At 67.2% G+C, this 55,202-nt stretch carries 55 protein-coding genes and 4 tRNA genes (1 of these 59 running past the window's edge); 17 read left to right on the forward strand and 42 right to left on the reverse strand.

The window, feature by feature from the left end:
• Positions 1-329 precede the first annotated feature (329 nt).
• Entirely contained in the window at positions 330-2,474 is a 2,145-nt protein-coding gene (locus U4Z31_RS12125; RefSeq protein ID WP_321810475.1) for a phosphocholine-specific phospholipase C, read from the forward strand.
• Between the two features lie 357 nt (positions 2,475-2,831).
• Positions 2,832-3,980, forward strand: coding sequence for a branched-chain amino acid ABC transporter substrate-binding protein (locus U4Z31_RS12130; protein ID WP_321810476.1), 1,149 nt, complete (start codon positions 2,832-2,834; stop codon positions 3,978-3,980).
• Between the two features lie 220 nt (positions 3,981-4,200).
• Here U4Z31_RS12130 and U4Z31_RS12135 read toward each other — a convergent pair whose 3' ends face one another.
• Entirely contained in the window at positions 4,201-4,962 is a 762-nt protein-coding gene (locus tag U4Z31_RS12135; protein WP_044844738.1) for a FadR/GntR family transcriptional regulator, read from the reverse strand.
• A 426-nt stretch (positions 4,963-5,388) separates the two neighbouring features.
• Here U4Z31_RS12135 and gudD point away from each other — a divergent pair, with 426 nt between their 5' ends.
• Positions 5,389-6,741, forward strand: a complete 1,353-nt coding sequence (gene gudD / locus U4Z31_RS12140) for a glucarate dehydratase (protein ID WP_321810477.1) — start codon at positions 5,389-5,391, stop codon at positions 6,739-6,741.
• A gap of 112 nt (positions 6,742-6,853) precedes the next feature.
• On the opposite strand, the gene U4Z31_RS12145 is transcribed toward gudD, so the two are convergent.
• The 3 genes from U4Z31_RS12145 to U4Z31_RS12155 form a co-directional block, all read right to left on the reverse strand.
• Positions 6,854-7,318, reverse strand: coding sequence for a DUF2214 family protein (locus U4Z31_RS12145; RefSeq protein ID WP_124487413.1), 465 nt, complete (start codon positions 7,316-7,318; stop codon positions 6,854-6,856).
• 37 nt (positions 7,319-7,355) lie between these two features.
• Positions 7,356-8,156: a hypothetical protein gene (locus tag U4Z31_RS12150; RefSeq protein ID WP_321810478.1), complete on the reverse strand. Its 801-nt coding sequence runs from the start codon at positions 8,154-8,156 to the stop codon at positions 7,356-7,358.
• A gap of 238 nt (positions 8,157-8,394) precedes the next feature.
• Entirely contained in the window at positions 8,395-9,459 is a 1,065-nt protein-coding gene (locus U4Z31_RS12155) for a glycosyltransferase family 4 protein (RefSeq protein WP_044844742.1), read from the reverse strand.
• A 563-nt stretch (positions 9,460-10,022) separates the two neighbouring features.
• Between U4Z31_RS12155 and U4Z31_RS12160 the strand changes: the two genes are divergently transcribed.
• Positions 10,023-11,852 carry an ABC transporter ATP-binding protein gene (locus U4Z31_RS12160; RefSeq protein WP_044844743.1) on the forward strand — a complete coding sequence of 610 codons (1,830 nt, stop codon included), beginning with the start codon at positions 10,023-10,025 and terminating at the stop codon, positions 11,850-11,852.
• 109 nt (positions 11,853-11,961) lie between these two features.
• Here U4Z31_RS12160 and otsA read toward each other — a convergent pair whose 3' ends face one another.
• Together otsA and otsB are read right to left on the reverse strand one after the other, a co-directional pair.
• Positions 11,962-13,338 carry an alpha,alpha-trehalose-phosphate synthase (UDP-forming) gene (gene otsA, locus U4Z31_RS12165; RefSeq protein WP_321798481.1) on the reverse strand — a complete coding sequence of 459 codons (1,377 nt, stop codon included), beginning with the start codon at positions 13,336-13,338 and terminating at the stop codon, positions 11,962-11,964.
• Complete coding sequence (otsB, locus tag U4Z31_RS12170) at positions 13,335-14,087, reverse strand: trehalose-phosphatase (protein ID WP_044844745.1); 753 nt, start codon at positions 14,085-14,087, stop codon at positions 13,335-13,337. Before otsB ends, otsA begins: the two co-directional genes overlap by 4 nt.
• 283 nt (positions 14,088-14,370) lie before the next feature.
• On the opposite strand from otsB, the gene U4Z31_RS12175 reads away from it, so the two are divergent.
• Genes U4Z31_RS12175 through U4Z31_RS12185 form a run of 3 tightly spaced genes read left to right on the forward strand, consistent with a single transcriptional unit; the run spans position 14,371 to position 16,366 of the window.
• Positions 14,371-15,018 (forward strand): SCO family protein, encoded by a 648-nt coding sequence (locus U4Z31_RS12175; RefSeq protein WP_044844746.1) that lies wholly within the window; start codon positions 14,371-14,373, stop codon positions 15,016-15,018.
• Between the two features lie 24 nt (positions 15,019-15,042).
• Complete coding sequence (locus U4Z31_RS12180) at positions 15,043-15,483, forward strand: copper chaperone PCu(A)C (protein WP_321810479.1); 441 nt, start codon at positions 15,043-15,045, stop codon at positions 15,481-15,483.
• A 10-nt stretch (positions 15,484-15,493) separates the two neighbouring features.
• Positions 15,494-16,366: a cytochrome c oxidase assembly protein gene (locus U4Z31_RS12185; RefSeq protein ID WP_124521357.1), complete on the forward strand. Its 873-nt coding sequence runs from the start codon at positions 15,494-15,496 to the stop codon at positions 16,364-16,366.
• A gap of 14 nt (positions 16,367-16,380) precedes the next feature.
• Here the strand turns inward: U4Z31_RS12185 and U4Z31_RS12190 are convergent, their stop codons facing one another.
• On the reverse strand, positions 16,381-16,872 hold the full coding sequence (locus U4Z31_RS12190; protein WP_044844749.1) for a GNAT family N-acetyltransferase: 492 nt from the start codon (positions 16,870-16,872) through the stop codon (positions 16,381-16,383).
• A gap of 128 nt (positions 16,873-17,000) precedes the next feature.
• The gene (locus U4Z31_RS12195; protein ID WP_044844750.1) at positions 17,001-17,867 is read right to left on the reverse strand and encodes a pirin family protein; all 867 of its coding nucleotides are present in this window, start codon (positions 17,865-17,867) and stop codon (positions 17,001-17,003) included.
• Between the two features lie 110 nt (positions 17,868-17,977).
• Between U4Z31_RS12195 and U4Z31_RS12200 the strand changes: the two genes are divergently transcribed.
• Together U4Z31_RS12200 and U4Z31_RS12205 are read left to right on the forward strand one after the other, a co-directional pair.
• Positions 17,978-18,895 carry a LysR family transcriptional regulator gene (locus U4Z31_RS12200; RefSeq protein WP_321810480.1) on the forward strand — a complete coding sequence of 306 codons (918 nt, stop codon included), beginning with the start codon at positions 17,978-17,980 and terminating at the stop codon, positions 18,893-18,895.
• Between the two features lie 165 nt (positions 18,896-19,060).
• Complete coding sequence (locus U4Z31_RS12205) at positions 19,061-19,573, forward strand: GAF domain-containing protein (RefSeq protein ID WP_124487423.1); 513 nt, start codon at positions 19,061-19,063, stop codon at positions 19,571-19,573.
• A gap of 127 nt (positions 19,574-19,700) precedes the next feature.
• Here U4Z31_RS12205 and map read toward each other — a convergent pair whose 3' ends face one another.
• Positions 19,701-20,507, reverse strand: a complete 807-nt coding sequence (gene map / locus U4Z31_RS12210) for a type I methionyl aminopeptidase (RefSeq protein WP_044844753.1) — start codon at positions 20,505-20,507, stop codon at positions 19,701-19,703.
• Positions 20,507-20,746 carry a ParD-like family protein gene (locus U4Z31_RS12215; protein ID WP_044844754.1) on the reverse strand — a complete coding sequence of 80 codons (240 nt, stop codon included), beginning with the start codon at positions 20,744-20,746 and terminating at the stop codon, positions 20,507-20,509. The genes map and U4Z31_RS12215 overlap by 1 nt, the downstream gene beginning before the upstream one ends.
• A gap of 140 nt (positions 20,747-20,886) precedes the next feature.
• Here U4Z31_RS12215 and U4Z31_RS12220 point away from each other — a divergent pair, with 140 nt between their 5' ends.
• Together U4Z31_RS12220 and U4Z31_RS12225 are read left to right on the forward strand one after the other, a co-directional pair.
• A complete protein-coding gene (locus U4Z31_RS12220) occupies positions 20,887-21,546 on the forward strand; it encodes a helix-turn-helix domain-containing protein (protein WP_321810481.1) in 660 nt (219 codons plus the stop codon).
• Positions 21,543-22,091 (forward strand): GNAT family N-acetyltransferase, encoded by a 549-nt coding sequence (locus U4Z31_RS12225; protein ID WP_044844756.1) that lies wholly within the window; start codon positions 21,543-21,545, stop codon positions 22,089-22,091. The genes U4Z31_RS12220 and U4Z31_RS12225 overlap by 4 nt, the downstream gene beginning before the upstream one ends.
• 332 nt (positions 22,092-22,423) lie before the next feature.
• On the opposite strand, the gene U4Z31_RS12230 is transcribed toward U4Z31_RS12225, so the two are convergent.
• The 6 genes from U4Z31_RS12230 to uvrC all read right to left on the reverse strand — a co-directional run bounded on the left by U4Z31_RS12230 (position 22,424) and on the right by uvrC (position 25,810).
• A tRNA-Cys gene (locus tag U4Z31_RS12230) sits at positions 22,424-22,497 on the reverse strand.
• 101 nt (positions 22,498-22,598) lie between these two features.
• Positions 22,599-22,674 (reverse strand) — tRNA-Gly (locus tag U4Z31_RS12235).
• Positions 22,675-22,725: 51 nt separating this feature from the next.
• Positions 22,726-22,801, reverse strand: a tRNA-Gly gene (locus U4Z31_RS12240).
• 53 nt (positions 22,802-22,854) lie between these two features.
• A tRNA-Gly gene (locus U4Z31_RS12245) sits at positions 22,855-22,930 on the reverse strand.
• A gap of 150 nt (positions 22,931-23,080) precedes the next feature.
• The gene (gene pgsA / locus U4Z31_RS12250) at positions 23,081-23,668 is read right to left on the reverse strand and encodes a CDP-diacylglycerol--glycerol-3-phosphate 3-phosphatidyltransferase (protein WP_006757520.1); all 588 of its coding nucleotides are present in this window, start codon (positions 23,666-23,668) and stop codon (positions 23,081-23,083) included.
• A 99-nt stretch (positions 23,669-23,767) separates the two neighbouring features.
• Positions 23,768-25,810: an excinuclease ABC subunit UvrC gene (uvrC, locus tag U4Z31_RS12255; RefSeq protein ID WP_321810482.1), complete on the reverse strand. Its 2,043-nt coding sequence runs from the start codon at positions 25,808-25,810 to the stop codon at positions 23,768-23,770.
• Positions 25,811-25,886: 76 nt separating this feature from the next.
• Here uvrC and earP point away from each other — a divergent pair, with 76 nt between their 5' ends.
• The 3 genes from earP to U4Z31_RS12270 all read left to right on the forward strand — a co-directional run bounded on the left by earP (position 25,887) and on the right by U4Z31_RS12270 (position 29,436).
• Positions 25,887-27,083, forward strand: coding sequence for an elongation factor P maturation arginine rhamnosyltransferase EarP (gene earP / locus U4Z31_RS12260; protein WP_321810483.1), 1,197 nt, complete (start codon positions 25,887-25,889; stop codon positions 27,081-27,083).
• Between the two features lie 138 nt (positions 27,084-27,221).
• Positions 27,222-27,779, forward strand: coding sequence for an elongation factor P (efp, locus tag U4Z31_RS12265; RefSeq protein ID WP_044844759.1), 558 nt, complete (start codon positions 27,222-27,224; stop codon positions 27,777-27,779).
• 271 nt (positions 27,780-28,050) lie between these two features.
• A complete protein-coding gene (locus U4Z31_RS12270) occupies positions 28,051-29,436 on the forward strand; it encodes a sigma-54-dependent transcriptional regulator (protein ID WP_044844760.1) in 1,386 nt (461 codons plus the stop codon).
• Between the two features lie 155 nt (positions 29,437-29,591).
• Here U4Z31_RS12270 and nagZ read toward each other — a convergent pair whose 3' ends face one another.
• The 22 genes from nagZ to U4Z31_RS12380 form a co-directional block, all read right to left on the reverse strand.
• Positions 29,592-30,620, reverse strand: a complete 1,029-nt coding sequence (nagZ, locus tag U4Z31_RS12275; protein ID WP_321810484.1) for a beta-N-acetylhexosaminidase — start codon at positions 30,618-30,620, stop codon at positions 29,592-29,594.
• A gap of 16 nt (positions 30,621-30,636) precedes the next feature.
• Positions 30,637-31,074, reverse strand: a complete 438-nt coding sequence (gene acpS, locus U4Z31_RS12280; protein WP_044844762.1) for a holo-ACP synthase — start codon at positions 31,072-31,074, stop codon at positions 30,637-30,639.
• A 69-nt stretch (positions 31,075-31,143) separates the two neighbouring features.
• Positions 31,144-31,920: a pyridoxine 5'-phosphate synthase gene (gene pdxJ, locus U4Z31_RS12285; RefSeq protein WP_321810485.1), complete on the reverse strand. Its 777-nt coding sequence runs from the start codon at positions 31,918-31,920 to the stop codon at positions 31,144-31,146.
• Entirely contained in the window at positions 31,917-32,756 is an 840-nt protein-coding gene (gene recO, locus U4Z31_RS12290) for a DNA repair protein RecO (protein WP_321810486.1), read from the reverse strand. Before recO ends, pdxJ begins: the two co-directional genes overlap by 4 nt.
• Positions 32,743-33,642: a GTPase Era gene (gene era / locus U4Z31_RS12295; RefSeq protein ID WP_006476493.1), complete on the reverse strand. Its 900-nt coding sequence runs from the start codon at positions 33,640-33,642 to the stop codon at positions 32,743-32,745. The genes recO and era overlap by 14 nt, the downstream gene beginning before the upstream one ends.
• 60 nt (positions 33,643-33,702) lie before the next feature.
• Positions 33,703-34,998, reverse strand: a complete 1,296-nt coding sequence (gene rnc / locus U4Z31_RS12300) for a ribonuclease III (RefSeq protein ID WP_321810487.1) — start codon at positions 34,996-34,998, stop codon at positions 33,703-33,705.
• Positions 34,999-35,151: 153 nt separating this feature from the next.
• Positions 35,152-36,045 carry a signal peptidase I gene (lepB, locus tag U4Z31_RS12305; protein ID WP_124487453.1) on the reverse strand — a complete coding sequence of 298 codons (894 nt, stop codon included), beginning with the start codon at positions 36,043-36,045 and terminating at the stop codon, positions 35,152-35,154.
• Positions 36,046-36,061: 16 nt separating this feature from the next.
• Complete coding sequence (lepA, locus tag U4Z31_RS12310; protein ID WP_321798419.1) at positions 36,062-37,855, reverse strand: translation elongation factor 4; 1,794 nt, start codon at positions 37,853-37,855, stop codon at positions 36,062-36,064.
• A gap of 223 nt (positions 37,856-38,078) precedes the next feature.
• A complete protein-coding gene (locus U4Z31_RS12315; protein WP_044844767.1) occupies positions 38,079-38,315 on the reverse strand; it encodes a glutaredoxin family protein in 237 nt (78 codons plus the stop codon).
• A 7-nt stretch (positions 38,316-38,322) separates the two neighbouring features.
• Positions 38,323-39,828 carry a DegQ family serine endoprotease gene (locus U4Z31_RS12320; protein WP_321810488.1) on the reverse strand — a complete coding sequence of 502 codons (1,506 nt, stop codon included), beginning with the start codon at positions 39,826-39,828 and terminating at the stop codon, positions 38,323-38,325.
• 16 nt (positions 39,829-39,844) lie between these two features.
• Complete coding sequence (locus U4Z31_RS12325) at positions 39,845-40,897, reverse strand: MucB/RseB C-terminal domain-containing protein (protein ID WP_321810489.1); 1,053 nt, start codon at positions 40,895-40,897, stop codon at positions 39,845-39,847.
• Between the two features lie 5 nt (positions 40,898-40,902).
• The gene (locus U4Z31_RS12330) at positions 40,903-41,520 is read right to left on the reverse strand and encodes a sigma-E factor negative regulatory protein (RefSeq protein ID WP_321810542.1); all 618 of its coding nucleotides are present in this window, start codon (positions 41,518-41,520) and stop codon (positions 40,903-40,905) included.
• 87 nt (positions 41,521-41,607) lie between these two features.
• Positions 41,608-42,207, reverse strand: coding sequence for an RNA polymerase sigma factor RpoE (gene rpoE, locus U4Z31_RS12335; RefSeq protein ID WP_006752490.1), 600 nt, complete (start codon positions 42,205-42,207; stop codon positions 41,608-41,610).
• Between the two features lie 91 nt (positions 42,208-42,298).
• A complete protein-coding gene (locus U4Z31_RS12340; protein WP_321810490.1) occupies positions 42,299-42,763 on the reverse strand; it encodes a hypothetical protein in 465 nt (154 codons plus the stop codon).
• A 12-nt stretch (positions 42,764-42,775) separates the two neighbouring features.
• Positions 42,776-44,008, reverse strand: a complete 1,233-nt coding sequence (fabF, locus tag U4Z31_RS12345; protein ID WP_044844772.1) for a beta-ketoacyl-ACP synthase II — start codon at positions 44,006-44,008, stop codon at positions 42,776-42,778.
• A 164-nt stretch (positions 44,009-44,172) separates the two neighbouring features.
• Positions 44,173-44,412, reverse strand: a complete 240-nt coding sequence (gene acpP, locus U4Z31_RS12350) for an acyl carrier protein (protein ID WP_004197638.1) — start codon at positions 44,410-44,412, stop codon at positions 44,173-44,175.
• A gap of 144 nt (positions 44,413-44,556) precedes the next feature.
• Positions 44,557-45,306 (reverse strand): 3-oxoacyl-ACP reductase FabG, encoded by a 750-nt coding sequence (gene fabG / locus U4Z31_RS12355; protein WP_044844773.1) that lies wholly within the window; start codon positions 45,304-45,306, stop codon positions 44,557-44,559.
• A gap of 36 nt (positions 45,307-45,342) precedes the next feature.
• Positions 45,343-46,275, reverse strand: a complete 933-nt coding sequence (gene fabD, locus U4Z31_RS12360) for an ACP S-malonyltransferase (RefSeq protein WP_321810491.1) — start codon at positions 46,273-46,275, stop codon at positions 45,343-45,345.
• Between the two features lie 85 nt (positions 46,276-46,360).
• The gene (locus tag U4Z31_RS12365) at positions 46,361-47,350 is read right to left on the reverse strand and encodes a beta-ketoacyl-ACP synthase III (RefSeq protein WP_044844775.1); all 990 of its coding nucleotides are present in this window, start codon (positions 47,348-47,350) and stop codon (positions 46,361-46,363) included.
• Positions 47,351-48,457: a phosphate acyltransferase PlsX gene (gene plsX, locus U4Z31_RS12370; protein WP_044844776.1), complete on the reverse strand. Its 1,107-nt coding sequence runs from the start codon at positions 48,455-48,457 to the stop codon at positions 47,351-47,353. It lies immediately after the preceding gene.
• Between the two features lie 129 nt (positions 48,458-48,586).
• Positions 48,587-48,766 carry a 50S ribosomal protein L32 gene (rpmF, locus tag U4Z31_RS12375; RefSeq protein ID WP_006051932.1) on the reverse strand — a complete coding sequence of 60 codons (180 nt, stop codon included), beginning with the start codon at positions 48,764-48,766 and terminating at the stop codon, positions 48,587-48,589.
• 98 nt (positions 48,767-48,864) lie between these two features.
• The gene (locus U4Z31_RS12380) at positions 48,865-49,500 is read right to left on the reverse strand and encodes a DUF177 domain-containing protein (protein ID WP_321810492.1); all 636 of its coding nucleotides are present in this window, start codon (positions 49,498-49,500) and stop codon (positions 48,865-48,867) included.
• Positions 49,501-49,765: 265 nt separating this feature from the next.
• Between U4Z31_RS12380 and U4Z31_RS12385 the strand changes: the two genes are divergently transcribed.
• Both U4Z31_RS12385 and U4Z31_RS12390 read left to right on the forward strand, forming a co-directional pair.
• Positions 49,766-50,398 carry a Maf-like protein gene (locus tag U4Z31_RS12385; protein ID WP_124487459.1) on the forward strand — a complete coding sequence of 211 codons (633 nt, stop codon included), beginning with the start codon at positions 49,766-49,768 and terminating at the stop codon, positions 50,396-50,398.
• Complete coding sequence (locus tag U4Z31_RS12390; RefSeq protein ID WP_044844779.1) at positions 50,395-51,117, forward strand: SAM-dependent methyltransferase; 723 nt, start codon at positions 50,395-50,397, stop codon at positions 51,115-51,117. The genes U4Z31_RS12385 and U4Z31_RS12390 overlap by 4 nt, the downstream gene beginning before the upstream one ends.
• Positions 51,118-51,180: 63 nt before the next feature.
• On the opposite strand, the gene U4Z31_RS12395 is transcribed toward U4Z31_RS12390, so the two are convergent.
• From U4Z31_RS12395 to U4Z31_RS12410, 4 genes are read right to left on the reverse strand one after another with little or no spacing between them, the layout of a single operon-like run.
• Positions 51,181-52,173, reverse strand: a complete 993-nt coding sequence (locus U4Z31_RS12395) for a S49 family peptidase (protein WP_044844780.1) — start codon at positions 52,171-52,173, stop codon at positions 51,181-51,183.
• A 12-nt stretch (positions 52,174-52,185) separates the two neighbouring features.
• On the reverse strand, positions 52,186-52,596 hold the full coding sequence (locus U4Z31_RS12400; RefSeq protein WP_321810493.1) for a Rieske (2Fe-2S) protein: 411 nt from the start codon (positions 52,594-52,596) through the stop codon (positions 52,186-52,188).
• Positions 52,593-53,252 carry an HAD-IA family hydrolase gene (locus tag U4Z31_RS12405; RefSeq protein ID WP_044844782.1) on the reverse strand — a complete coding sequence of 220 codons (660 nt, stop codon included), beginning with the start codon at positions 53,250-53,252 and terminating at the stop codon, positions 52,593-52,595. The genes U4Z31_RS12400 and U4Z31_RS12405 overlap by 4 nt, the downstream gene beginning before the upstream one ends.
• Positions 53,253-53,257: 5 nt before the next feature.
• On the reverse strand, positions 53,258-54,262 hold the full coding sequence (locus U4Z31_RS12410) for an RluA family pseudouridine synthase (protein WP_321810494.1): 1,005 nt from the start codon (positions 54,260-54,262) through the stop codon (positions 53,258-53,260).
• A 724-nt stretch (positions 54,263-54,986) separates the two neighbouring features.
• Here U4Z31_RS12410 and U4Z31_RS12415 point away from each other — a divergent pair.
• On the forward strand, positions 54,987-55,202 hold the start of the coding sequence (locus tag U4Z31_RS12415; protein ID WP_321810495.1) for an Rne/Rng family ribonuclease. The gene runs 2,931 nt beyond the window's last position; the window shows 216 of its 3,147 coding nt (coding positions 1-216); the start codon lies at positions 54,987-54,989; its stop codon lies beyond the right edge, outside the window.

A 55,202-nucleotide genomic window follows, 5' to 3' on the forward strand; every position in this document is an offset into this window, starting at 1 on the left:
ACCTTCTAATCTTTTAATCTTTCCCGCTTTCCCGCTTTCCCGCTTTCCCGCTTTCCCGCTTTCCCGCTTTCCCGCTTTCCCGCTGTCCGCTGTCCCGCTGTCCGCTTTCCCGCTATCCGCGTCCCCGCTGCCCGTTGCACCGCGACCGTCGGCCGTTGTCCGTTCAACGCCGCGCCTGCAAACGTTTCCGGACTTCACATGAATGACACCGATTTCTCGCTATGCTCGCGGCGGCACGACCCGGCGCAGCCGCATCCTGCGCCACGGGGCGCGTCCATTTTCCGCATGTCCCGCCAACCGGCTCCCCCCTTTAACGCACGATAACGACCATGACCCGATCGAACCGTCGTGACTTCCTGCGCGTCGCCGCCGGCACCGCCGGCGCAGCCGCGCTGAACCTGTTCCCGCCCGTGATCCGCGATGCGCTCGCCATCCCCGCGAACCGCCGTACCGGCACGATCCGCGATATCGAACACATCGTGATCCTGATGCAGGAGAACCGTTCGTTCGACCATTACTTCGGCACGATGCGTGGTGTCCGCGGATTCGGCGACCCCCGCCCGCTGCGCCTCGCGAACGGCAAGTCGGTGTTCCATCAGCCGGTCGGCCCGGCCGAGCTGCTGCCGTTCCACCCGGGCGCCGACAAGCTCGGCCTGCAGTTCCTGCAGGACCTGCCGCACGGCTGGCAGGACATGCACGCCGCATGGAACAAGGGCCGCTACGACCAGTGGGTGCCGAACAAGGGCACCACGACGATGGCGTACCTGAAGCGCGACGACATCCCGTTCCACTACCAGCTCGCCGACGCATTCACGATCTGCGACGCTTACCACTGCGCGATCCCGAGCTCGACCGACCCGAACCGCTACTACATGTGGACCGGCTACGTCGGCAATGACGGCACGGGCGGCGGCCCGGTGCTCGGCAACGAGGAAAAGGGCTACGGCTGGACGACCTATCCGGAAGTGCTCGAGCAGGCCGGCGTGTCGTGGAAGATCTACCAGGACGTCGGCACGGGGCTCGACGCGAACGGCTCGTGGGGCTGGACGCAGAACCCGTACATCGGCAACTACGGCGACAACGCGCTGCTCTACTTCAACCAGTACCGCAGCGCGCTGCCCGGCACGCCGCTGTACGACAAGGCGCGCACCGGCACCAACATCAGCGCCGGCGGCACGCTGTTCGACGTGCTGCAGCAGGACGTGAAGAACGGCACGCTGCCGCAGGTGTCGTGGATCTGCGCGCCGGAAGCGTACTCGGAGCACCCGAACTGGCCGGCGAACTACGGCGCGTGGTACATCGAGCAGGTGCTGAAGGTGCTCGTATCGAATCCGGACGTGTGGAGCAAGACCGCTCTCTTCATCACCTACGACGAGAACGACGGCTTCTTCGACCACGTGCCGCCGCCGTTCGCACCGCAGTCGCGCGACAACGGGCTGTCGACGGTCGCGACGACCAACGAGGCATTCGCCGGCGACGCGTCGCACATGGCCGGCCCGTACGGGCTCGGGCCGCGCGTGCCGATGCTGGTGGTGTCGCCGTGGACCAAGGGCGGCTGGGTCTGCTCGCAGACCTTCGATCACACGTCGCTGCTGCAATTCATCGAAGCACGCTTCGGCGCGCAGTACGCGGTCACCGCGGCGAACGTGTCGCCGTGGCGCCGTACGGTGTGCGGCAACCTGACGTCCGCGTTCGACTTCGCGACGCCCGACGCAAGCTGGCCGCAGCTCCCGGACACGAGCGGCTACGCGCCGCCCGACCGCAACCGTCACCCCGACTACATCCCGGTGCCGCCGGTCGTCCAGCATCTGCCGAAGCAGGAGGCCGGCCTGCGTCCGGCGCGCGCGCTGCCGTACGAACTGTTCGTGCACGGCCGGATCGACAATGCGAGCGGCCAGTTCCGGCTGACCTTCGCGAACACCGGCACCGCGGGCGCGGCGTTCCAGGTCCAGGCGCGCAATCGTGTCGACGGCCCGTGGACCTACACGGTCGACGCCGGCAAGCGGCTTTCCGACCTGTGGAGCCCGGCGCCGTCGCTCGGCCTGTACGACCTCGACGTGTACGGCCCAAACGGCTTCTACTGCCACTTCCGCAGCCCCGCGGCGGCGGCGGTCGGCCCCGCGAGCATCAACCCCGAGGTGATCTACGGCTACGACGTCGCGAACGGCAACATCACGCTGCGCCTGATGAACCGCGGCCACCAGGCCGTGCGGCTCAAGGTGACGAGCGCATATGGCCACGGCCATGCGCGCGAGTTCGACCTCAAGCCGGGTACGCACGTCGACGACTACTGGGATCTGCGCGGCAGCCACGGCTGGTACGACCTGACCGTCAGCGACGGCCGCCCGCTCGGCTTCCTGCGCCGTTTCGCGGGCCACGTGGAGACCGGCCGCCCGAGCACGAGCGACCCGGCGATCCGCACGAACGCGTCGCATGACGACGCCGAAGCTGCGTCGGACGCCCTGTCCGACTGACGACGGCGAACGCGGCGCGGCCCCGCCGGGGGCTGCGCCGCCCGCCCGCACCCGCCTCCCGTCCGTTCGTGACGGGAAACTCCCGATACCGGCCGCCCGCGCTCGCGCGGAAGCTATGCGCAAATCCGCATCGAATGCGCGGCAAATTGCCAAGACCCGCGCATATCGGCGACCTATATATCGAGACGATCGGGGCTCCTCGCAGAGCCTGACGGGAGGTCCTTTCCGGGAAGCATCAGCAAGCCGACCTCCACGTCCGATTCCGAGAAGCGGTCGAACCGCCCGCCCGTCGCACGCGCCCGGCCCGCCGGCTGCGTGCGGTACCCACCCGCTGGTGTTAGAACAAGAGGAACGAACATGACATTCCGTCATTCCCTGTTGTCGGTATCGGTCGTATCCGCGGTAGCCCTTCTCTCGCAACACGCCGCCCAGGCCGCCGACGCGTCCGACGTGAAGGTCGGCTTTGCCGCGCCGCTCACCGGCGTGAACGCCGGCTACGGCAAGGATCTCCAGAACGGCGTGCAGCTCGCGCTCGACGACGCCGCCGCGCAGAAGGTGCAGATCGCCGGCAAGCCCGTGCATTTCGACCTGGTCGTGCAGGACGACCAGGCCGACCCGCGCATCGGCGTGCAGGCCGCGCAGGCGCTCGTCGACCAGAACGTGTCGGTGGTGGTCGGCCACTTCAACTCGGGCACGACGATTCCGGCGTCGGTGGTCTACGACAAGGCCGGCATTCCGGTGATCGACCCGGCCGCGACCAACCCGACGCTCACGTCGCGCGGGCTCGCGAACATGTTCATGGTGATCGCGACCGACGGCCAGAACGCCGGCAACGCGGGCAAGTACGCGGTCGACGTGACCAAGGCGAAGCGCATCGCGATCATCGACGACCGCACCGCGTTCGGCCAGGGTGAGGCGGACGAGTTCGAGAAGGCCGTGAAGGCGGCCGGCGGCAACATCATCGGCCGCGAGTTCACCAGCAACCAGGCGGTCGACTTCCGCGCGCAGATCACGAGCCTGAAGGGCAAGAACCCCGACCTGATCTTCTTCGGCGGTCTCGACTCGCTCGCCGCGAACTTCATCAAGCAGATGCGCCAGCTCGGGCTGAACGCGCAGTTCGTCGGCGGCGGCGGTGTGAAGGACAACGAGTTCATCAAGATCGCCGGCCCGGCCGCGGAAGGCGCGATGGCGTGGGAATACGGACGGCCGCTCGACGAGCTGCCGCAGGGCAAGGATTTCGAGCAGCGTTTCAAGAAGCGCTTCGGCGTCGACGTGCTGTCGTACGCGCAGTTCGGCTACGACGCGGCATGGGCGGCGATCAAGGCGATGCAGGCGGCCAACTCGACCGATCCAAAGGTCTATCGCCCGGCGCTGAAGAGGGTCGACTTCGAAGGCGTCACCGGCCGCATCTCGTTCGCGAACGACGGCTCGCTGAAGAGCGGGATGTCGACGCTGTACCAGGTGAAGAGCGGCACGTGGAAGACCATCGTGACGAAGGGGGGCTGATCGGGCAGGATCGGCGGTCCGGGCAGCCGGGCCGCGGCCGGGGCGCGGGCGACGGCGGGAACACCGCCCCGGCGCCCCTCCCACGATGCAGGTGACCGGACGATCCGCAGCCGGCGCTAAAGCGATCGGCGCAATCGCACCGATCTCATACGATGACTGATGTTGCGGCGATATTCGTCAAGGCCTGCGGCGCCGCGCAGGCCGTGTCAGCGGCCACGCGTCAGCTGGCCTGCGTGTCGCGTTCCGCCTCGGCCGCCTCGTGCGCACGGCGCAGCCGCTCGCGGCTGTTGGTCAGGTGCGTGCGCATCGCGGCGCGCGCGGCTTCCGGGTCGTGACGCGCGATCGCCTCGTAAATGTCTTCATGCTCGTGATTGAGCCGGGCGACATAGCGCTCGAGGTCGTCGCCGGCGAAGCGCGCCGAATTCACGCGCGTGCGCGGAATGATCGACGCGCCGAGCTGCGTCATGATGTCGACGAAGTAACGGTTGCCGGTGGACTGCGCGATCTGCAGGTGGAACTGGAAATCGAGCGGTGCCGTGTCGCGGCCGCCGCCCGCCCCCGACGCGATCGCGTCGAGCGCACGCCGCAACGCGGCGAGGTCGGTATCGTTCGCGCGCTGCGCGGCGAGGCTCGCGCATTCGCTTTCGAGGCTGATGCGCAGCTCGAGCACCGCGAGCACGTCGCGCAGCGTCGTGATGGTCGCGGGATCGATACCGAGCGTCTGCCGGCGCGCCGGCTCGAGCACGAAGCTGCCGATGCCGTGGCGCGTCTCGACGAGGCCGCTCGCCTGCATCCGCGAGATCGCTTCGCGCACGACCGTGCGGCTGACGCCCTGCGCCGCCATGACTTCGGTTTCGGTCGGCAGCTTGTCGCCGGGACGCAGCGTGCCGTTTTCGATCTGCGCGGTCAGCGCGTCGACGACATCTTGTGCGAGGCTGCGTGCGCGACGGCGCGGCGCTGCGGGAAGCGTGGGCACGGACATGAGGCCGGTTCCTTTTTGAATGATCGTAATGTGAGCCGAGGGTTTACGCGGGGTTTGAGCGAACGCCGATGATTCATTATACTGCGTCACAAGTCATCCGACGACTGATGATCGCGACACGGATCTCCTGTCGACCGAGGCTGGCGCTCCAGCGCTGCCCCCGGTCCCGTGGTTCGCGATCGGCCGGCATTCGCGCTTCTGCGCGGCTGCCGGCGCCCGGTTTCGCGACCGATCGAAGCGCGCTTGCGCGCGTGCTCCGGCCTGTCGCGACACCGGCATCGAGCGGGTCGCCCCCATCCTTTCGGGTTGCTGTCGACATGCGGGGCTTGCGCACCGCGCACGTCGGTTGTCGAATGATCGCACCTCCCGCCGCGCGCAGCAAAGATTTTGCCGCACGGCATTGCCCACTCTTTTGCCATCGCCGCCATGAACGCCGTCACTGCCTCGCCTTCCCACGACACGCCGCGCATCGTCGACCTGCAAGCCATTCCGGTCGCCGGCCACGACAGCATGCTGCTCAACCTGAGCGGTGCGCACGGCCCGTTCTTCACCCGCAACCTCGTGATCCTGAAGGACAGCGCGGGCCGGACCGGCGTCGGCGAGGTGCCGGGCGGCGAAAGCATCCGCCGCACGCTGGAGGACGCGCGCGCGCTCGTCGTCGGTCAGCCGATCGGCAATTACCATGCGGTGCTCAACGACGTGCGGCGCACCTTCGCCGATCGCGACACGAGCGGCCGCGGCCTGCAGACCTTCGACCTGCGCACCACGATCCACGCGGTCACCGCGCTCGAAGCCGCGCTGCTCGACCTGCTCGGCCAGCATCTCGGCGTGCCCGTGGCGGCCCTCCTCGGCGAAGGGCAGCAGCGCGAGCGCGTCGAGATGCTCGGCTATCTGTTCTACATCGGCGATCGCACGCAAACTGCGCTGCCCTATCGCGACGGCCGCGGCGCGACCGACGACTGGACCCGCGTGCGCGACGAAGCCGCGCTGACGCCCGAGGCGGTCGTGCGCCTCGCCGAAGCCGCGCATGCGCGCTATGGGTTCAATGACTTCAAGCTGAAGGGCGGCGTGTTCGAAGGCGCGCGCGAGGTCGACGCCGTGACGGCGCTTGCCGAGCGCTTCCCCGAAGCGCGCGTGACGCTCGATCCGAACGGCGCGTGGTCGCTCGACGAGGCCGTGCGGCTGTGCCGCGACCTGCATCACGTGCTCGCGTATGCGGAAGATCCGTGCGGCGCGGAGAACGGTTATTCGGGCCGCGAGGTGATGGCCGAATTCCGCCGCTCGACCGGGCTGCCGACGGCCACCAACATGATCGCGACCGACTGGCGCCAGATGGGCCACGCGGTGCAGTTGCAGGCGGTCGACATCCCGCTCGCCGATCCGCACTTCTGGACGATGCAGGGCTCGGTGCGCGTCGCGCAGATGTGCCGCGACTGGGGTCTCACGTGGGGCTCGCATTCGAACAACCACTTCGACGTATCGCTCGCGATGTTCACGCACGTCGCGGCCGCCGCGCCCGGCCAGGTCACCGCGATCGACACGCACTGGATCTGGCAGGACGGCGAACGGCTGACGCGCGAGCCGCTGAAGATCGAGAACGGGCTCGTGGAAGTGCCGAAGCGTCCGGGCCTCGGCATCGACATCGACATGGAGGCGGTCGCGGTCGCGCACGAACTGTACAAGCAGCACGGGCTCGGCGCGCGCGACGACGCGGCCGCGATGCAGTATCTGATTCCGGGGTGGACGTTCAACAACAAGCGCCCCTGCCTCGTGCGCTGAGCGCGGGACGAAACGGGCGGCGGGTCCGCCCGGTCGACATTCGCGGCCGGCCGGGCGTAGCCGGCCGCACCTACCCGGCCAGACCTAGCCGGCCGCACCTAGCCGGCCGCACCTACCCGGCCAGCCCAATCCCCCGCGCCATCCCCGACGCGGCGAGCACGATCACCATCACGAGCACGGCCTGCCAGTGGCCGATCCGCACATAGGTCCGTGCGCGGCCCAGATCGGGCATCTGCTGCTGCCGCGCGGCGATGCGCCAGCGGATCAGCCCGAGCATCGGCACGATCTCGAGCAGGAGGATCAGCACGAGCGCGGTCATCTTGAGGTGAAAGAGCGGCTCATGAAGGTAGTACGCCGAGCCCTTCTCGAAGCCGCCGAATGCGCGCGTGAGCCCGGTCGCGATCAGTACCAGCGCGGACAATCCCCAGGCCGCGTCGGCCTTGAACACGCCGGGCAGGTCGGCGGCCTGCGCCGACGCGATGACCCGGCGCAGCGCACGGTTGCGTCCCGCGATCGCGGCGAACGCGACGCCGAATGCCATCAGGTGAACGGCTGCCAGCAACCAGCGGACGATCATTGCGCCTCCTTGTCGCCCGCGCGCCGCGCAGGCCTTGTCAGACGATCTGTTTGAGCGCCGCGTCGAGCGCGAGCACCGCGACGCGGTCGCCCTCGGTCGCGAGCGGCGCGCGCATCACGATCTGCCGGTTATGGCCGACGGCCGCCGGCGAATCCCACAGCAGCTCCACCTTCGGCCGCCGGAACAGGCTGCCGCGACGCGGCGGCACGGCGACCGGCTGCGCACCCTGCTCGCCCGCGGCGGACGCGACCCGGCCGGGCCAGCGCACCGACAGTTCGCGCGCGTCGTACTGACCGACCTTGCGGCTCTCCATCCAGACGATCGCGGTACGCGTGAGCGTGTCGAGCGAGATCGCGTAGCGGCCGACCGCGAAGCGGCGCGCGGCCACGTTGGTGCGCCACAGCGGCCGCGGGCGGCACATCCAGACGATCGCCGCATACAGCGCCGGCGCGGCGACGAGCCAGCCGTTGGTCGCCGTCACCGCGTGCAGCGCGCGGCGCCAGCCGGCCGCCCACGCGAACGCGCCGATCGACCACACGGCGAACAGGAAACCGATCAGCGCGAAGACCCGCAGCGCCTGGCGCAGCCACTGCGGCAGCGGATGGAACGGCCGCTCGGCGCGCGCGACGGCGCCCGGCAGCGCGAGCAGCAGGAAGATCAGGACGAGATAGACGAACGCCCAGGGCGACGACACCATCGCCGACAGCGACGCGCGATAGCCCATCTGGGACATCGAGAACAGCCAGCGCGCGAGCAGCACGAGACCGATCGCGCGCAACGCGAAGATCACGCCGGCGCCGGGGGCCGGTGCTGCGCGCGTGGTTTTCGTTCTCGCCAAGACTGCTCTCCTCTCGATGTTCGTGCGGGGCCGGATTTCACGGCACGGCCATTATAGGGACATTACCGTCTGGACAGACGGCCGGATGGCGTGCCGGACCGCTTCCGCGTCCGTTCGCGGCGCCGGGCGCGGCGAGAATACAACAGATCCGCGCCGCAGATGTGACAACGCCCCGCCGGAGACCCGGACGGGGCGTCGATGACGGGGCCTCAGCCGCGGTGCGGCCGGCGGCCCGGCATCAGCCTGCGTTGACTTCGCGCAGGACGGTGCGGCGCTTCTGGCGCAGCAGCTCCTCGTAGCCCTTCACGTAGTTCTGCGCCATCACCTTCGACGAGAAACGGGCTTCGAACGCGGCGCGCACCTTCTCGCGCGGCAGCGTATCGAGGCGCTTGAGCGCCGCGACGGCCGACAGTTCGTCTTCGACGACGAAGCCCGACACGCCGTTCTCGATCACTTCCGGCACCGAGCCGCGCTTGAACGCGATCACCGGCGTGCCGCACGCCATCGCCTCGATCATCACCAGGCCGAAGGGCTCCGGCCAGTCGATCGGGAACAGCAGCGCGTGCGCGTTGCCCAGGAATTCGGTCTTTTCCGACTCGCTGATTTCGCCGATGTACTCGACGTGCGGCAGCGCGAACAGCGGCTTGATCTTCTCTTCGTAGTAAGCGCGGTCAGCCTTGTCGAGCTTCGCGGCGATCTTGATCGGCAGGCCGGCCTGCTCGGCGATGCGGATCGCGGTGTCGACGCGCTTCTCCGGCGAGATGCGGCCGAGGAACGCGAGGTAGCTCGGCTTCACGTTCGGGATCGGCGTCAGCAGGTTTTCCGGCAGGCCGTGGTACACGGTCGACAGCCAGTTCGCCTGCGGCAGCGGGATGCGCTGGTTGTCGGAGATCGACACGACCGGCACGTCGCTGAACGCATTGAAGATCGGCTGCAGTTCCGGCAGGTCGAGACGGCCGTGCATCGTCGTCAGATGCGGGACCGGCTGGCGCGAGAACAGCGAGAACGGGTAGTAGTCGATGTGGCAGTGCAGCACGTCGAACTCTTCCGCGCGGCGGCGCACCTGCTCGAGGAGCAGCATGTGCGGAGCCATCACGTCGCGGATCGTCGGGTCGAGGCGCAGTGCCTGCGGCCAGCACGCTTCGAGCTTCGCCGACGTTTGCGAATCGCCGCTCGCGAAGAGCGTGACGTCATGCCCCATCTCGACAAGTGCTTCGGTGAGGTAGGACACCACTCGCTCGGTACCACCGTACAGTTTCGGGGGCACCGCTTCGTGCAACGGAGCGATTTGGGCGATTCGCATGCGTAACTCCTAAAAAATCGGCTAAAAACCAGGTATGGGTCGGCAACCTGCCGGCGGTCCGGGCTGGATGCATTTCATCCGAAAAATCGGACGAATCAGCCTGCCGGGGGCGTCGAACCCGCGCTGCTCAAGGAGCGTCGGCGACGCGACAGGCATAGAACGTTTGAAACGAAGACCCGTTGACAGGGGTTCGTAAAAACCTGGAATCGAACCCGGAGCCGATTATCTAGGGTTAATCCCGATACGGCGCACAACATTTCAAACTCTTTGCTTTGTTACAAAGGCGCAACACTTTGCAACCCGCGGACTTGGGTGTCCGTTCTAGAGTGGAAGGCTCTTTTTGGCGTTCCGAGTCATCCGCCACGGCCGGCATCGTGATTCCGGTGCACGCGGCAGGACGGATGCCGGATTTTATCTCAAAATTGATCGCGCGCCCCTGACCAAGGCAAGATTCGCGCTGCGCAATGCACGGCCTTGTTTACAATGCCGGATTATTCAGTCCGGGCGGCCGTGGGCTGCGATCCTGACGATCCGCTCAACCACCGAATCACCGCACGCATATTTTGGAATCTCTCACCCCTGCCCAGCGCAACGCCCACAACGCGAAGCTGTCGAGCTACGCGCATCGGCCGATCGCGTTCCTGTTCCGCTACATCCGCCTGCATCCGGTCGCGCACCTGGTCGTGCTCTGCAGCGTGCTGGCCGCCGTCGGCTGCGCGCTCGGCTCGCAATACGCGATCAAGCACCTGATCGACGTGCTCGCGACCGGGCGCCATCATCCGGGCCCGCTGTGGAGCGCGTTCGCGCTGCTCGTCGGCCTGATCGCGGCCGACAACCTGCTGTGGCGCGTCGGCGGCTGGGCCGCCGCGCACACGTTCGTCGCGGTCACCGGCGACCTGCGGCGCGACCTGTTCCAGTACCTGATCGGCCATTCGCCGACCTACTACTCGGAAAAGCAGCCGGGCACGCTCGCGAGCCGCATCACCGCCACGTCGAACGCCGTCTATACGTCGGAGAACACGATGGCGTGGAACGTGCTGCCGCCGTGCATCGCGGTGATGGGCGCGATCCTGATGATCATCGTCGTGAACCCGCTGATGGCCGCCGGCCTGCTCGGCTGTTCGGCCGTGCTCTCCGTCGTGCTGTTCAAGCTCGCCGGGCGCGGCTCCGCGCGCCATCACGCGTTCGCGTCGAAGGCCGCCGCGGTCGACGGCGAGCTCGTCGACGTGATCGGCAACATGGGCCTCGTGCGCGCATTCGGGATGACGCTGCGCGAACAGAAGCGCTTCGGCGCGACGGTGAAGGCCGAGATGGACGCGCGCCAGCAAAGCCTGTTCTACCTCGAGAAGCTGCGCCTGCTGCACGCGGTGATCACCGCGATGCTGTCCGCCGGCCTGCTCGGCTGGGCGTTGTGGCTGTGGGACCAGGGCCGCGCGACCTCCGGCGACATCGTGCTCGTCAGCTCGCTCGGCTTCACGATCCTGCACGGCACCCGCGACCTCGCCGTCGCGCTCGTCGACGTCACGCAGCACGTGGCACGCCTGTCCGAAGCCGTGAAGACGCTGCTCGAGCCGCACGGGATGCCGGACCGCTCCGACGCGCAGCCGCTGTCGGCCAAGGGCGGCCGCGTCGATTTCGAACGCGTGACGTTCGCGTATCCGCATCGCCGCGCGATCCTCGATCACTTCGATCTCCATATCGAACCGGGCCAGCGCGTCGGCCTGATCGGCAAGTCGGGCGCCGGCAAGTCGACCGTGCTCGCGCTGCTGCAGCGCTTCTACGACACGCAGGACGGCGCCGTGATGGTCGACGGCCAGGACGTGAAGGCGATCACACAGGACAGCCTGCGCCATGCGATCGCGCTCGTGCCGCAGGACATCTCGCTGCTGCACCGGACCATCTACGACAACATCGCGTACGGCCGCCCCGAGGCGACCCGCGAGGAAGTGCTCGCCGCCGCGCGCGACGCCCGCTGCTCGGAGTTCATCGAGGCGATGCCGGAAGGCTATGACACGATCGTCGGCGACCGCGGCGTGAAACTGTCGGGCGGCCAGCGCCAGCGCATCGCGATCGCGCGCGCGATCCTGAAGGACGCGCCGATCCTGCTGCTCGACGAAGCGACGTCCGCACTCGACAGCGCATCCGAGGAAGCGATCCAGAGCGCGCTCGACCGCCTGATGGTCGGCCGCACGGTGATCGCGATCGCGCACCGGCTGTCGACGCTGCGCAACTTCGACCGGATCATCGTGATGAGCAACGGCAAGGTGATCGACGACGGCAGCCCCGACGTGCTGCGCAACCGTCCGGGCCTGTACCGCGACCTGCTCGCGAAGCAGCACGGCCGCCATCACGCCCCCGACGGCACCGCGCCGACCGGCGAACGCGTGGCCTGACGCCGCCCAGGCAGCATCCCGTCCTGGCAGCCGATAAAAAAACCGCCGTGCGCGAAGCACGGCGGTTTTTTTCATGGCGCCGCGCGACCGTCGCCGCGCGGCACGCGGATCACACGCGCTGCAGGTCGCGCAGGAAGTTGTCGCGCCACACCGACACGTTGTTCTCGCGCAGCTGCGCGATCATGTCCGCATAACGCGCGCGCCGCTCCGCGAGCGGCATCGTCAGCGCCTGCGACAGCGCATCTGCCATCCCGTCGATGTCGATCGGATTGACGATCAACGCGCCCGTCAGCTCGCGCGCGGCGCCCGCGAAGCGCGACAACACCAGCACGCCCGGATCGTCCGGATTCTGCGCGGACACGTACTCCTTCGCGACCAGGTTCATCCCGTCGCGCAGCGGCGTCACGAAGCCCACGCGTGCGAGGCGATACAGTGCGGCCAGCACCTGCCGATCGTACTGGCGGTGAATGTACAGGATCGGCGCCCAGTCGAGCTCCGCATAGCGGCCGTTGATGCGCCCCGACTCCGCTTCGAGCTGCAGGCGGATGTCCTGGTACGCGCGCAGGTCGGCGCGCGTCGATGGCGCGATCTGCAGGAACGACACGCGGTTGCGGATCGAGGTCTGGTGCTCCAGCAGCTTCTCGAACGCGCGGAACCGCTCGACGAGCCCCTTCGAATAATCGAGCCGGTCGACGCTCATGATCAGTTGGCGCCCGCGTAGCGACGTGGCCATGCGCGCGGCCTTGCCGTGCTCGCCCGCCTGCGCGAGCGACGCGATCTCGTCCGGATACACGCCGATCGGATAGGCGGCCGCGCGCAGCGTGTTGCCGAACGCGCTCACGCGCACGGTGTGCCCTTCGCGCGCCACTTCGCCGCCGGCCTCGAACTCGATGTAGTCGCAGAACGCGCGCAGGTCCGGCTCGGTCTGGAAGCCGAGCAGATCGAACGCGCACAGCGACTCGACGAGCTCGCGATGCGGCGGCACGTTGACGAGCACCTGCGCGGCCGGAAACGGAATGTGCAGGAAAAAGCCGATGCGGTTCTTCACGCCGGCCGCACGCAGCGCACGCGCGAACGGGATCAGGTGATAGTCGTGCACCCAGATCACGTCGTCGTCCTGCAGCAGCGGCACGAGCTGCTGCGCGAGCCAGACGTTCACGCGGCCGTAGCCGTCGAACTCGTGGCGGTCGTACTGGATCAGGTCCGCGCGGTAATGGAACGCGGGCCACAGCGTCGCGTTCGAGAACCCGCGGTAGTACTGGTCGTAATCGCGGCGCGACAGCCCGACGGTCGCGAACGTCACGGGGCCGCGCTCCTCGATGCGGATCTGCGGCGCACCGGACGCGACCACCTCGCCGCTCCAGCCGAACCACATGCCGCCCGTCTCCTTCAGCGCATCGTAGACGCCGATCGCGAGACCGCCCGCCGCCGGCTCGCCTTCCGAAATCGGGGCGACGCGGTTCGAAACGATGATGAGTCGACTCATGCGCCCTGCAGCTCCGCGCCAAGCCAGCGGGCGATCTGCGCGTGCAGCGCGTCGACCGAGTCGAGCCGCGTGCGGGCCGACGTCTCGCCCGCGCCGACCTTGATCGACAGGCCGCCGCGCGCGTTGACCACCGCGAAGCCCTTCTCGTCGGTCAGGTCGTCGCCCGCGAACAGCGGCACGCGGCCCGCGAACGGCGGCTCGTCGAGGAACGCGGCCAGCGCGCGCCCCTTGTCGACGCCCTTCGGCTTGATCTCGAACACCATCTTGCCGGGCTGCAGCACGTACGCATCCGCGTATTCGGCGACGAGGCGCTCGGCCGCTGCGCGCGCAACCGGCTCACGCTCGGGCGCGTTGCGGTAGTGCAGCGCGACGGCCGCCCCCTTGATTTCGAGCAGCATGCCCGGATGACGGTCGACGACGGCCGCGAGCTCGCGCTCGATGCGCAGCAGCCGTTCGTCGTTGAAGCCGATGCGCTGCGTGTCGCCGTTCGCGTCGCGCCGCTCGGCGCCGTGCAGGCCGGCGATCGGCAGGTCCGGCATGTTCAGGAACGTGTCGAGGTTGTCGATGCCGCGCCCCGACACGATGGCGACTGCACCGTGCGAACGGCGCCGCAGTTCATCGAGCAGCGTCAGCAGCGACGGCGGCACGTGAATGCTGTCGGGCGTCGGCGCCAGCTCGACGAGCGTGCCGTCGAAGTCGAAAAAGAACGCGGTATCGGTCAGGGACAGGGAAGCCGGAACGGATTGCATCGATTCGATGGTCTGAGAGCGGCCTGCCAACGCGGGGGCCGCCGCTGCGAGAATGGAATTGTGCGCATCTTACCGCGCCTGCGTACCGAGATGGGCGAAACCGGTGCGGGGCTTGCCTCGCGCCGCCGCCCGCGTCAACTGCGACATATTGCCCCGCTCGCCCGTGCCGTACGGGTTTCGAAAGGACGCGGGCGCGGGAATTGCGCTACAGTCGGCAACCGCCGGCCGCGCGACGCATGGCGCCGCGCCGGCCGACGACCGTTCCGTCCGATCGAGCCCCAGGATGTCGTCTGCCCGTCCCGCGCCGCACTGGCGCTTCCTCAGCCTGACCCGCCTCGTCCGCACGGCCGCGGCGCTGACCGCCGCCGTCGCGCTCGCGGCCTGCACGCACGACGAGCCGGGCTGGCGCCTGACCAACGTCACGGGCCACCTGCCCGACCTGTCGTTCACGCTCACCGGCGGCGACGGCCGCACGGTCGACGCGAACGCGTTTCGCGGCCGCATCGCGCTCGTCTACTTCGGCTACACGCACTGTCCCGACGTCTGCCCCGAAACGATGGCGCGGCTGATGGAAGTGCTCGCGAAGCTCGGCCCGCAGGCGAACGGCGTGCGCATCCTGTTCGTCTCGGTCGATCCCGCGCGCGACACGCCGCAGGCGATGCAGTCGTACGTCGCCGCGTTCGATGCCGCACACGCGCGCGGCCTGACCGGCACCGACGGCCAGATCGAATCGCTCGCGAAACGCTATCGGGTCGCGTACCAGATGGAAAAACGCGACCCGTCCGGCGGCTACGAAGTCACGCACAGCTCGGCCGTGTACATCTTCGACGCGACCGGCCGCGCGCGCCTGCTCGCGACCGACCGCGATTCGCCCGACGCGATCGCCGCCGATGTCCGCCGTATCATCGACACCGCCTCCACCTCCTCCTGAATTCCGAACTCCGACATCTCCGACATGAAGACGACCCTCAAGACGCTCGCCCTCCTCGCCGCGCTGTGCACCGCTGCGCAAGCCTGTGCCGCGGGCGCAATCACCGCGCAGAATGCATGGGTGCGCTGGCTGCCGAACCGGCTGCCCGCGGGCGGCTACGTGACGCTCGTCAACACGGGCGACAAGCCGGTCGATCTCGTCGACGTCGACAGCCCCGACTACGGGATGGCGATGCTGCACCAGACCGTGTCGAACGGCTCGACGCAGAAGATGGAAATGGTCGACAAGCTGACGATCCCAGCGCGCGGCAAGGTCGACATCGCGCCGGGCGGCTATCACTTCATGCTCGAGGAACCGAAGCACGCGATCAAGCCCGGCGACACCGTGCGCCTGCGCCTGAAGTTCTCCGACGGCGAAACGGTCGACATGCCGTTCGCCGTGAAGTCGCCGGCCCAGGCGAAGTGATGCGCGCGCGATGAACGTCCTGTACTGGCTCGATCCGTGGGAACCGTCGCCGACCGTGGTCATCGCGGTGCTGACGGCTGCCGTGCTGTTCGCGCGCGGCGTGAAGAAGGCGAAGGTGTCGCCGCTGCGGCAGTTCTCGTTCTGGCTCGGGCTGACGGCGCTCTACATCGCGCTGCATACGCGGCTCGACTACTTCTTCGAGCACGAATTCTTCCTGCACCGCGCGCAGCACCTGGTGCTGCATCACCTCGGGCCGTTCTTCATCGCACTGGCCTACCCGGGCGCCGCGATCCGCGCGGGCATTCCGTTTCGCTGGCGGCAGCGCTTCGTGCGCCCCGCGCTCGCGTGGGCACCCGTGCGCGCGACGCTCGACGTGGTGTTCCATCCGGTCGTCGCGGTCGTGCTGTTCGTCGGGCTGATCTATTTCTGGCTGCTGTCGCCGATCCATTTCGTCGCGATGCTGGACTGGCGCCTGTATCGCGTGATGAACTGGAGCATGGTGATCGACGGGCTGCTGTTCTGGTGGCTCGTCGTCGATCCGCGTCCCGCGCCGCCCGCGCGGCTGTCGCCGGGCCGCCGGATCCTGATCGTCGTCGCGGCGATTCCGCCGCAGATCGCGCTCGGCGCGCTGATCTTCTTCACGCCGCACGAGCTGTATCCGATCTACTCGATCTGCGGACGCGCGTTCACGTGGCTCAGCCCGCTGCGCGACCAGCAGATCGGCGGCCTGCTGCTGTGGATTCCGGGTTCGATGATGAGCGTGATCGGCGCGTTGATCGCGCTGCGGCACTGGTTGCGGTTGTCCGCGCGCGGCCGCTTGATCGAAGAGCGGGCTGCCGCCCTGCACGCGGCACGCCCGCCGGTGACGCGCGCCGCCCACTGACGTCGCGCCGCGCGTCAGCCGCGCGCGCTGGTCATCCACACGTGCGGGATGCCGTCCTCGTCGTGCACGTCCGAACTCGGCGTGAAGCCGAATGCCCCGTAGAAGCGCTGCAGGTGCGCCTGCGCATGCAGGCTCACCTGCGCATCCGGCCACTGCGCGCGGATGTGCCCGAGCGCGCGCGAGAGCAGCGCGTTACCGAGGCCCGCACCGCGAAACGCGGCGGTCGTCAGCACGCGGCCGATGCGCACGTCGGGGTGCTGCGCATCCGGCAGCAGCACGCGCAGGTAACCGGCGAGACGGCCCGCGGGATCATATGCGGCCAGGTGCCACGCAGCCTGGTCCGCACCGTCGATGTCGCGATAGACGCAGTTCTGCTCGACGACGAACACGGCGCTGCGCGCGTCGAGGATCGAATAGACTTCGCGCGCCGTCAGCGCGTCGAAGAATTTCCAGTGCCAGTCGAGATCGTCGGCATGCAGGGATGCGGCGGGTGCGGAAGCATTCATGGTCGGTCCTGATTCGGGCGCGCCGGCCGGCGCGCGGCAACCGTCGATTATGCCTCGAAGCGCACGCGGCACGCGTGCCGCCCTTCCGCGCGTGAAAAAAAGGCCCCGCATCGCGCGGGGCCTGTCCGTCATGCCGGCATCTGGCCGAAGCGGCCGTTGTTGAAATCGTCGATCGCGGCCCGGATTTCCTCTTGCGAGTTCATCACGAACGGCCCGTAACCGACGACCGGCTCATCGATCGGCTCGCCGCTCAGGATCAGCAGCTTGGCGTCGCCGTTCGCTTCGATCTCGACGTCGCGGCCGTCGCGGCTCAACTGCACGAACTGCGCTTCACGGGCGACCGTCTCGCCGTTCACCAGCAGCGTACCGCTCAGCACGACCACCGCGAGCGTGCGCCCTTCGGCGATCGGGAACCGCGCACGGCCGCCGGCTGCGAGCCGCACATCCCACACGTCGATCGGCGTGTGCGTGCGGGCCGGGCCGCGCCGGCCGTCGAATTCACCCGCGATGATCCGCGCGCGGCCTGCGCCGTCCGGCAGTTCGACCACCGGGATGTCCGCGTCCAGAATCGTCTGATAGCCGGGCGCACCCATCTTGTCGGCGGCGGGCAGGTTCACCCACAGCTGCACCATCTCGAGCGGACCGCCCCGCTTCGTGAACGCTTCCGAGTGGAATTCCTCGTGCAGGATCCCGCTCGCGGCCGTCATCCACTGCACGTCGCCCGGGCCGATCACGCCGCCCGCACCGGTCGAGTCGCGGTGCGCGACTTCGCCGTCATAGACGATCGTCACCGTTTCGAACCCGCGGTGCGGGTGCTGGCCCACCCCGCGCGGTGCCGAAGCCGGCTCGAAGTTCGCGGGACCCGCGTAGTCGAGCAGCAGGAACGGGCTCAGGTGCGTCCCGTGAGACTGGTAGCTGAACATCGAACGCACCGGGAAACCGTCGCCGACCCAATGACCGCGCGGCGCACTGTACACACCCTGGATCTTCTTCATTTGCCTTCTCCGAATTGCGGCGAAACACGTGTTTCGCAACCTGAGTAGGAATATAGAGGTGGAACGATCGATCCGGTAGACTGCCCAAATCGCACTCAGCGTTCTATTTCATGAACGATAACGAACGGGATCTGAACGATCTCTATTACTTCGTGCAGGTGGTCGAGCACGGCGGCTTCGCGCCGGCCGGGCGCGCGCTGAACATGCCGAAGTCGAAGCTGAGCCGCCGCATCGCGCTGCTCGAGGCACGGCTCGGGATGCGGCTGATCCAGCGCTCGACGCGCCGTTTCACCGTCACCGATGTCGGCCAGACCTACTACGCGCATTGTCGCGCGATGCTCGTCGAGGCGGACGCCGCCGACGAGGCGATCGCGCTGCTGCACGAGGAGCCGCGCGGCATCGTGCGGGTCAGCTGCCCGGTCGTGCTGCTCGATTCGCTGGTCGGCACGATGATCGCCGCGTTCATGGTCGCGTGCCCGCGCGTCGAGATTCACCTGGAAGCGACCAACCGGCGCGTCGACGTGGTCGGCGAAGGGATCGACGTCGCGATCCGCGTGCGCCCGCCGCCGCTCGAGGACAGCGATCTCGCGCTGCGCGTGCTGGCCGAGCGCGGCCAGTGCCTCGTCGCGAGCCCCACGTTGCTGCGCGAGCGCGGCGTGCCGGCCGTCCCCGCCGACCTGACCCGCCTGCCGAGCCTCGACCACGGCGTGCCGCAGGCCACGCACGTGTGGCGGCTGCGCGGCCCCGACGGCGCGCAGGCGGAAATCCACCATCAGCCGCGGCTCGTCACGGGCGGCATGCTCGCGCTGCGCGCGGCCGCCGTCGCGGGGGTCGGCGTCGTGCAGCTGCCGACGATGATGGTGCGCGACGAAGTCGCGCGCGGCGAACTGGCGACCGTGCTGCCGGACTGGGCGCCGCGCCGCGAGATCGTGCATGCGGTGTTCGCGTCGCGGCGCGGGCTCCTGCCCGCGGTGCGCGCGCTGCTCGATTTCCTGGCCGAGCGATTCGCCGAACTCGAGCCCGATTGAGCGGCATCGCCACGGCGGTCGCCCCGCGTTCGGCGTTTCGGCGTGTGCGTCGCGAACCGGACGCTGCAGACCGGCCGCGCGTGCCGTAGACTGCGGGACGCGCATCGCGCTTTTCACGCCGTTTTCACAACCCCGCTGTTCACAACCTCTTTTCGCCTTTCAGCCATGTTCACGCTGTCCACCGACCCTCACGCCTCCAAGGCCGAACTCTATGCGACGCTCGTCGAGCAGGCACGCGCGCTCGTCGAATCGGAACGCGACCTGACCGCGAACGCCGCGAACTTCTCCGCGCTCGTCTATCACTCGCTCGACCGCCTGAACTGGGCCGGCTTCTACTTCTTCGACGGTTCGGAACTCGTGGTCGGGCCGTTCCAGGGCAAGCCCGCGTGCGTGCGGATCGCGCTCGGCAAGGGCGTGTGCGGCACGGCTGCGCAGACCCGCGAGACGCAGGTCGTGCGCGACGTGCATGCATTCCCGGGCCATATCGCCTGCGATGCCGCGTCGGAATCGGAAATCGTCGTGCCGCTGGTCGCTGCCGACGGCACGCTGATCGGTGTGTGGGACGTCGACAGCCCCGTCGCCGCGCGTTTCGACGACGAGGACCGCAACGGGATGGAAGCGCTGTGCCGCGTGTTCGTCGAACACGCGTGGCAGAAGGCGCGCGGTCGAGCCGCGTGACGCTGCCGGCGGCGGCTGCGGAGGCCGCAGCCTGCTGATCGCGCCGCTTGGCCGCCAACGAAAACGGGCCCCGCTCATTCACGCGGGGCCCGTTTTCGTTGCGTCGCTGCGCGCGGCGCGCCGCGCGTCAAGCCGCGTGCGTGCCGGAAAGCGCCGCGAACGCCGGCGGCTTCACGTCGTCCGACAGGATCTCGAAGCCCTGCTCCGTCACGACGACCATGTGCTCCCACTGCGCGGACAGCGAATGATCCTTCGTGACGACCGTCCAGCCGTCCGCCAGCACGCGCGTATCGCGCTTGCCCGCATTCAGCATCGGCTCGATCGTGAAGATCATCCCCGGCCGCAGCGGCACGCCGGTGCCCGGGCGACCATAGTGCAGCACCTGCGGCTCGTCGTGGTACACGTCGCCGATCCCGTGCCCGCAGTACTCGCGGACCACGCTGAATCCCTCACGATGCGCGACCTGCTGGATCGCATAGCCGACGTCGCCGAGCGTCGCGCCGGGACGAACCGCGCGGATGCCCGCATGCATCGCCTCATAGGTCGTCGCGACGAGGCGCCGCGCGAGTTCGCCCGGCTCGCCGACGAAGTACATGCGGCTCGTGTCGCCGAACCAGCCGTCCTTGATCACCGCGATGTCGAGATTCACGATGTCGCCGTCGCGCATCGGCCGCGACGACGGAATGCCGTGACAGACCACGTGATTGACCGACGTGCACAGGGTTTTCGGATAGCCGTGATAGCCGATGTTCGCCGGGATCGCGCCGAGCACGTCGACGATATATTCGCGGCAGCGCACGTCGAGCTCGTCGGTGGTGACGCCCGGTTTCACGTGTTCGGTGATCATCGTCAGCACCTGGGACGCGAGCTTCGCGGCCTCGCGCGACTTGGCGATTTCCGCGGCACCGCGGATCGGGATTTCGCGCCTCGCCATTACGCCACCTGCTCGATGCCGTGGGCGACGACCGATTCCGTGCCGCCGGCATCGCCGCCGCGCGCTTCGGTCTCGATCAGCAGCCGGCAGATATCGCCGTAGGACAGCGACGGATTGAGTTCCGCCAGCATCCCGACGCGCAGCCAGTGCTCCGCCTGCGCATTGATCGAACGGCTCAGCGCGGTACTGGTCGAGCGCAGCCGTTCGTGCATGTGCTCGGATATCTTGATGATTCCCATATGTCTCCAATTAAACGAAATATAGTCGTTTCGTATATTACGCTCACCTCGGTCGCCGGGCAAGCGCCCGGCTGCCAGCGAATCGCCGATCCGGGATCCCGTTGACATCGAATTCCAACTTGCTGGAAAATAAATCCATCATGAAAGAATCAATCGACGCCCCTGGCGACGACACCGGCATCAACGAACGCATCGCCCGGCGCGTGCGCGAGCTGCGCACGCTACGAGGCTACACGCTCGATGCGCTCGCCGCGCGTTCCGGCGTCAGCCGCTCGATGATCTCGCTCATCGAGCGCGCGTCGGCGAGCCCGACGGCCGTCGTGCTCGACAAGCTTGCGGCCGGTCTCGGCGTGTCGCTGGCCGGGCTGTTCGGCGGCGATCGCGACGACGCGCCCGCGCAACCGCTCGTGCGGCGCGCGCAGCAGGCGGAATGGCGCGATCCGGCGTCCGGTTACGTGCGGCGCAACCTGTCGCCCCCCGGCTGGCCGTCGCCGATCCAGCTCGTCGAGGTCGATTTCCCGCCCGGCGCGCACGTCGCGTACGACTCCGGCGGGCGCGAAAGCGCGCTGCATCAACAAATATGGGTCATCCACGGGCGCGTCGACGTCACGTGCGGCGACCAGCTTCACGAACTTCACGAAGGCGACTGTCTGGCCATGCGCGTCGATCAGCCGCTGATTTTCAGCAATCCGTCGTCGCACGTCGCGCGCTATGTCGTCGCGATCTGCGATGTCCCCGCCGCCGCCGGCGCGCGGAGTGTTTCATCCGTTCAAGGCCGACAGGCGCAGGAGCCCGCATGAATTCCCCGAAACCGCGCGAAGACGTGCGCCTGATCGATTGCAGCGAGGCCGAGCATGCCGCGGCCATCCTCGACATCCTGAACGACGCGATCGTGAATTCGACCGCGCTGTACGACTACCGGCCGCGCCCGCCGGAAGCGATGGTCACGTGGTTCGCGACGAAGCGCGCCGGCGGTTTTCCGGTCGTCGGCGCGGTGGATGAGTCGGGCACGCTGGTCGGCTTCGCGAGCTGGGGCACGTTCCGCGCGTTCCCCGCGTTCAAGTACACGGTCGAACACAGCGTGTACGTCCACCGCGACCATCGCGGCCGCGGGCTCGGCGAACTGCTGCTGCGCGAGTTGATCCGGCGTGCGCGTGAAGCCGAAGTGCATGTGCTGGTCGGCTGCATCGATGCGACCAACGGCGGCAGCGTCGCGCTGCACACGCGCCTCGGCTTCGTGCACTCGGGCACGATCACCGAAGCCGGCTTCAAGTTCGGCCGCTGGCTCGATGCGGCGTTCTATCAGCTGAGGCTCGACACGCCGGCTCGGCCGGTCGATGGCTGATCGGCATCGCCGAATGTCTGGCACGCGCATGATGACGCGGACGGCCGCAGCCGCGGTCCGGAAAACGGCATCGACACCCCGTCGGATCTCGAATCGGAAATTCGCAAACAGGTTTTAGACGAACCGGCCGACGGCAACAATCCGAATCGCGGGACGATCACGCTGCCGATCCTGAACAGCAAGGGCCGGCATCTGCTCGCGATTTACGACTATGGCGGCAAGAGCACGTCGACGTGCGAGCGGGTGACGCTGACGTATCCGGCGGAGTAGCCGCGCGGATCGAGCGCAGAAAAAAGAAAAGCCCCGCCGAGGCGGGGCTTTTCCTTTCTTGCTGGAGGCGCGAGCCGGAGTCGAACCGGCCTAAACGGCTTTGCAGGCCGCTGCATAACCGCTTTGCTATCGCGCCAAAAGCGGACTGTCCGGATGCCGTTGAGGCAAGCGACAGATTTTTTATTCGAGGACCATCAGTCCATCAAATAAAAAGGGAAGCGTGGCTTCCCCATGACTTGGAGCGGGAGACGAGTCTCGAACTCGCGACCTCAACCTTGGCAAGGTTGCGCTCTACCAACTGAGCTACTCCCGCATTGTCCTGCACCTGCAGCGCTTTGCCTTACAACACGCTGCCAGAAAAATCTGGAGCGGGAGACGAGTCTCGAACTCGCGACCTCAACCTTGGCAAGGTTGCGCTCTACCAACTGAGCTACTCCCGCATGTGTCCTGCATCTGCAGCGCTTTGCCGTACAACACGCTGCCAGAAAAAATCTGGAGCGGGAGACGAGTCTCGAACTCGCGACCTCAACCTTGGCAAGGTTGCGCTCTACCAACTGAGCTACTCCCGCGTATTGCTGCGCTACTTCTACTGCTTCCCCGTCACACACTTACTTCGTCGTGCAGCGGAGAAGCGAGATTATGTCGAAGGCACATTCGTGTGTCAAGGGCTTTTCCAGCCCTTTTTCCAAAAAACTGCGAACCGACCGTGCAGGGGCCGGTCACGCACCGCCGCGCTCGCGAATCTGCGGCCATGCGAGCTTCATGTAGTACAGCATCGACCAGATCGTCAGCACCGCGGCGAGGTACATCAGCCACTCGCCCCACACGCGCGTGTCGATCGTCGCGATGCCGAGCGGCAGCGGGCCGTAGTACAGCAGCATCGGAATCGCGACCATCTGGCACGCGGTCTTGAACTTGCCGAGCTGGTTCACCGCGACGCTCTTCGACGCACCGATCTGTGCCATCCATTCGCGCAGCGCCGAAATCGCGATCTCGCGGCCGACGATCACGAGCGCGATCGCCGCATCGACCCGCGAAATCTGCACGAGGATCAGCAGCGCGGCCGTCACCATCAGCTTGTCCGCGACCGGATCGAGGAACGCGCCGAACGACGACGTCTGGTTCCACTTGCGGGCGAGAAACCCGTCGAACCAGTCGGTCAGCGCGGCGAGGATGAAGATCGCCGCCGCCGCGAGGTTGCGGTGCGCGCCGCCCATCACCGTGTCCGGCAGATAGAACACGCCGACGACGAGCGGGATCAGCACGATCCGTACCCACGTCAGGAAAATCGGGAAATTGAACGGCATGGCATGCGGGTCAGTAAAGGATTCGCAATTGTGCCGTGTCGACCGGCCTGCCACAAGAACGCGAGATCGCGCTCGGGCGTGGCCGGTCGCACGGCCGGATCAGTGAAGCTGCTTGTAGATCTGCTCGGCGAGCGCGTGCGAGATGCCGTCGACGCTCGCCAGCTCCTCGACGCTCGCCGCGACGACACCGCGCAGCCCGCCGAACCGCGCAAGCAGCCGCTGCCGGCGTTTCGCACCGACCCCTTCGAGCTCCTCGAGCCGCGAGGTCTGGCGCGCCTTCGCCCGTTTCGCGCGCATCCCGGTGATCGCGAAGCGGTGCGCCTCGTCGCGGATCTGCGCGACGAGCATCAGCGCGGCGCTCTCCTTGCCGAGTTCGAGCGGCGTGCGGCCGTCCGCGAACACGAGCGTCTCGAGGCCGACCTTGCGCCCCTCGCCCTTCGCGACGCCGACCAGCATCGACGTATCGAGCCCGAGCTCGGTGAACACCTGGCGCGCGATCTCGACCTGCCCCTTGCCGCCGTCGATCAGCACGATGTTCGGCAGCAGGCTCGATGCCTCGGCCTGGCGCGTCGATTCGCCGTCGATGCCGGCCGCATCGTCGGCGGCCGCCGCCTGCGCGGCCTGCTCGACCATCTTCTCGTAGCGGCGCGTCAGCACCTGCCGCATGGCCGCGTAATCGTCGCCCGGCGTGATGCCGGTGATGTTGTAGCGACGGTACTCGCCCGACTGCATCTTGTGATGGTGATAGACGACGCACGACGCCTGCGTCGCCTCGCCCATCGTATGGCTGATGTCGAAACATTCGATCCGCAGCGTCGCGAGATCGTCGCTTTCGAAGCCGAGCGTTTCCGCGAGCGCGCGCGTGCGCGCCTGCTGCGAACCCTGCTCGGACAGCAGCCGCGCGAGCGCGATCTGCGCGTTCTGCTCGGCCATCGACAGCCACGCGCGCCGCTGCCCCTGCGGCTGCCGCACCAGCGAGACCTTGTGACCGGCCTGCTCGGACAGCAGCTCGAGCAGGTCGCGGCTCGCGGGCGCATGGCTCACGACCAGCACGGGCGGCACGCGATTGCCGAGATAGTGCTGCGCGATGAACGCATCGAGCACCTCGGCCTCCACCGACGCGCCCGCGTCACGCGCGGCGGCAGCGTCTTCCGCGGGCCGGTCGGGCAACGCCGCAGCGGTGTCGCCGGCAGCCTCCGCTGCGTCGGCCTCGCCCTCGGCCTCGTCGCCGAGCCCGCCTTCGGCCAGCGTCAGCGCACTTTCGACGTGCGCCGGGAAATAGGCCTTGTCGCCGAGATGCCGGCCGCCGCGCACCATCGCCAGGTTCACGCACACGCGTCCGCCCTGCGCGACCACCGCGAGGATGTCGACGTCGCTGTCGCTGCCGACCTCGATCGCCTGCTGGTGCAGCACCGTCGCGAGCGAGCTCATCTGGTTGCGCACGGCGGCTGCCTGCTCGAACTTCAGCTCGGCCGCGAACGCGTGCATCTTCTGCTCGAGTTCCTTCATCACTTCCGATTGCCGGCCGAGCAGGAAGCGCGCGGCGTTCGACACGTCGATCGCGTAGTCGTCCTCGGAAATCGCGCCGACGCACGGCGCCGTGCAGCGCCCGATCTGATGCAGCAAGCACGGCCGCGTGCGATTGTTGAAGACCGAATCCTCGCAGGTGCGCAACTGGAACACGCGCTGCAGGATCTGGATGCTCTCGCGCACGGCCCACGCGCTCGGGAACGGCCCGAAATACTGGTTCTGCTTGTCGACCGAGCCGCGGTAGTACGCCATGCGCGGAAAGCGGTGCGCGGTGAGCTTCAGGTACGGATACGACTTGTCGTCGCGAAACAGGATGTTGTAGCGCGGCGCAAGCGCCTTGATCAGGTTGTTCTCGAGCAGCAGCGCCTCCGCCTCCGAGCGCGTGACGGTCGTCTCGATGCGCGCGATGCGCGTGACCATCATCGCGATGCGCGGCGACAGCTGCGTCTTCGTGAAATAGCTCGAGACGCGCTTCTTCAGGTCGCGCGCCTTGCCGACGTAAAGCACGGCGCCCGCCGCATCGTAGTAGCGGTAGACGCCCGGCATGTGCGGCAGTTGCACGAGGATCTTCTTCGGTTCGAACGGGGTGTCGGCGGCTTCTGGGGATGTCATGCGCGATTCGGGTGCCTTGTGGCGCGGAACGGGTCCATTAGAATCGCCAGTTTAGAGCATTCACCGGTCCGCTTCGATGCCCCGCACCGCCCCCGCCTCCCCTGCCTCTCCTGCGCCGCTCGCACCCGACGAACCGATCGCGTGCGACCTCTTCTGCACCGTGATCGACAACTTCGGCGACATCGGCGTGTGCTGGCGCCTCGCCCGCCAGCTCGCGCACGAGCACGGCTGGCAGGTGCGCCTGTTCATCGACGACCTGCGCACGTTCGCGCGGCTGCTGCCGGGGGTCGATCCCGATGCGGGGCGGCAGACGCTCGACGGCATCGTGATCGAACACTGGCATGCGGAAGTCGGCGACGCACTGGAGATCGCCGACGTCGTGATCGAGGCCTTCGCGTGCGAGCTGCCCGGCGCGTATCTCGCGGCGATGGCGCGCCGCGCGCGCCGCCCGGTGTGGATCAACCTCGAATACCTGAGCGCCGAGGACTGGGTCGCCGATTTCCATTTGCGGCCGTCGCCGCATCCGCGCTATCCGCTGCTGAAGACGTTCTTCTTCCCGGGACTGTCGGCCGGCACGGGCGGCGTGCTGAAGGAACGCGACCTCGACGCGCGCCGCACGGCCTTCGAAGCCGACGCGGCGGCGCGCACTGCCTGGTGGCGGCATGCGACGGGCGACGCGCCACCGGCGCCGGGCACGACCGTTGTCAGCCTGTTCGCGTATGAGAATCCGGGCGTCGACGCGCTGCTCGCGCAGTGGCGCGACGGCGCGTCGCCCGTCGTCGCGCTCGTGCCTGCCGGCCGCGTGTCGCCGGCCGTCGCCCGCTTCTTCGGGGTCGAATCGTTCGGCGCGGGCGCGCGCGCAAGCCGCGGCAATCTGACCGCGTACGGGCTCGCGTTCGTCCCGCAGGCCGACTACGACCCGCTGCTGTGGGTGGCCGACGTCAACTTCGTGCGCGGCGAGGACTCGTTCGTCCGCGCGCAGTGGGCGCGCAAGCCGTTCGTGTGGCACATCTACCCGCAGGCCGACGATGCGCACCTGCCGAAGCTCGACGCCGCGCTCGCGCATCTGTCGGCCGGCCTCGCCGATGCGCCGCGCGCGGCGCTCGGGCGCTTCTGGCATGCATGGAACGGCGCCGGCACGCCCGACTGGGCCGATTTGCTGCAACATCGTGCCGCACTGGACGCGAACGCGGCGCGCTGGGCCGACGCGCTGGCGAGCGTCGGCGATCTCGCCGGAAAGCTGGCGGAATACGCAAAATCTCAGTTAAAATAAGCGGTTATCCGACGGCTGACCACGCAAGCGCTCGCGTTTGGGGCTCTTGGCACCTACCGGAACGCACCGCCGCTTGCGCCGTCAGCCGTTGCGCAACGCTCAGGCACCTATTTATTTGATTGGATCAGGACAGTTTTTATGAAGACCGCACAGGAACTCCGCGTAGGCAACGTCGTGCAGATCGGCAGCGAAGCATGGGTCATCGCAAAGGCGGAATACAACAAGTCGGGCCGCAACTCCGCCGTCGTCAAGATGAAGATGAAGAACCTGCTGACGAACGCAGGCCAGGAATCGGTCTACAAGGCTGACGACAAGTTCGACGTCGTCGTGCTCGACCGCAAGGAAGTGACGTACTCGTACTTCGCCGATCCGATGTACGTGTTCATGGACGCCGACTACAACCAGTACGAAGTCGAAGCGGAAATGATGGGCGAAGCGCTGAACTACCTCGAAGACGGCATGGCGTGCGAAGTCGTGTTCTACAACGAGAAGGCGATCTCGGTCGAACTGCCGACGATCCTGGTTCGCGAGATCACCTACACGGAACCGGCCGTCAAGGGCGACACGTCGTCGGGCAAGGTGCTGAAGAACGCCAAGCTCGCAACGGGCTTCGAACTGCAAGTGCCGCTGTTCTGCAATACCGGCGACAAGATCGAAATCGATACGCGTACGAACGAATATCGCAGCCGCGCGTAATCGCCTGCGATTGCCGGATCGAACAAAGCGCCCTTCGGGGCGCTTTTTGTTTGTCTGGCGTCAACAGCAACGGGCGTCGGCACCATGGACAGCACGAAATCCAGCATTAAAGGTATTCAATTTGTATCATCGGTAACTGTTTTATAGCGTGAAAGAAATAATGCACGTCAGGCGTTCAGCGGGGCATAAAATCAGTTTTTAATCTGACATGCGGCTGCGGCCGGCTCCGATGGCCGACAGCCCGCCTCTCTTGACTCGACTCGCGTCCACCATGCCACACGCCCTGATTGTCGAAGACGATCCCAACAGTCTGTCCGGCCTGACCGCGCTGCTCGCCGCAGACGGCTTCTCGGTCGACACGGCCACGTCGCTCGCCGAGGCACGCACGGCGCTCGGCCGCTCGATTCCCGATGTCGTCCTGGTCGACCTGAACCTGCCGGACGGCAGCGGATTCGACCTGCTCCAGCACCTGCCGCAGCAGCAACCGAACGGCTCGCTGCCGGTGATCGTGCTGACGGGCAACGCGACGGTCGAGAGCGCGATCGAAGGCCTGCGTCACGGCATCTGGGACTACCTGCTGAAGCCGATCAACATTCCGCGCCTGCGCAGCCTGCTGGCCCGGATTCCGCGCCCCTACGAACTGATCGACGAAGTGCGGACGCTGCGCGCGTCGCTGCGCCACCTCGGCCGCTTCGGCGCGCTGGTCGGCCGCAGCGAGGCGATGCAGCACGTGTACGACATGATCGAGCACAACGCGGGCACCGAAACGGCCGTGCTGTTCACCGGCGAAGCCGGCACCGGCAAGAAGCTGGCCGCGCGCACGCTGCACGACCTGAGCCGGCGCCGCAAGGGGCCGTTCGTGTCGTTCGACTGCCGCACGATCGCCCAGGCCGGACGCCACGGCGCGTCGCTCGACAGCGTGCTGTTCGGCCATGAACGCGGCGCGTTCGACGGTGCCGAGCGGCGCGAGTCGGGCCTGTTCGAACAGGCCGGCGGCGGCACGCTGTTCCTCGACGAGATCACCGCCCTGCCGCTCGTGCTGCAGGAAGCGCTGCTGCATGCGCTCGACTCGCAGAACTTCATGCGGATCGGTGGCACGAGCTCGATCGCGAGCGACTTCCGGCTGATCGCGACCACGCGCCGCCCGGCCCGCGAGGCGGTCGCGAACGGCATGCTGCGCGAGGATCTGTGGCTGCGTCTCGATGCGGCGTCGATCACGATGCCCCCGCTGCGCGAACGCGACGGCGATGTCCTCGCCATCGCGGACGCGCTGATCGACGACCTCAACCGCGAAGCGCGCGGCACCGGCCGCAGCACGACCGACAAGCGCGCGGCGCCGGGCTTCGTGCGCGAATGCGTGTCCTACGAATGGCCCGGCAACGTGCGCGAACTCCAGGAGCGCGTGCGCTTCGCCTATGACGCATCCGGCGATTTCATCGAAACGCTGCGCGCGGGCGAAGCAAGCTTCGCGGCCGGCGCCGCGCTGAACGGCAGCAGCGTGCAGATCAAGGTCGGCACCCCGCTGTCCGACGTCGAGGATCTGCTGATCCGCGCGACGCTCGACGCGGTCGGCGGCACGCGCCATCGCGCGGCGACGCTGCTCGGCATCAGCCCCAAGACGCTGTACAACAAGTTGCAGCGGATGAAGGTCAACTGACCGCGCCGCCGTTGTTCGGGGCGCCGGCCGGAACTGACGGTTAGTTGCGCAAAGACGTGTCGCCCCGCGCTTCGCCGTCAAAGCAAAAAGCCGCGCTCTTGCGCGGCTTTTTGCTTTCGGCAACGGGACCGGCGGCCTCGCGCCGCCCTTCCCGCTTACGCCAGTGCGCTGCTCAACAGCGCCTGCGCCTGCAGATACTCAGGCTGCGCGATCAGCTTGTCCCACTTGAGCGGCTTGCCGCGCGCCCGCATCCGCTTGATGCGCCGCACCGACTCGGCCGACGCCTGCGCCTTCAGGCCGTTCAGCACGACTTCGGCCGCATCCGGCTGGTTGCAGACGAGCACCATGTCGCAACCGGCGGCGAGCGCCGCGTCGGCCGCCTGCGTGAGCGTGCCGCCCTCGCGTGCCGCCTCCATCGACAGGTCGTCGCTGAAGATCGCGCCCGTGAAGCCGAGCTGCCCGCGCAGGATGTCCTGCAGCCACACGCGCGAGAAGCCGGCCGGCCGCTTGTCGACCTGCGTGTAGATCACGTGTGCGGGAATCACCGCGGTCAGCGACAGGCCGAGCCAGTCGTACGGCGCGACGTCCTGCTTGAGGATCGCGTCGAGCGGCCGGTCGTCGGTCGGCAGCGCGACGTGCGAATCGGCTTCCGCGAAGCCGTGCCCCGGGAAATGCTTGCCGCAGTTCGCCATGCCCGCGAGCGACAGCCCGTGGTTGAGGCTCTTCGCGAGCAGCGTGACGACGCGCGGGTCGCGATGAAACGCACGATCGCCGATCACCTTCGAGTGCCCGTAGTCGAGATCGAGCACCGGCGTGAAGCTCATGTCGATGCCGCATGCGCGCAGCTCGGCCGCCAGGATGTAGCCGACCGCGGTCGCGACCTTCGTCGCGAGCAGCACGTCGCGGTCCCACAGTTCGCCGAGGCGGCGCATCGCCGGCAACACCGTGAAGCCGTCGGTGCGGAATCGCTGTACGCGGCCGCCTTCGTGATCGACGGCGATCAGGATGTCCTCGCGCACCGCGCGGATCGAGTCGGTCAGCGCGGTGAGCTGCGCACGGTTCTGGAAATGCCGCGCGAACAGGATCACGCCGCCGGTGTTCGGATGCGCAAGGCGCCGCGCATCGTCGCGCGACAGGGCCGTGCCGACGACGTCGAGCATGACCGGGCCGGGAGTCGTTTTCATCGAATCGGAAAGTCCGTCAGGGAGTGGTTCGGGAAACAGGTGCGGGTGCAGGCGGCGCTGCGTCGGTCTCGGCGACCACGAACGACACCGCGTAGTCGCGTTCGTCGCTGACCGTCACGCGCGCCGTGATGCCGCGCGCGGCGAGCCAGTCGGCCAGTTCACCCGACGCGACGACGTACGGTTCGCCGCTGCGCTGGTTGAGGGTCTGCAGCGCGCGCCACGTCATCGGCCAGTGCATGCCGAGCCCGATCGCCTTCGAGAACGCTTCCTTCGCGGAAAAGCGCGTCGCGAGAAACGCGATGCCGCGCGCCTCGGAGCGCGCGCGGCGCGCATGGAACACGCGCAGCTCGTCGGGGCCCAGCACCTTCTCGGCAAACCGGCCGCCCGTGCGCTCGAGCACGGCCGCGATGCGGCTCACCTGGACGATGTCGGTACCGATGCCGTAGATCGCCATGTCAGCGCCCGCCGTGACGCACGGACGACGCCGGGTGACGAGCGAAGCGCGCGCGCACGGAATGCATCGTCAGCGCGCGCCGCCGTGCAGCGCGGCCACGCGCGCGGCGACCATGATCGCCTTCATCTCGCGCACCGCGTTGTCCCAGCCCGCGAAGATCGCGTGCGCGACGATCGCGTGGCCGATGTTCAGCTCGACGATGCCGTCGATCGCGGCGATCTGCTGCACGTTCGTGTAATGCAGTCCGTGACCGGCGTTGACCTTCAGGCCCAGTTGCGCGCCGGCCTGCACGCCCGCGACGATGCGTTCGTATTCGCGCTGCTGCTCGACTTCGTCGTGCGCATCGGCATAGCGGCCGGTATGCAGCTCGACCACCGGCGCGCCGGCTTCGTGCGCGGCGCGGATCTGCGTTTCGTCCGGATCGATGAACAGCGACACGCGCACGCCGGCGTCGGCGAGCTGCCGGCATGCCGCACGCACGGCCTCGAAGCGGCCGGCGACGTCGAGACCGCCTTCGGTCGTCAGTTCCTCGCGCTTCTCGGGCACGAGGCACGCGTCGTGCGGACGCACTTCGCATGCGATGTCGAGCATCTCGGCCGTCACCGCGCATTCGAGGTTCATCCGCGTCTTCAGCAGCGGGCGCAACGTGCGCACGTCGGCGTCGACGATGTGGCGGCGGTCCTCGCGCAGGTGCAGCGTGATCGCGTCCGCACCGGCCTCTTCGGCCGCGAGCGCCGCGCGGATCGGATCGGGATAGGCCGTGCCGCGCGCGTTGCGCAGCGTCGCGACGTGGTCGATGTTCACGCCGAGGTCGATGACGGTGGGCGTTGTCAGGAAGAAGCTCATAGGTTTTGCAGGTCGATCAGGATCTGACGCGTGGCAAGCGGCGTACCGCCGAGATAGGTGTTCAGCAGGAAGCGCATCAGCGTCTTGCTTTGCGCGACCGTCTGGGCTCGATGGTAATCGTCCTGCTCCATGTCGAGCAACGTCTGTCCGGTAATCACCGGCCAGTGCGACGGCACGTCGTCGTCCGCATTGCGCACGCCGCGCTCGGGATCGAACACGTAGCGACGATCGGGCTCGACCGCCCGGCGCGCGACCGTGCGGTTCAGCGCCATCGCATAGCCAGTCTCGCGCAGCAGCACGCGCTCGAACGAGCGCAGCACCTGCACCGCGGGCTCGCCGTGCGCGAGGCGCGTCAAGGTCAGCACGTAATGATTGAAGAGCGGCGGCTGCGGATCCTCGCGCGCGCAGAATTTCACGAGCAGCTCGTTCGCGTAGAAGCCGCACAGCAGCCCGTCGCCGCCGAGCGGCAGCATCCCGCCGACCCACTCGGCGCCCGTCAGCGTGCGCACTTCGGATTTGCCCGACCAGGACAGCAGCAGCGGCTGGAACGTCTGCAGCACGCCGCGCAGCGCGGAGTGCGGGCGCTTCGCGCCCTTCGCGACGAGCGCGAGCCGGCCGTGATCGCGCGTCAGCACGTCGGTGATCAGGCTCGTTTCACGGTACGGATAGCTGTGCAGCACGAACGCCGGCTGCTCGGCGACGCGGAAATCGGACGTGCGAGAGGTCGCGCGCCGCGCCTTGCGACGCGGCGGTTCGGGCGGTGCCGGCAATGGCGCGTCGTTCGCGCCGGCGGTCACCGCATCTTCGGTCGACGTCAGCGCGTCATTCGTACCCATAGGCGCGCAGCCCCGCCTCGTTGTCGGCCCAGCCGCTCTTCACCTTCACGAAGGTCTCGAGGTACACGGGGCCGTCGAACAGCTTCTCCATGTCCATCCGCGCCTCGGTGCTGATTTGCTTGAGCTTCTCGCCCTTCTTGCCGATCACCATCGCCTTGTGCGAATCGCGTTCGACGAGGATCGTCGCAAAGATGCGCTTCAGGCGCCCTTCCTCCTCGAACTTGTCGATCAGGACGGTGCTCGTGTACGGCAGTTCGTCGCCGGTCCAGCGGAACACCTTCTCGCGCAGGATTTCGGCCGCGAGAAAGCGCGAGCTGCGGTCGGTCAGCTCGTCCTCGCCGTAGATCGGCTCGCCTTCCGGCAGGTACGGCTTGATCGTGTCCAGCAGGCGCTTGATGTCTTCCGGCTTCTGCGCCGACAGCGGCACGAGCTCGGTGAATTCGCGCAGCTCGCTCACCTTCTGCATGAACGGGAACAGCGTGGCCTTGTCGTTCACGCGATCGATCTTGTTCGCGATCAGCAGCGTCGGCATGCCGGGCGGGATCAGGTCGAGCACCTTCTGGTCGTCGGGCCCGAAGCGGCCGGCCTCGATCACGAACAGGATCACGTCGACCGACGTGAGCGTCGACGTGACCGCGCGGTTCAGCGAGCGGTTCAGCGCGGTGCTGTGACGGGTCTGGAAGCCCGGCGTGTCGACGAACACGAATTGCGCGTCGTCGAACGTGTTGATGCCGGTGATGCGATGGCGCGTGGTTTGCGCCTTGCGCGACGTGATGCTGATCTTCTGGCCGACGAGTGCGTTCATCAACGTCGACTTGCCGACGTTCGGGCGGCCCACGATCGCGATCATGCCGCAACGGAAACCGGTAGGAGCGGGAGTGTTCATATCGTTTGGGAGACAGGTTCGGAAACGGCCGCGCGACGCGCGGCACGATCGATGGGCAATTCAGTGATCGGCATCGGCCACGCGCGCCTGCGCGGCAGCGAGGCTTGCGCCGCCCTGCGGCGCCTCGGGGCCGGGCGCCGCGGCGTCGCGGGCGCGCGGCGTCGCACGCGAAGCGGCGTCGGAACCGGCAGCAGGCTTGTCGGTGGGCGACACAGCCGGATCGGTCGCCTGGCCCGCCGGCTTGTCGGCTGCACGGGGCGCGCCTTCGGCTGGCTTGTCGGCGCGTTCGGCAGGCTTGTCCGCCGCGCGCGCGCCGGGTTCGCTGCGATCCGCGGGCTTGTCTGACGGTTTGTCGGTCGCCTTGTCGGCAGGTTTCTCGGCAGGCTTGTCGGCCGTCGGTTTCGCGGGCCGGTCGGCCTTGTCCGCGGCGGTATCGACATGCGCCGCGCGAATCGCGGCCATCGGCGCCTGCGCCGGCCGGTCGCCCGGCTGTGCGCCGGCATCGGCCGCTGCGGACGCGGCAGCGGCCGCCTTCGCGTCGCGCGCCGCTGCACGCTCCTTGCGTTCCGGAGAACGCAGGTCGAGCGCTTCCTGCACACCCTTCACGCCGGGCACGATTTCAGGCTCGACATGCTTCGACCCGCGTGCGTTCTTCGAACGCTTCGGCTTCGAAGCGAGCATCGGCGCGGCTGCCAGCACCTCGTCGAGCGCCTTCTTCGCGGCGGCCTGCTCGGCCGCCCGCCGGCTCGCGCCGGAGCCCGACACCTTCACGTCGAGCTTCGGCACCGTGCATTCGACCTCGAACTGCTGATTGTGCGCCGCACCATGGGTCGCGACGACCGTGTAGGTCGGCAGCGCGATCTTGTGCCCCTGCAGGTATTCCTGCAGCAGCGTCTTCGCGTCCTTGCCGAGCGTGCGCGGATCGATGTGGTCGAGAATCGGGATATAGAGGCGCTTGATGACCCCTTGGGCGGCTTCGAAGCCGCCATCGAGGAATACCGCCCCGATGATGGCTTCGAACGCGTCCGCGAGGATCGACGGGCGACGGAAGCCGCCGCTGCGCAACTCGCCCTCGCCCAGCCGCAACCCTTCGGAAATATTCAGGGCCTGAGCGATTTCATACAGCGACTGCTGCTTGACGAGGTTGGCGCGCACGCGCGACAGGTCGCCTTCGTCCAGCTTGCTGAAACGCTGGAACAAAAGGGCGGCCACCGCGCAATTCAGAACGGAATCGCCGAGGAACTCGAGCCGTTCGTTGTGCGTGGCACTGTGACTGCGATGGGTCAAAGCCTGGCGCAACAATTCCGCATTGCGAAATTCGTAGCGCAGCCGGCTTTCCAACTGGGATAGGGGCATGTGCAGGAGTATAACGCGGGCGCCGGTCGGGCCGAAACGGCACGGCCGGACGCGAAAAGGCGTGACGAGGCGGTGTTGCCGCCGGTTCTTAAAGTAGTTCGGCAATACGCGACGCGGCCCGTGCGTCGCGCATTGCGTGCGAGTCGAATACGGTCAGTTGAAGGAACCGATGCGCTTCAGGTCGCCGAAGTTCATCCAGATGAAGAACGCACGGCCGACGATGTTGTTGTCCGGCACGAAACCCCAGTAGCGGCTGTCCGCGCTGTTGTCGCGGTTGTCGCCCATCATGAAGTAGTGACCGGGCGGCACCTTGCAGATCACGCCGCGGCTGTTGTACGTGCAGTTGTCGCGATACGGATAGTCGTAGGCGCCCATCACGAACGGCGGCACGGCGGGATTGTTGAGGATCGCGTTCTTCTTCGTGCCGATCGTTTCCTCGAACTGCTTCGCATAGTTCTGGCGCTCGTCGTCGAAGAAATCCGGCAGCGGCGTTTCGGGCACCGGCTGGCCGTTGATCGTCAGTTGCTTGTCCTGGTAAGCGACCGTGTCGCCCGGCAGGCCGATCACGCGCTTGATGTAGTCGACCGACTCGTCCTTCGGATAACGGAACACGACGACGTCGCCGCGCGACAGCGGGCTGCCCTGCGTGATCTTGGTGTTCGTGATCGGCATGCGCAGGCCGTATTCGAACTTGTTGACGAGGATGAAGTCGCCGACCAGCAGCGTCGGCACCATCGAGCCCGACGGGATCTTGAACGGCTCGACGATGAACGAACGCACGACGAACACGGCCAGGATCACCGGGAAGAAGCTCGCGGTGTACTCGAGCCACCACGGCTGGCGCAGCTTTTCGTCGCGCAGCTTCGAACGCGTCTGCCCCGCGTTTTCGTCCGCGAAACGCTTGTCGATACGCGACTGCTGACGATCGAACTCCTCGATCGCCGCGTCGGCCGCCTTGCGCCGCTGCGGCAGGAACACCAGTTTGTCCAACACCCACGCTACGCCCGTCACGACGACGAGCACAAAAAGAATCAGCGCAAAATTCATAAAAGGATCAGTCCTGTTATTTGTCTTCGACGCGCAAGATCGCGAGGAACGCCTCCTGCGGGATCTCGACCGAACCCACCTGCTTCATGCGTTTCTTACCTTCTTTCTGCTTCTCGAGCAGTTTCTTCTTTCGCGTGATGTCGCCGCCGTAGCACTTCGCGAGCACGTTCTTGCGCAGTGCCTTGATGTTCTCGCGTGCGACGATGTGCGCGCCGATCGCGGCCTGGATCGCCACGTCGTACATCTGGCGCGGAATGATCTCGCGCATCTTCGCGGCGACCTCGCGACCGCGGTATTGCGACTGCGACCGGTGCACGATGATCGACAGCGCGTCGACCTTGTCGCCGTTGATCAGCATGTCGACCTTCACGACGTCCGACGAACGGTATTCCTTGAACTCGTAGTCCATCGACGCGTAGCCGCGCGACACCGACTTCAGGCGATCGAAGAAGTCGAGCACGATCTCGGCCATCGGGATTTCGTACGTGAGCTGCACCTGGCGGCCGTGATACTGCATGTTGATCTGCGAGCCGCGCTTCTGCTCGCACAGCGTGATCACGGAACCGACGTAGTCCTGCGGCATGTACAGGTTCACGGTGACGATCGGCTCGCGCACTTCGGCAATGCGGCCGGGCTCCGGCATCTTCGCCGGGTTCTCGACCATGATCGTCGAGCCGTCGCTCTGCACGACCTCGTAGACGACCGTCGGTGCGGTCGTGATGAGGTCCATGTCGAACTCGCGCTCGAGTCGCTCCTGCACGATTTCCATGTGCAGCAGCCCGAGGAAGCCGCAGCGGAAACCGAAGCCGAGTGCCTGCGACACTTCCGGCTCGTACTGCAGCGATGCATCGTTGAGCTTCAGCTTCTCGAGCGATTCGCGCAGCGCATCGTACTGGTTCGCCTCGACCGGGTACAGCCCCGCGAACACCTGCGGCTTCACTTCCTTGAAGCCCGGCAGCGGCTCGGCGGCCGGCTTGGTCGCGTGCGTGACGGTGTCGCCGACCTTCGCGGCCGTCAGTTCCTTGATGCCGGCGATGATGAAACCCACCTGCCCCGCCGACAGCGAGTCGAGATTGCGCGACTTCGGCGTGAACACGCCGACGTGCTCGACCGGATACTGCGCGCCGGTCGCCATCATCTTGATCTTGTCCTTCGGACGCAGCGTGCCGTTGACGATCCGCACGAGCATCACGACGCCGACGTAGTTGTCGAACCACGAGTCGATGATCAGCGCCTGCAGCGGCGCGGCCGGATCGCCCTTCGGCGGCGGCACCTTCGCGATCAGCGCTTCGAGCACGTCCTCGACGCCGAGACCCGTCTTCGCGCTGCAGCGCGTCGCGTCGGTCGCGTCGATGCCGATCACGTCCTCGATCTCCTCGATCGCATTCTCGGGGTTCGCGGCCGGCAGGTCGATCTTGTTCAGTACCGGCACGACCTCGACGCCGAGCTCGATCGCCGTGTAGCAGTTCGCGACCGTCTGCGCCTCGACGCCCTGGCTCGCGTCGACCACGAGCAGCGCCCCTTCGCACGCGGACAGCGAACGGCTGACTTCGTACGAGAAGTCGACGTGCCCCGGCGTATCGATCAGGTTGAGGTTGTAGACCTTGCCGTCGCGGGCGCGATAGGACAGTGCAGCCGTCTGCGCCTTGATCGTGATGCCGCGCTCGCGCTCGATATCCATCGAGTCGAGCACCTGCGCTTCCATTTCACGGTCGGCGAGGCCGCCGCATACCTGGATGATGCGATCCGCGAGCGTCGACTTGCCATGGTCGATGTGCGCGATGATCGAGAAATTGCGAATATGATCCATTCAGTGCCGATCAAGCGAAAAAGGCGCGCTCGACGACTGCGGAGCACGCCTTGTAAGTCGGTGAAAAAACGGCTTATTTTAGCCGAAAAGGCCTTTGCCGGGCGGTAATTTGGGACGCCCGGTCAGGGACGCCCCGCCAGGGACGCCCCGCCGGAGGCCCTGGCCGGCGGGTCCGCCGCCGGAACCCCGCGCAACGCGCGGCCGGCCGGCAGCGGAGCCGTGTTCAGCGCCGGGCCGCGAGCGCGCCGCGCACCCTCGCCTCGTCGAACCGGTGGCGGCACACTTCCGTGCCGTCCAGCAACAGCACCGGCACGTCCTCGTCGTAACGCGCAACGAGTGCCGGATCCGCATCGATGTCGACGTAGTCGACCGCGATGCCGAATTCGGCCGCCACCGGCGCCAGCGCATCGCGCAGGTCGTCGCACAGATGGCACCAGCCGCGGCCGTAGAGCGTAAACATCGACGCGTTACTTCTGAACCGCGCGCGGGCGCACCGGCACGAACTGCGTGTTGTCGCCGCGCCGCACCAGCACCGCGACCGCCTTCTGCGGATCGAGCTGCGCGGTCACGTCGGCGAACTGCTTCGCGTTCGTGATGTCGGTATCGCCGACGCGCAGCACGATGTCGCCGCGCTGCAGCCCCGCTCGGGCCGCCGGGCCGTCGACGCCGTCGATCTGCACGCCGTTCTTCAGCTTCAGCGACTTCAGCTGATCCGCGGAAAGGTCGCTGACCGTCAAGCCGAGCGAATTTGCCTGGCGCGGCTTCTGCGGCGCGCTCTTGCGCTGCTCGGCCTTCGCCGTCGTCTCGGCCGGCGTCTCGGCGATCGTGATCGGCAGATCGCGCGCCTGACCCTTGCGCCACACGCTGACGGTCGCCTTGGTGCCCGGCTTCGTGTCGCCGACCATGCGCGGCAGATCCGACGCCGCATCGACCGGCCGGCCGTTGAACTTCAGGATGATGTCGCCCGGCTGGATGCCGGCCTTGTCGGCCGGACCGCCCGGTTCGACGCTGCTGACGAGCGCGCCTTCCGCCTTCGGCAGCCCGATCGAGTCGGCCACGTCCTTCGTCACCTCGCCGATCGCCACCGCGATGCGGCCGCGCGTGACCTTGCCGGTCGCCTTCAGCTGGTCGGCCACGCGCATCGCCTCGTCGATCGGGATCGCGAACGAAATGCCCATGAAACCGCCGGTGCGGCTGTAGATCTGCGAGTTGATGCCGATCACCTCGCCCTGCATGTTGATCAGCGGGCCGCCCGAGTTGCCGGGATTCACCGCGACGTCGGTCTGGATGAACGGCAGGTAATCGCCCGTGTTGCGGCTCTTCGAACTCACGATGCCGGCCGTCACGGTGTTGTCGAGGCCGAACGGCGAACCGATCGCGACGACCCACTCGCCGACGCGCACCTTGTTCGAATCGCCGATCGCGACGACCGGCAGGTTCGACGCCTGGATCTTGACGACCGCGACGTCCGTGCGGTCGTCGACGCCGATCAGCTTCGCCTTGAATTCGCGCTTGTCGGTCAGCGTCACGTAGATGGTGTCCGCGTCGTCGACGACGTGCGCGTTGGTCATCACGTAGCCGTCAGCCGACACGATGAAGCCCGAACCGACACCGCGGTTCTGCTCGGTGTCGGGCGGATTGTCCGGCGCCGGCGCGTTCTTCGGATTGCCATTGCCGCCGCCACCACCGTTGCCGGGCGCCTGCGGCAGCGGAATGCCGAAGAAGCGACGGAAGAATTCCGACATGTCGCCATTATCGAAGCCTGGCGGGAGCACGCCGCGCGGGCCGGGCGTCGGCACGTTCGCGGTGGTCCGGATGTTCACGACAGCCGGCCCGACCTTTTCGACCAGATCGGCGAAATCGGGAAGGCTGGCAGCGGGAGGCGTGACCGCGGCCGCGGTATGCGGGGCGAGCGGCAGGCAGGCACACAGCACCGCCGCCGCGAACACTTTGCGCAGCGTGAGTTTCGTCATGTCGGAAGCCGTAGCGTTACTTGGAAGCCTTGTATTCTATGGCAGACGCGAACTGCTGCAACGTAGCCGGCGGCACTTCGCCGAGCACGGTGATCCAGTAGTCGCCGCGACGCTTCACGAGCACGTGGGTCGCGCCGGTGCTGCCCGCGCCTTCCTTGCGCGTATTCTTTTCGGCCGGCTCGATGAAGACGGAGATCGTCGCGAGGCCGTCCGTGAAGACGGCCTGGTCGACCGGAATCGGCGGATCGCCGGCGTCGCGCGCGGCCATCGGCCGGCGCACCTCGCGAATCTTCCGGAAGCCGGCGATGGTCGGTGCGATCTGCCAGCCCTGCGCCTCCATGTCGACCGCCGCGACCGGCGGGCGGACCACCGTCCAGCCGCTCAGGTTGCGCATGCCGGCCGCGATCGCGGATTTGTCACCGGTCGCGCCGCCCGTCTGCAGCTGCGAAAACGCGACCTGCTCGAGCACGTGATCGCTCGCATCGAGCGTCTGTGAACGCAGCAGCAGCCCGGTGCGGGTGTCGGCCCACAGCTTGTAGGTGAAGCGGTACGCGTCCTTCGGCACGAGCTCGACCACCTGCGCGTCGATTCCGGCCACACGGTCCTTGCCGAGCAGCTTCGCGTCGTAGACGGACATCACGTGGTCACCGCCGGCACCGAGCAGCGCGGGGAACGAATCGCGCGTCTGGCGGCGCTCGACCACGCACAGCTTGCGCTCGGGCACGAACGTGTACAGCTCGTCGTTATGCCGCAGCACCTTGCGCGGCTTGCCGTCGAGCGACTCGATCCGCTCGAACTCGCCGTCGCGGGACGCCACATGCGCGATGCGCGACGACTGGACATACCCGCCGCGCTGGTAGACGAACGTACCCTCGTAGCTCTGCTGCTGCGCCGCCTGCTGGATGCGGTCGAGCCAGTCCGCCGCACCCTTGCGGGTCGCGACGGGATCGTCCGGTTGCTGGGCGCTGGCAGGCAGGGATTGAACGGACAACAGGGCGGCTGCGCAAAGCAGGAGAGCCGGCAGCCGCTTCCATCCGGAGATGGCGTGATTCAACTGCAATGTCCGCATCGGGTTTATTGGCCTGGCGTGGTGGTCACGGCAGCGCGGATCAGCGGCATCGAGCCCGTGACGACGGGCTGCTGCGCGAATTGCTGATGCGCTTCAAGGTATTGGTCGAGACTTGCGTCGCGGATGATGTTGACGTCCTGCAGGCCCGGCTGCGCGGATGCCTGTGCAACCGTCACGCGCTGCAGGTTGCCGCCTTGCGGCGCGCCTGCCGATGCGACCTGGACGGCGCCCGGCACACCGGCCGTCTGCATCTGCGGGACGACGATCCACGTCAGCGTGGCTGCCGCGGCGGCCACTGCGAACGCGGGCACGACACGCCGGCGCAGCGCCAGCAGCTTGCGCGCGACCGGCGCGGCGGCCGGCGCGAGCAGGTGCGGCTCGCTTTCGAGCGCGGCGGACATGCGCGCGGTGAACGCGACGCTCAGCGCGGGCGACAGCGCGAGCTCGTCCGAGCGCAGCGCATCGCCGATCAGGTGGTAATGGGCCCACGCAGCGCGATCCGCGCGGTCGAGCTCAGCCAGAAACTGCCCGTGATCCGGGCCGTCGAACAGTTCACCGTCGACCAGAGCGGAAAGGCGCTCGCCGCGCGAGCACGCTTGCGACTGCGTATTGACCGACCCCATGATGCTCCCCATCTTGCACACACCCCGTCGTGATTTCACGACTCTATCCGTAATAGACCCCGACCCGCGTCGTTGCGCCCGTCGCGCTTACCAGCGCTTGCCTTCGGGCGTATCGAGCAGCGGACGCAATTTCGCAGCGATTGCCTCGCGCGCCCGGAAGATCCGCGACCGGACCGTCCCGATCGGACAATCCATCATTTCCGCGATCTCTTCGTAGCTCAAGCCCTCGATCTCGCGCAGCGTAATCGCCTGGCGCAGCTCTTCGGGCAGGACGGCCATTGCAGCGTTGACCGTCTCGGCAATCTGCTTGCTCATCAACATCGACTCAGGCGTGTTGATATCCCTTAGTTGGTCTGCGTCGGAGAAAGTTTCCGCTTCCTCGGCATCGGCCTCGGTGGAGGTCGGTGCCCGCCGGCCCTGCGTCGCAAGGTAGTTCTTCGCCGTATTGACGGCAATCCGGTACAACCACGTGTAGAACGCCGACTCGCCGCGAAATTGCGGCAGCGCACGATACGCCTTGATGAACGCGTCCTGGGCCACATCCTCGACCTCGGCGGGATCCCGCACGAGGCGCGAGATCAGCCGAATGATCTTGCGGTGGTATTTGGAGACCAGGAGTTCGAACGCTGCCTTGTCGCCTTTCTGTACGCGCTCGACCAGAGCCTGATCGATTTCTTTTTCACTCACCTGACAAATCCGTTAACTAGGGATGCAACGCGGAGCGTTATTGTAGCGTTCCGGCGCCGGCCGCTGGTTACGGCTGGTAACCGCGCCGCCGTCATGCCCGCCCCGCCGTGCCCGCGGTACGCGCCAGCACGGACAGCGCGCTGAACGACGCGGCGTCGAGCGCATCGGCCGGAATCAGCAACGGCCGCGCGCGCCGGGCGCCCTGCCCGACCGACAGCACGAGCAGCAGGCTGCTCCAGTGCGCATGGCCCGTCACGCGGCCCCGGGCCAGCAAGCGCCCGGTGCGGCCAAACGCCGCAATCTCCCCGAATGCATCGATCCGCAACTCGGCCGGCAGCCGGCGGGCACAGGCCCGCGCAGCGCACACGGCAAGCAGCGCGGCCGTCGTCGCCGACACGCACGCGCCGGCGGCGGCACCGGCCCGCGGCGCCCAGAACAGGTACGCGGAGGCGGCCGCCGCCGCGACGAACGCGGCCAGCACCACATACGACACGGCCGAGGCCCGCAATGCAAAGCATTGCGGACGCCCGGCCGGAGCATCGAATGGACTCGTCAAGCGATTTCAGCGTCAGACGCGCTTGAACACCAGCGTGCCGTTGGTACCGCCGAAGCCAAAGTTGTTCTTCACGGCCACGTCGATCTTCATGTCACGCGCGGTGTTCGCGCAGTAGTCGAGATCGCACTCGGGGTCCTGGTTGAAGATGTTGATGGTCGGCGGCGACACGTTGTTGTGCAGCGCCAGCACCGTGAACACCGACTCGAGGCCGCCCGCGCCACCCAGCAGGTGACCCGTCATCGACTTCGTCGAGTTCACCACGAGCTTGTACGCGTGCTCGCCGAATGCCGCCTTCACCGCATCGGACTCGTTCTTGTCGCCGAGCTGCGTCGACGTGCCGTGCGCGTTCAGGTACTGGACCTCGTCCGCGTTCACGCCGGCGTCGCGCAGTGCCGCGACCATGCAGCGGCGCGGACCGTCCATGTTCGGCGCGGTCATGTGGTACGCATCGCCCGTCATGCCGAAGCCCGAGACTTCCGCATAGATCTTCGCGCCGCGTGCCTTCGCCGCCTCGTATTCCTCGAGCACCATCACGCCTGCACCCTCGCCCAGCACGAAGCCGTCGCGGTCCTTGTCCCACGGACGGGACGCGGTGGCCGGATCGTCGTTGCGGGTCGACAGCGCGCGCGCGGCCGCGAAACCGCCGATGCCCAGCGGCGACACCGTCGATTCGGCGCCGCCCGCGACCATCACGTCGGCGTCGCCGGCCTGGATCAGGCGCGCCGCGAGGCCGATGCTGTGCAGACCGGTCGTGCAGGCCGTCACGGCCGCGAGGTTCGGGCCCTTCAGGCCGAACATGATGCTCAGGTGACCCGAGATCATGTTGATGATCGAACCCGGCACGAAGAACGGCGAAATCCGGCGCGGGCCGCGATCGACGTAGGTCTGGTGCGTGTCTTCGATCATCGGCAGGCCGCCGATACCGGAGCCGACCAGCACGCCGATGCGTTCCGCATTGGCTTCGTTCACTTCGAGGCCGCTGTCCCGGATCGCCTGGACGCCGGCTGCGATGCCGTAATGGATGAACGTATCCATGTTGCGGGCTTCCTTCGCCGGGATGTACTCCTCGGCGCTGAAACCCTTCACTTCGCCCGCGAAATGGCAGGCGAGGTTCGACGCATCGAACTTCGTGACGGTGGCGATACCGGACTTGCCGGCGACGAGATTGGCCCAGCCGTCGGCAACATTATTGCCAACAGGCGAAATCAGCCCCAGGCCTGTAACAACAACACGACGGCGGCTCACGGTAACCTCTTTTCCATTATTGGATGACAAAAACAAAAGCCACAGTGGCCACAGGAACCAGCCCTGCGAGCCCTGTGGCTGTTAGTCCGTCCGGCACGAAGCCGGCAGGATGGCGCGTCAATCGCGAAGATCGCGGCGACGTGGCGGACAAGCGCGAAAGGCGCTTACGCCTTGACGTTTGCGCGAGCGTAGTCGATCGCTTGCTGAACGGTCGTGATCTTCTCTGCTTCTTCGTCCGGGATTTCCATGCCGAACTCGTCTTCCAGAGCCATCACCAGTTCGACCGTGTCGAGCGAATCCGCGCCCAGATCGTTCACGAACGATGCTTCGTTCTTGATCTCGGCTTCCGCGACGCCCAGTTGCTCAGCGACGATCTTCTTGACACGTTGTTCGATGTTATCCATTACCCCTCCGAGGGAAAGTTCAGATTTACAAGTGCGCGCATTTTATCAGGTTTGCTGACGGCAAAACGCGCGTTGGCTTGATGGTCGATCAAGCACCGATCCGCCTGAAAAACGGGATACGGCGCGGATGGTAAACGAAAACCGTTACGACATGTACATGCCGCCGTTCACGTGCAGCGTCGTGCCGGTGATATAACCGGCCTGCGGCGATGCGAGGAACGCGACGGCATGGGCGATGTCTGCCGGGCTGCCGAGGCGGCCGAGCGGAATCTGGGTCTTGAGCGCGGCCTGCTGTTCTTCCGGCAGCGTCTTCGTCATGTCGGTGTCGATGAAGCCCGGCGCGACGCAGTTCACCGTGATGCCACGGCTGCCGATTTCACGTGCCAGCGCACGCGTCATGCCCGCGACGCCGGCCTTCGCGGCCGCGTAGTTGACCTGGCCCGGGTTGCCGGCCGAGCCGACCACCGACGTGATGTTGATGATGCGGCCGCCGCGGGCCTTCATCATCGGGCGCAGCACCGCGCGCGACAGGCGGAACACCGACTTCAGGTTGGTGTCGATCACCGCGTCCCAGTCCTCGTCCTTCATCCGCATCGCGAGCTGGTCCTGCGTGATCCCCGCGTTGTTGACGAGCACGTGGAGCGCGCCGAATTCCTTCACGGTCGCGTCGATCAGCGCTTCGGCCGCCGCCGCGTCGTTGACGTTCAGCACCGCGCCGCGGCCCGTCACGCCCGCTTCCGCGAACCCGGCGGTAATCGCGGCGGCGCCCGATTCGCTCGTCGCCGTGCCGATCACCGTCGCGCCCAGGCGCGCGAGTTCGAGCGCGATCGCCCGGCCGATGCCGCGCGATGCGCCGGTCACGATCGCGACCTGTTTATCGAGAGTCTTTTCCATGAATCGAATATCCGTCTCTTGAGGAAAGGCGCCGCGTCAGGCGGTCGCCAGCTTCAGTGCTTCGTCGAGCGAAGCCGGATCGAACACCGATGCGCCGACCAGGTTGCCGTCGATGCGCTTCGTCAGGCCTGCCAGCACCTTGCCCGGACCGCACTCGATCACGTGCGTGACGCCCGTGCCCGCGATGTGCTGCACGCATTCGACCCAGCGCACCGGGCCCGCGGCCTGGCGCACCAGCGCGTCCTTGATCGCGGCCGGATCGCTGACCACCGCGACGTCGATGTTGTTGACGACCGGAATCTGCGGCGCCTTCACGTCGACGTTCGCCAGATAGTCGCGCAACTGGTCCGATGCCGGCTTGAGCAGCGACGAATGGAACGGCGCCGATACCGGCAGCGGCAGCGCGCGTTTCGCGCCCTTCGCCTTCGCGATCTCGCAGGCCTTCTCCACGGCCGCCTTCGCGCCCGCGATCACGACCTGCGCCGGCGCGTTGAAGTTCACCGCTTCGACGATGCCCGCTTCCGCGGCTTCGGCGCACACGGCGCGCACCGTGTCGTCATCGAGACCCAGGATCGCCGCCATGCCGCCCTGGCCGACCGGCACGGCCGTCTGCATCGCCTGCGCGCGGAAGCGCACGAGCGGCACCGCGTCCTTGAACGCGATCGCGCCCGCGGCGACGAGCGCCGTGTATTCGCCGAGGCTGTGGCCCGCGACGATCGACGGTGCCGGACCGCCGGCCTGCTGCCATGCGCGATAGCACGCGTAGGCGGCCGTCAGCATCACGGGCTGCGTGTTGGTGGTCAGATTCAGCTCTTCGGCCGGACCTTCGGCGATCAGCTTGCCGAGATCCTGATTGAGTGCATCGGATGCTTCCTGGAGCGTCTCGCGCACGACGGCGAGATCGGCGAATGCGTTGAGCATGCCGACCGACTGCGAGCCCTGCCCCGGAAAAACGAATGCGAATTTCATATCGTCCCCAATTGAATCGATTCGGACGGCGCGCACGAACGGCGCGCCGGTTCGGGATCCGCGCGCAGCAGTTGCGCGCCGCGGATCAGTAGCGGAAGACGGACGCGCCCCACGTGAAGCCGCCGCCGACGCCTTCGATCAGCACGTGCTGACCGCGCTGGATGCGGCCGTCGCGCACCGCGGCGTCGAGCGCCAGCGGGATCGACGCCGCCGACGTGTTGCCGTGCTGGTCGACCGTCACGACCATGCGCTCCTGCGGCAGGCCGAGCTTGCGGCAGGTGCTGGTCATGATGCGGATGTTGGCCTGGTGCGGAATCAGCCAGTCGACCTGCTCGGGCGCGAGATTCGCCTTGGCGAGCGCCTCGATCGCGACCTTTTCGAGTACGTTGACCGCGAGCTTGAACACGGCCTGCCCATCCATGTACAGGAACGCGCTGCCGTCGATCACACCGCGATTGACGTTGCCCGGCGTGCACAGGATGTTCGAATAGCTGCCGTCCGCGTGCAGCGCGCTGCCGAGCACGCCCGGCTCTTCCGATGCGGACAGGATCACCGCGCCCGCGCCGTCGCCGAACAGCACGCAGGTCGTGCGGTCCTTGAAATCGAGAATGCGCGAGAACGTCTCCGCGCCGACGATGAGCGCCGTGCGGTGCTGGCCGCTACGGATGAAGCTGTCGGCCGTCGCCATCGCATAGGCGAAGCCCGAGCACACGGCCTGAACGTCGAATGCCGCGCCGCCGTTCTTGATGCCGAGCTTGTTCTGCAGCAGGCAGGCCGTGCTGGGGAACACGAAATCGGGGGTCGAAGTCGCGACGATGATCAGGTCGATCGACTGCGGATCGATATCGGCCGCCTCGATCGCACGGCGCGCCGCTTCGAGCGCGAGATCGCTCGTCGTGACGTCCGGTGCGGCGAAATGGCGCGCATGGATGCCCGTGCGCGCAACGATCCACTCATCGCTCGTCTCGATGCCTTCCTTCGCGAGACGGTCGGCGAGCTGCTGGTTCGTGACCCGGTCGGGCGGCAAGTAGCTGCCCGTGCCGAGCACGCGGGAATAGAGAGTCGATTGGGCCATTTATGCTTTAGAGGATTGCGCAGCGGAAGGTTCGGCGTGGTGGCCTGCGGCCGGGCTCGTCGGGCCTGCGCCGCCCGCGTCGTGTTCGCCGTCGCCGAGCGACACCGAATTGTCCGCCATCGCACGCGTGAGGCGCTCCAGCACGCCGTTTTTGACGGCATCATAACCCCGTTTGATCGCCCACTCAAACGCGTAGGCGTCGGCCGAACCGTGGCTTTTGATCACGAGGCTCTTCAGCCCCAGCAGCGCCGCGCCGTTGTACTGGCGGTGATCGACGCGCTTCTTGAAACGCATCAGCACCGGCAGCGCGAGCAGCGCCATCAGCTTCGACATCAGCGACCGGCCGAACTCCTCGCGGATGATGTCGGACAGCATCTGCGCGAGCCCTTCGGACGTCTTCAGCGCGACGTTGCCGACGAAGCCGTCGCAGACGATCACGTCGACCGTGCCTTTGTAGATGTCGTTGCCTTCGACGTTGCCACGGAAATTCAGCGTGCTGGCGCGCAGCAGTTCGCCGGCGCGCTTGATGGTCTCGTTGCCCTTGATGACCTCTTCGCCGATGTTCAGCAGGCCGATCGTCGGACGCTCCTTGCCTTCGAGCGCGGCGACGAGCGCGTGCCCCATCTCCGCGAACTGCAGCAGGTGCTGCGGCTCGCAGTCGACGTTCGCGCCGAGGTCCAGCATCATCGTGTAGCCGGTCGGGTTCGGCAGCGCGAACGCGATCGCGGGCCGCTCGATGCCGGGCAGCGTCTTGAGCACATAACGGGAAACGGCCATCAGCGCGCCGGTGTTGCCGGCGGAAATACAGGCCTGGGCCGCGCCTTCCTTGACGTGGTTGAGCGCGACACGCATCGAAGAATCCTTCTTCTTGCGCAGCGCCACTTCGACAGGGTCGTCCATCGCCACGACTTCGGTGGCGGGCACGATGGTCAGCGCGGGATCGTCGAGGGCTTTCAGCTTTTTCAGCTGAGCGCGGATCGCGCTTTCGATGCCGACGAGCATCAGGTGCGCATCGGGATGCGCGCGGACGAACTTGACTGCCGCGGGAACGGTCACGGACGGGCCGTGGTCGCCTCCCATGCAATCGATTGTGAGCTTTACGGTCATGGAATGCGACGAATTTCAGGCACAAAAAAGCGGCAGTTGAATGCCGCCTTTTTGTTGAGCCAGGAAAGTGTCAAGCGAACCAGTTGTCACGCGAACGGCGATCGTAGCGCGCAACGCGTGACTTGACGCTTAGTCGTTCTTCGTCTTGACGACTTTCTTGCCGCGATAGTAGCCGTTCGGGCTGACGTGGTGACGCAGGTGCACTTCACCCGTGCTCGGCTCGACTGCCAGCGGCGCTGCCGTCAGGAAATCGTGCGAACGATGCATGCCGCGCTTCGACGGCGACTTCTTGTTTTGCTGGACTGCCATGACTAACTCCTAAATAATTTTCCGGATTCTAACACAGCCCGATCCGGCGCTTAACTACCCTGGCCCAAAGCCCTTACGCCTTCCCGCGCCACAACTGCTTAGTGTTTCTTGCTGCCGTCCCCGTCCTTCTTCAGCGCTTCCAGCGCTGCGAACGGATTCGGCCGTTTGCCTTCGTCCTCGTCTTCGGCGGACTCGTCGTCCGCGTCTTCCGAAGGACCGCTCGCACCCGACACGAGGCTTTCGTGAACTGCCGGGCAAACCTCGTGCTTGGGCACGAGCGGCAACGAAAGCAGCAATTCCTCTTCGATCAAGTCGACGAGATCGAACTGGCGTGAGCCCACGATCACATCGGCTTCATCGTCGTCGAGCGGAAATTCTTCAGCTTCTTCTTCGGTCGCAACGACCCGGTACGTCATGTCGACGTCGAACGTCTGGTCGTACGGGGTCATGCAGCGCTGACACGTGAGCCACGCGCGGCCGTGCACCGCGAGGCGCAGATACGGCTGCTGCCCATCGGCGCCGTCGTCCTGCAACTCCTTCTGGGTGAACCCTTCGGCCTGCCACGTGAAGACCGTGTCGCGATCGGGCGCGTCCGCCGGCACTTCGTTCAGCATGCGCGGCAGTTGCGACAGGCGCACGGCACCCGCTGCCTGCCGCCCGCTGCGGGCGAATTCGAACAGGTCGACCGCGTGCGGATCAAGCGCTGCCGCAGGCTTGCCAGAAGAAGTGTTCATGTTGCGCTCCTGCCTACAGGCTGACTTGCGGGATCCGGCTTGCTGGCGCCACTCATTTGACGCCGCGCACGTACGCGATCCACGCCACGTACGCCTCGCACGATTACGTACTTTACTTCCGAAGACCCGGCAGGCGCCACCACTGCGGAAAGCCTGCCGACGAAAAGCGGGAAAGCATACCTGTTTTACCTTTTGCGGTCAATCACTTATCCTTGCGCCCTTGCAACACCGCGCCACACCCGACGACTCACCGACCCAACCGACCATGCCGGATACCGTTTGCCGCCCGCCGCGGCTGATTCTCGCCTCCAGTTCCCGCTACCGCCGCGCGCTCCTCGAGCGCCTCGGCCTGCCGTTCGACGTCGTGTCGCCCGACCTCGACGAAACCCCGCTCGCGGGCGAAGCGCCGGCCGCGACCGCGCTGCGCCTCGCCGGTGCGAAGGCGCGCGCGGTCGCCGCGACGATCGACGCGCCGGACGGCGTGCTCGTGATCGGGTCGGACCAGGTCGCGACGTTCGACGGCCACCAGATCGGCAAGCCCGGCACGCACGAGCGCGCGCTCGCGCAGCTGCTGTCGATGCAGGGCCGCGACGTCGAATTCCACAGCGCGCTCAGCCTGTACGACAGCCGCACCGGCGAAACGCAGAGCGAGGACGTCGTCACGCACGTGCGCTTTCGCTCGCTGCCCGAGGCCGAACTCGATGCGTACCTGCGCGCGGAAACGCCGTACGACGTCGCCGGCAGCGCGAAGTCCGAAGGGCTCGGCATCGCGCTGCTGGATGCCATCGACTCCGACGACCCGACGGCGCTCGTCGGCCTGCCGCTGATCGCGCTCACGCGGATGCTGCGCGCCGTCGGTTATCCGCTGTTCGCCGCACCCCAAGGAGACCGCGCATGACCGCCGGCACGCTCTATCTCGTCCCGAACACGCTCGGCGAGGGCGACGCATCGATGCTCGCCGCCGTGCTGCCCGCCGCCGTGCAGGCGCGCGCCGGCACACTCGGCTATTACATCGGCGAAAACGCGAAAACGACCCGCGCGTTCCTGAAGAAGATCGGCACGACGCGGCCGATCCAGGAAATCGAGATCAGCGAGCTGAACGTCAATACGCCCGCCGGCGCCATCGACCGGTTGCTCGCGCCCATACTGGCCGGCGCGGACGCCGGCCTGGTGTCGGAGGCCGGCTGCCCGGCCGTCGCCGATCCGGGCGCGCTGCTGGTGCGCCGCGCGCACGAGCGCGGCGTGAAGGTCGTGCCGCTCGTCGGGCCGAGTTCGATCCTGCTCGCGTTGATGGCGTCGGGCCTGAACGGCCAGAGTTTCGCGTTCAACGGCTACCTGCCGGTCGACGCGGCCGCGCGTGCGAAGCGCTTGCGTGAACTTGAGCAACTGTCACGCAAGGCGCGCCAGACGCAGATCTTCATCGAGACGCCGTACCGGAACCAGGCGATGCTGGATACGCTGATCGCGACCTGCGCGCCGTCGACGCAGATCTGCGTCGCGGCCGACCTGACCCTCGAGACCGAGACGATCGCCAGCCGCTCCGTGGCGGACTGGAAAAAGACGCCTCCGCCGAATCTGCAGAAGCGCCCCGCCATCTTCCTGCTGCTCGCGAACTGAAGCCGGCGGTCGCGCGACCCGGGGCGCCCTGCCCCGTTCGCCGCGGCGCCGGCCGGCCGCCGCTCAGCGCAGGCTGAACGACGTGCCGCCCGCGGTGAGCGCCTTCATCGCGGCACCGCCGACCGCCGCGCCGAACTTGCGCGCGACGCGGTTCGTCAGGCTTTCCTTCACCGTATAGTCGACGAGATCCGGCGCCTTCAGCACGTCGCGCGCGACCGTGTCGGTCGTGCCGTAGCCGTCGGCGAGCCCGAGCTCGACGCTCTTTTCGCCGGTCCAGAACAAGCCCGAGAACATGTCGGGCGTTTCGTGCAGCCGCTTGCCGCGGCCGTCCTTCACGGCCTTGATGAACTGCGCATGAACCTGGTCGAGCAGCGCCTGCGCGTGGGCATCCATCTTCGGCGTCTCGGGCGAGAACGGGTCGTAGAAGCCCTTGTTTTCGCCCGACGTATGCAGGCGGCGATCGACGCCGAGCTTGCCCATCAGGCCCGTGAAGCCGAACCCGTCCATCAGCACGCCGATCGAGCCGACGATGCTCGCCTTGTCGACGAAGATCTTGTCGGCGGCGGACGCAATGTAATAACCGCCCGATGCGCACATGTCGGTCACGACGACGTACAACGGCTTGTCCGGATACTTCTTGCGCAGCCGGCGGATCTCGTCGTAGACCATCCCGGCCTGCACCGGGCTGCCGCCCGGGCTGTTGATCCGCAGCACGACGCCGGCCGTGCCGCTGTCGTCGAAAGCGGTATCCAGCGCCGTGTTGATGTCGTCGGCGTTCGCGTTGGTGCCCGCCGCGATCTCGCCGTCGATCGTCACGAGCGCCGTGTGGCGCCCGCTCGCCGAGAATTTCGAGTCGCTCGAGAAATCGATCAGCGCGAACGCGAGCAGCACGAACACGCCGAGGAACGCGAAGCGGAAGAAGATCTTCCAGCGCCGCGCGGCGCGCTGTTCCTTGACGGCCGCGAGCGCGATCCGCTCGAGCGCCGCGCGCTCCCAGTTCGGTTCGCGGCTGTCGGGACGGGACGAGGAATCAGGAAGGTTCGGTTGGTCGGCCATGCAGTGGTGTCGTCAGTCGGTCGTGGCGGGAGGGGGCGGAGCGGCGGGACCCAGGTCGGCATCCGGTACCCAGAATACCGCACGCCCGTCCGGCGTGTCGCGCTCGTCGACCTCGACCGGCCGCAGGCGGCCGCCGCGGCACGGGCCGCCGACGCACTTGCCGGTATCCGGCGCGTAGATCGCGCCGTGCGTCGCGCACATCAGGTACAGGCCCGACGACTCGAAGAACTGCCCTTCGGCCCAGTCGAGCTCCATCGGCACGTGCGCACAGCGGTTCAGGTAGCCGTATGCACGGCCTTCGTAGCGCACGAAGAACACGACCGCCTGCTCGCCGCGCAGCGTCGCATCGATGCGCACGCCGGCGCCGCCGTCGGCCAGCGCGTCCGATGCGCACACGCGCACGGCATCCGGCGCCGCGCTCATGCGTGCTCCCGCAGCCACGCGGCCAGCGCGCCGACGTCCGGCGCGACGAAGCGCGGTGTCAGCGCGGCCAGCGCATCGGCCGTGTGCGCGCCGTACGCGACGCCGATGCCGGCCGCCCCCGCACTCGCGGCCATCTGCAGGTCGTGCGTGGTGTCGCCGATCATCACGGTACGCGCGAGATCCTGCCCCAATTCACGGGTCAATTCGTGCAGCATTGCCGGATGCGGCTTCGAGAACGTTTCGTCGGCGCAGCGCGTCGCATCGAACAGGCTCGTGAGCTTCGACTGGTCGAGCACGCGGTTCAGCCCGACCCTGCCCTTGCCGGTCGCGACCGCGAGCAGGTAGCCGGTATCGCGCAATTCCGCGAGCAGTTCGCGCACGCCGGCGAACAGCTCGATGCGCTGATCGTCCAGCAGGTAGTGATAGCGGTAGCGTTCGGCCAGCCGTGGATAGTCGGACGGATCGAGGGTCGGAGCAGTAATCTGCAGTGCATCGCGCAGGCCGAGGCCGATGACGTAGCGGGACGCCTCGTCCGACGGCGTGGGCAGGCCGAGATCGCGGCAGGCGGCCTGGATGCTGTGCGCGATGTGCGCAGTCGAATCCATCAGCGTGCCGTCCCAGTCGAAGACGATCAGATCAAATTGCTGTCGGGCCATGCGAGTCAGGCGGTATCGCGCAGAGCGCTGAGTTGATCGAGGAAGCGCCGGCATTCGTCCGGCAGCGGCGCATCGAACTGCAGCGCCTCGCCGGTCAGCGGATGCGCGAGCTTGAGCCGGTGCGCATGCAGGAACATCCGCTTGAGCGACGGTTGCGCGTTCGCGCGCGCCAGCGCCTTGTTCAGTGCGAAATCGCCATACTTGGCGTCGCCGACGATCGGCAGGCCGAGATGCGCGAGGTGCACCCGGATCTGATGGGTCCGACCCGTTTTGAGTTCCGCTTCAACCAGCGCGTAGTCCGGCCAGCGCTCGATCAGGTTGAACACCGTGTGCGACGGCAGGCCATCGTCCTGTACGCGCACGCGCCGCTCCCCTTCCGGGGTCGAATACTTGAACAGCGGGACCTTCACCACGCGACGGCGGCCCCAGTCGGGCTGCCATTCGCCGTGTCCGCACGCGAAGTAGCGCTTGTCCATCCGGTTCTCGCGGATCTGCTCGTGCAGGCCGACGAGCGCCGTGCGCTTCTTCGCGAGCATCAGGATCCCGGAGGTCTCGCGGTCGAGCCGGTGCACGAGTTCGAGGAATTTCGCGCGCGGGCGGGCCTGGCGCATCTGCTCGATCACGCCGAACGCGACGCCGCTGCCGCCGTGCACGGCGACGCCGGCCGGCTTGTTGATGACGAGCAGCGCGTCGTCTTCATACAGCACCTCGAACTGCGCGGGCGGCACGATCGGCGTGTCGGCACGCGCGAGGTCGGCCGCCGCCACCCGCACGGGCGGCACGCGGACGAGGTCGCCGAACGCGAGACGGTACTGGGCGTCGACCCGACCCTTGTTCACGCGGACTTCGCCGCTGCGCAGGATCCGGTAAATATGGCTTTTGGGCACGCCTTTACAGACGCGCAACAGGAAGTTGTCGATCCGCTGACCGGCCGAGTTTTCGTCGATCTGGATCATCGATACCTGGCCGCTTGCGACTGAATTCTGGGATATTTTGCCTAACTCATTCATACTGAATATAATTTTGCCCAGCCTGACGTTGAGGGTGGCCTGACAGGCCGGTCCCGACGGAATCGGGCAAGGCGCAAGCGCAAACCGTTATTTTACTTGCGCCGGGGGTCTGCTGCTCGCCCCTAATCAAAGAGATGCAGCAAGTTGCACGCACGGCGCCGGCCGTCGGCAAGGATCGCGCCCACAGGCGGATTCGGTCGACCAGGCGCCGCGGTAACGGAAAGTTGGTTGAAAAGAATTTGATCGGCAGCCCGACGGCGCGAGGTGCGTCCGCAGGCTGCCGGTTGCGAAAATTACGGCGTTGCGCCCGATTTGGCCCCGCGAAGCGTGCGGGGCTTGGCGACGTCAAACCAGGGAAGTACACCCCAGGCGGGAAAGTCGGGCTGGATTCGATACTCCCCGCTGCGGCCCAAGCCGCAGCATCTGCCGCCCGTCGGCGCGCGCGACGCATTGCGCGCGCCCCGTGGCAGTGCCCCGGTCTCAGGCTTAGCGCGCTTTCGCAGCGTGCGGTGTGTGGACGCCGTGCTTTGAAGCCGTGTTCGCAGGTGCCCTATGGCCGCCGGCCCCGTCTTTCGGGCCCAAGCGCCTCTTCAGGCAATTCTCCCCGCCATCCTTCCCGCTCCAGCGTGCTTGTGACAACACAACAAGGCGCGGCCTGCCGTCGTTCCCGCCCTCGCGACTGACAACCGCGAGGCGCCGGCAGCAGAGCCGCCTGGAGTCGTTCATGAAACGCATGCTGTTCAATGCGACGCAGCAGGAGGAGCTGCGCGTCGCCATCGTCGATGGGCAGAAGCTCATCGACATCGACATCGAGACAGCCGGGCGCGAACAGCGCAAAGGCAATATCTACAAAGGTGTCATCACGCGCATCGAGCCGTCGCTCGAAGCGTGCTTCGTCAACTACGGCGAAGACCGCCACGGCTTCCTGCCGTTCAAGGAA

The organism is Burkholderia sp. BCC1985, assembly GCF_905339915.1.
In the GTDB taxonomy this organism is placed as follows: Bacteria; Pseudomonadota; Gammaproteobacteria; order Burkholderiales; family Burkholderiaceae; genus Burkholderia.

What these genes read in the sequence shown, in the direction of transcription:
- U4Z31_RS12125 (WP_321810475.1), top strand. Translation starts at nt 330, where the DNA reads ATGACCCGATCGAACCGTCGTGACTTCCTGCGCGTCGCCGCCGGCACC.
- U4Z31_RS12130 (WP_321810476.1), top strand. Translation starts at nt 2,832, where the DNA reads ATGACATTCCGTCATTCCCTGTTGTCGGTATCGGTCGTATCCGCGGTA.
- U4Z31_RS12135 (WP_044844738.1), bottom strand. Translation starts at nt 4,962, where the DNA reads ATGTCCGTGCCCACGCTTCCCGCAGCGCCGCGCCGTCGCGCACGCAGC.
- gudD (WP_321810477.1), top strand. Translation starts at nt 5,389, where the DNA reads ATGAACGCCGTCACTGCCTCGCCTTCCCACGACACGCCGCGCATCGTC.
- U4Z31_RS12145 (WP_124487413.1), bottom strand. Translation starts at nt 7,318, where the DNA reads ATGATCGTCCGCTGGTTGCTGGCAGCCGTTCACCTGATGGCATTCGGC.
- U4Z31_RS12155 (WP_044844742.1), bottom strand. Translation starts at nt 9,459, where the DNA reads ATGCGAATCGCCCAAATCGCTCCGTTGCACGAAGCGGTGCCCCCGAAA.
- otsA (WP_321798481.1), bottom strand. Translation starts at nt 13,338, where the DNA reads ATGAGTCGACTCATCATCGTTTCGAACCGCGTCGCCCCGATTTCGGAA.
- otsB (WP_044844745.1), bottom strand. Translation starts at nt 14,087, where the DNA reads ATGCAATCCGTTCCGGCTTCCCTGTCCCTGACCGATACCGCGTTCTTT.
- U4Z31_RS12175 (WP_044844746.1), top strand. Translation starts at nt 14,371, where the DNA reads ATGTCGTCTGCCCGTCCCGCGCCGCACTGGCGCTTCCTCAGCCTGACC.
- U4Z31_RS12180 (WP_321810479.1), top strand. Translation starts at nt 15,043, where the DNA reads ATGAAGACGACCCTCAAGACGCTCGCCCTCCTCGCCGCGCTGTGCACC.
- U4Z31_RS12185 (WP_124521357.1), top strand. Translation starts at nt 15,494, where the DNA reads ATGAACGTCCTGTACTGGCTCGATCCGTGGGAACCGTCGCCGACCGTG.
- U4Z31_RS12190 (WP_044844749.1), bottom strand. Translation starts at nt 16,872, where the DNA reads ATGAATGCTTCCGCACCCGCCGCATCCCTGCATGCCGACGATCTCGAC.
- U4Z31_RS12195 (WP_044844750.1), bottom strand. Translation starts at nt 17,867, where the DNA reads ATGAAGAAGATCCAGGGTGTGTACAGTGCGCCGCGCGGTCATTGGGTC.
- U4Z31_RS12200 (WP_321810480.1), top strand. Translation starts at nt 17,978, where the DNA reads ATGAACGATAACGAACGGGATCTGAACGATCTCTATTACTTCGTGCAG.
- U4Z31_RS12205 (WP_124487423.1), top strand. Translation starts at nt 19,061, where the DNA reads ATGTTCACGCTGTCCACCGACCCTCACGCCTCCAAGGCCGAACTCTAT.
- map (WP_044844753.1), bottom strand. Translation starts at nt 20,507, where the DNA reads ATGGCGAGGCGCGAAATCCCGATCCGCGGTGCCGCGGAAATCGCCAAG.
- U4Z31_RS12215 (WP_044844754.1), bottom strand. Translation starts at nt 20,746, where the DNA reads ATGGGAATCATCAAGATATCCGAGCACATGCACGAACGGCTGCGCTCG.
- U4Z31_RS12220 (WP_321810481.1), top strand. Translation starts at nt 20,887, where the DNA reads ATGAAAGAATCAATCGACGCCCCTGGCGACGACACCGGCATCAACGAA.
- U4Z31_RS12225 (WP_044844756.1), top strand. Translation starts at nt 21,543, where the DNA reads ATGAATTCCCCGAAACCGCGCGAAGACGTGCGCCTGATCGATTGCAGC.
- pgsA (WP_006757520.1), bottom strand. Translation starts at nt 23,668, where the DNA reads ATGCCGTTCAATTTCCCGATTTTCCTGACGTGGGTACGGATCGTGCTG.
- uvrC (WP_321810482.1), bottom strand. Translation starts at nt 25,810, where the DNA reads ATGACATCCCCAGAAGCCGCCGACACCCCGTTCGAACCGAAGAAGATC.
- earP (WP_321810483.1), top strand. Translation starts at nt 25,887, where the DNA reads ATGCCCCGCACCGCCCCCGCCTCCCCTGCCTCTCCTGCGCCGCTCGCA.
- efp (WP_044844759.1), top strand. Translation starts at nt 27,222, where the DNA reads ATGAAGACCGCACAGGAACTCCGCGTAGGCAACGTCGTGCAGATCGGC.
- U4Z31_RS12270 (WP_044844760.1), top strand. Translation starts at nt 28,051, where the DNA reads ATGCCACACGCCCTGATTGTCGAAGACGATCCCAACAGTCTGTCCGGC.
- nagZ (WP_321810484.1), bottom strand. Translation starts at nt 30,620, where the DNA reads ATGAAAACGACTCCCGGCCCGGTCATGCTCGACGTCGTCGGCACGGCC.
- acpS (WP_044844762.1), bottom strand. Translation starts at nt 31,074, where the DNA reads ATGGCGATCTACGGCATCGGTACCGACATCGTCCAGGTGAGCCGCATC.
- pdxJ (WP_321810485.1), bottom strand. Translation starts at nt 31,920, where the DNA reads ATGAGCTTCTTCCTGACAACGCCCACCGTCATCGACCTCGGCGTGAAC.
- recO (WP_321810486.1), bottom strand. Translation starts at nt 32,756, where the DNA reads ATGGGTACGAATGACGCGCTGACGTCGACCGAAGATGCGGTGACCGCC.
- era (WP_006476493.1), bottom strand. Translation starts at nt 33,642, where the DNA reads ATGAACACTCCCGCTCCTACCGGTTTCCGTTGCGGCATGATCGCGATC.
- rnc (WP_321810487.1), bottom strand. Translation starts at nt 34,998, where the DNA reads ATGCCCCTATCCCAGTTGGAAAGCCGGCTGCGCTACGAATTTCGCAAT.
- lepB (WP_124487453.1), bottom strand. Translation starts at nt 36,045, where the DNA reads ATGAATTTTGCGCTGATTCTTTTTGTGCTCGTCGTCGTGACGGGCGTA.
- lepA (WP_321798419.1), bottom strand. Translation starts at nt 37,855, where the DNA reads ATGGATCATATTCGCAATTTCTCGATCATCGCGCACATCGACCATGGC.
- U4Z31_RS12315 (WP_044844767.1), bottom strand. Translation starts at nt 38,315, where the DNA reads ATGTTTACGCTCTACGGCCGCGGCTGGTGCCATCTGTGCGACGACCTG.
- U4Z31_RS12320 (WP_321810488.1), bottom strand. Translation starts at nt 39,828, where the DNA reads ATGACGAAACTCACGCTGCGCAAAGTGTTCGCGGCGGCGGTGCTGTGT.
- U4Z31_RS12325 (WP_321810489.1), bottom strand. Translation starts at nt 40,897, where the DNA reads ATGCGGACATTGCAGTTGAATCACGCCATCTCCGGATGGAAGCGGCTG.
- U4Z31_RS12330 (WP_321810542.1), bottom strand. Translation starts at nt 41,520, where the DNA reads ATGGGGTCGGTCAATACGCAGTCGCAAGCGTGCTCGCGCGGCGAGCGC.
- acpP (WP_004197638.1), bottom strand. Translation starts at nt 44,412, where the DNA reads ATGGATAACATCGAACAACGTGTCAAGAAGATCGTCGCTGAGCAACTG.
- fabG (WP_044844773.1), bottom strand. Translation starts at nt 45,306, where the DNA reads ATGGAAAAGACTCTCGATAAACAGGTCGCGATCGTGACCGGCGCATCG.
- fabD (WP_321810491.1), bottom strand. Translation starts at nt 46,275, where the DNA reads ATGAAATTCGCATTCGTTTTTCCGGGGCAGGGCTCGCAGTCGGTCGGC.
- U4Z31_RS12365 (WP_044844775.1), bottom strand. Translation starts at nt 47,350, where the DNA reads ATGGCCCAATCGACTCTCTATTCCCGCGTGCTCGGCACGGGCAGCTAC.
- plsX (WP_044844776.1), bottom strand. Translation starts at nt 48,457, where the DNA reads ATGACCGTAAAGCTCACAATCGATTGCATGGGAGGCGACCACGGCCCG.
- rpmF (WP_006051932.1), bottom strand. Translation starts at nt 48,766, where the DNA reads ATGGCAGTCCAGCAAAACAAGAAGTCGCCGTCGAAGCGCGGCATGCAT.
- U4Z31_RS12380 (WP_321810492.1), bottom strand. Translation starts at nt 49,500, where the DNA reads ATGAACACTTCTTCTGGCAAGCCTGCGGCAGCGCTTGATCCGCACGCG.
- U4Z31_RS12385 (WP_124487459.1), top strand. Translation starts at nt 49,766, where the DNA reads ATGCCGGATACCGTTTGCCGCCCGCCGCGGCTGATTCTCGCCTCCAGT.
- U4Z31_RS12390 (WP_044844779.1), top strand. Translation starts at nt 50,395, where the DNA reads ATGACCGCCGGCACGCTCTATCTCGTCCCGAACACGCTCGGCGAGGGC.
- U4Z31_RS12395 (WP_044844780.1), bottom strand. Translation starts at nt 52,173, where the DNA reads ATGGCCGACCAACCGAACCTTCCTGATTCCTCGTCCCGTCCCGACAGC.
- U4Z31_RS12400 (WP_321810493.1), bottom strand. Translation starts at nt 52,596, where the DNA reads ATGAGCGCGGCGCCGGATGCCGTGCGCGTGTGCGCATCGGACGCGCTG.
- U4Z31_RS12405 (WP_044844782.1), bottom strand. Translation starts at nt 53,252, where the DNA reads ATGGCCCGACAGCAATTTGATCTGATCGTCTTCGACTGGGACGGCACG.
- U4Z31_RS12410 (WP_321810494.1), bottom strand. Translation starts at nt 54,262, where the DNA reads ATGAATGAGTTAGGCAAAATATCCCAGAATTCAGTCGCAAGCGGCCAG.